The organism is Geodermatophilus sp. FMUSA9-8, from assembly GCF_037034165.1.
GTDB classification, from domain to species: domain Bacteria; phylum Actinomycetota; class Actinomycetes; order Mycobacteriales; family Geodermatophilaceae; genus Geodermatophilus; species Geodermatophilus nigrescens.
Genome location: NZ_JBAGKE010000013.1, coordinates 57,672 through 114,573, shown reverse-complemented (window position 1 = coordinate 114,573; position 56,902 = coordinate 57,672). Strand labels below are relative to the sequence as shown.

Annotated in this window: 52 protein-coding genes, 1 tRNA gene and 1 pseudogene (2 of these 54 only partly in view); 21 read left to right on the top strand and 33 right to left on the bottom strand. The window is 76.5% G+C overall.

Going from position 1 to position 56,902, the window contains the following annotated elements; genetic code table 11:
* Positions 1–607: the 5' portion of a hypothetical protein gene (locus tag WA616_RS22755; protein ID WP_336033440.1), read on the bottom strand. Its footprint begins 143 nt before the window's first position; only the first 607 of its 750 coding nucleotides appear in the window; its start codon is at positions 605–607; its stop codon lies beyond the left edge, outside the window.
* 130 nt (positions 608–737) lie between these two features.
* Between WA616_RS22755 and WA616_RS22750 the strand changes: the two genes are divergently transcribed.
* Positions 738–1,541 carry an endonuclease/exonuclease/phosphatase family protein gene (locus WA616_RS22750; protein ID WP_336033438.1) on the top strand — a complete coding sequence of 268 codons (804 nt, stop codon included), beginning with the start codon at positions 738–740 and terminating at the stop codon, positions 1,539–1,541.
* Positions 1,542–1,543: 2 nt separating this feature from the next.
* On the opposite strand, the gene WA616_RS22745 is transcribed toward WA616_RS22750, so the two are convergent.
* Positions 1,544–2,035, bottom strand: a complete 492-nt coding sequence (locus WA616_RS22745) for an NUDIX hydrolase (protein ID WP_336033436.1) — start codon at positions 2,033–2,035, stop codon at positions 1,544–1,546.
* Positions 2,036–2,100: 65 nt separating this feature from the next.
* Between WA616_RS22745 and WA616_RS22740 the strand changes: the two genes are divergently transcribed.
* Together WA616_RS22740 and WA616_RS22735 are read left to right on the top strand one after the other, a co-directional pair.
* Positions 2,101–2,559: a MaoC family dehydratase gene (locus WA616_RS22740; protein ID WP_336033435.1), complete on the top strand. Its 459-nt coding sequence runs from the start codon at positions 2,101–2,103 to the stop codon at positions 2,557–2,559.
* Complete coding sequence (locus WA616_RS22735) at positions 2,559–3,122, top strand: TIGR00730 family Rossman fold protein (protein ID WP_073417924.1); 564 nt, start codon at positions 2,559–2,561, stop codon at positions 3,120–3,122. Before WA616_RS22740 ends, WA616_RS22735 begins: the two co-directional genes overlap by 1 nt.
* Here the strand turns inward: WA616_RS22735 and WA616_RS22730 are convergent.
* Positions 3,119–3,667 carry a DinB family protein gene (locus WA616_RS22730; RefSeq protein ID WP_336033431.1) on the bottom strand — a complete coding sequence of 183 codons (549 nt, stop codon included), beginning with the start codon at positions 3,665–3,667 and terminating at the stop codon, positions 3,119–3,121. The genes WA616_RS22735 and WA616_RS22730 overlap by 4 nt on opposite strands.
* 82 nt (positions 3,668–3,749) lie before the next feature.
* Between WA616_RS22730 and WA616_RS22725 the strand changes: the two genes are divergently transcribed.
* Positions 3,750–4,859 (top strand): NAD(P)/FAD-dependent oxidoreductase, encoded by a 1,110-nt coding sequence (locus WA616_RS22725; RefSeq protein WP_336033429.1) that lies wholly within the window; start codon positions 3,750–3,752, stop codon positions 4,857–4,859.
* A 44-nt stretch (positions 4,860–4,903) separates the two neighbouring features.
* On the top strand, positions 4,904–5,803 hold the full coding sequence (locus tag WA616_RS22720) for an MBL fold metallo-hydrolase (protein WP_336033427.1): 900 nt from the start codon (positions 4,904–4,906) through the stop codon (positions 5,801–5,803).
* 24 nt (positions 5,804–5,827) lie between these two features.
* Here WA616_RS22720 and WA616_RS22715 read toward each other — a convergent pair whose 3' ends face one another.
* Genes WA616_RS22715 through WA616_RS22700 form a run of 4 tightly spaced genes read right to left on the bottom strand, consistent with a single transcriptional unit; the run spans position 5,828 to position 8,791 of the window.
* On the bottom strand, positions 5,828–6,874 hold the full coding sequence (locus WA616_RS22715) for a GGDEF domain-containing protein (RefSeq protein ID WP_336033425.1): 1,047 nt from the start codon (positions 6,872–6,874) through the stop codon (positions 5,828–5,830).
* A 59-nt stretch (positions 6,875–6,933) separates the two neighbouring features.
* Positions 6,934–7,350, bottom strand: coding sequence for an arsenate reductase ArsC (locus WA616_RS22710; RefSeq protein WP_336033424.1), 417 nt, complete (start codon positions 7,348–7,350; stop codon positions 6,934–6,936).
* Complete coding sequence (arsB, locus tag WA616_RS22705) at positions 7,347–8,456, bottom strand: ACR3 family arsenite efflux transporter (RefSeq protein WP_336033422.1); 1,110 nt, start codon at positions 8,454–8,456, stop codon at positions 7,347–7,349. The genes WA616_RS22710 and arsB overlap by 4 nt, the downstream gene beginning before the upstream one ends.
* Positions 8,453–8,791, bottom strand: coding sequence for a metalloregulator ArsR/SmtB family transcription factor (locus tag WA616_RS22700; protein ID WP_336033420.1), 339 nt, complete (start codon positions 8,789–8,791; stop codon positions 8,453–8,455). The genes arsB and WA616_RS22700 overlap by 4 nt, the downstream gene beginning before the upstream one ends.
* A 119-nt stretch (positions 8,792–8,910) precedes the next feature.
* Here WA616_RS22700 and WA616_RS22695 point away from each other — a divergent pair, with 119 nt between their 5' ends.
* On the top strand, positions 8,911–9,321 hold the full coding sequence (locus tag WA616_RS22695) for an ArsI/CadI family heavy metal resistance metalloenzyme (RefSeq protein WP_336033418.1): 411 nt from the start codon (positions 8,911–8,913) through the stop codon (positions 9,319–9,321).
* A 43-nt stretch (positions 9,322–9,364) separates the two neighbouring features.
* On the opposite strand, the gene WA616_RS22690 is transcribed toward WA616_RS22695, so the two are convergent.
* Together WA616_RS22690 and WA616_RS22685 are read right to left on the bottom strand one after the other, a co-directional pair.
* On the bottom strand, positions 9,365–11,890 hold the full coding sequence (locus WA616_RS22690; RefSeq protein ID WP_336033416.1) for a putative bifunctional diguanylate cyclase/phosphodiesterase: 2,526 nt from the start codon (positions 11,888–11,890) through the stop codon (positions 9,365–9,367).
* 89 nt (positions 11,891–11,979) lie between these two features.
* A tRNA-Ser gene (locus WA616_RS22685) sits at positions 11,980–12,066 on the bottom strand.
* A gap of 148 nt (positions 12,067–12,214) precedes the next feature.
* On the opposite strand from WA616_RS22685, the gene WA616_RS22680 reads away from it, so the two are divergent.
* Entirely contained in the window at positions 12,215–14,020 is a 1,806-nt protein-coding gene (locus WA616_RS22680) for a helicase-related protein (protein ID WP_336033414.1), read from the top strand.
* 16 nt (positions 14,021–14,036) lie between these two features.
* Here the strand turns inward: WA616_RS22680 and WA616_RS22675 are convergent, their stop codons facing one another.
* The 7 genes and pseudogenes from WA616_RS22675 to WA616_RS24565 all read right to left on the bottom strand — a co-directional run.
* Positions 14,037–15,131: an ABC transporter ATP-binding protein gene (locus WA616_RS22675; protein ID WP_336033412.1), complete on the bottom strand. Its 1,095-nt coding sequence runs from the start codon at positions 15,129–15,131 to the stop codon at positions 14,037–14,039.
* Entirely contained in the window at positions 15,128–16,129 is a 1,002-nt protein-coding gene (locus WA616_RS22670) for an ABC transporter ATP-binding protein (RefSeq protein ID WP_336033410.1), read from the bottom strand. The genes WA616_RS22675 and WA616_RS22670 overlap by 4 nt, the downstream gene beginning before the upstream one ends.
* Positions 16,126–17,067 carry an ABC transporter permease gene (locus WA616_RS22665; protein ID WP_336033409.1) on the bottom strand — a complete coding sequence of 314 codons (942 nt, stop codon included), beginning with the start codon at positions 17,065–17,067 and terminating at the stop codon, positions 16,126–16,128. Before WA616_RS22665 ends, WA616_RS22670 begins: the two co-directional genes overlap by 4 nt.
* Positions 17,064–18,005, bottom strand: coding sequence for an ABC transporter permease subunit (locus WA616_RS22660; protein WP_073419416.1), 942 nt, complete (start codon positions 18,003–18,005; stop codon positions 17,064–17,066). The genes WA616_RS22665 and WA616_RS22660 overlap by 4 nt, the downstream gene beginning before the upstream one ends.
* Positions 18,002–19,534 (bottom strand): ABC transporter substrate-binding protein, encoded by a 1,533-nt coding sequence (locus WA616_RS22655; RefSeq protein WP_336033408.1) that lies wholly within the window; start codon positions 19,532–19,534, stop codon positions 18,002–18,004. Before WA616_RS22655 ends, WA616_RS22660 begins: the two co-directional genes overlap by 4 nt.
* A gap of 105 nt (positions 19,535–19,639) precedes the next feature.
* Complete coding sequence (locus WA616_RS24570) at positions 19,640–19,894, bottom strand: TOBE domain-containing protein (protein ID WP_442902020.1); 255 nt, start codon at positions 19,892–19,894, stop codon at positions 19,640–19,642.
* Between the two features lie 392 nt (positions 19,895–20,286).
* Positions 20,287–20,715: pseudogene (locus WA616_RS24565) on the bottom strand (ABC transporter ATP-binding protein); the annotation flags it as partial.
* Positions 20,716–20,969: 254 nt separating this feature from the next.
* Here WA616_RS24565 and WA616_RS22645 point away from each other — a divergent pair.
* Positions 20,970–22,430, top strand: a complete 1,461-nt coding sequence (locus WA616_RS22645; RefSeq protein ID WP_336033406.1) for a glycoside hydrolase family 3 protein — start codon at positions 20,970–20,972, stop codon at positions 22,428–22,430.
* A complete protein-coding gene (gene nagA / locus WA616_RS22640; protein ID WP_336033403.1) occupies positions 22,427–23,557 on the top strand; it encodes an N-acetylglucosamine-6-phosphate deacetylase in 1,131 nt (376 codons plus the stop codon). Before WA616_RS22645 ends, nagA begins: the two co-directional genes overlap by 4 nt.
* A gap of 10 nt (positions 23,558–23,567) precedes the next feature.
* Here nagA and nagB read toward each other — a convergent pair whose 3' ends face one another.
* From nagB to WA616_RS22595, 9 genes are all read right to left on the bottom strand, one after another.
* Positions 23,568–24,350 carry a glucosamine-6-phosphate deaminase gene (gene nagB / locus WA616_RS22635; protein WP_336033401.1) on the bottom strand — a complete coding sequence of 261 codons (783 nt, stop codon included), beginning with the start codon at positions 24,348–24,350 and terminating at the stop codon, positions 23,568–23,570.
* Between the two features lie 19 nt (positions 24,351–24,369).
* Complete coding sequence (locus tag WA616_RS22630) at positions 24,370–25,335, bottom strand: ROK family protein (protein ID WP_336033399.1); 966 nt, start codon at positions 25,333–25,335, stop codon at positions 24,370–24,372.
* On the bottom strand, positions 25,332–26,249 hold the full coding sequence (locus WA616_RS22625) for a carbohydrate ABC transporter permease (RefSeq protein ID WP_336033397.1): 918 nt from the start codon (positions 26,247–26,249) through the stop codon (positions 25,332–25,334). Before WA616_RS22625 ends, WA616_RS22630 begins: the two co-directional genes overlap by 4 nt.
* A complete protein-coding gene (locus WA616_RS22620; RefSeq protein WP_336033395.1) occupies positions 26,246–27,232 on the bottom strand; it encodes a carbohydrate ABC transporter permease in 987 nt (328 codons plus the stop codon). Before WA616_RS22620 ends, WA616_RS22625 begins: the two co-directional genes overlap by 4 nt.
* Positions 27,233–27,293: 61 nt before the next feature.
* Entirely contained in the window at positions 27,294–28,619 is a 1,326-nt protein-coding gene (locus WA616_RS22615) for an extracellular solute-binding protein (protein ID WP_336033393.1), read from the bottom strand.
* Positions 28,620–28,684: 65 nt separating this feature from the next.
* Positions 28,685–29,866: an ROK family transcriptional regulator gene (locus WA616_RS22610; protein WP_336033391.1), complete on the bottom strand. Its 1,182-nt coding sequence runs from the start codon at positions 29,864–29,866 to the stop codon at positions 28,685–28,687.
* Positions 29,867–30,015: 149 nt separating this feature from the next.
* Complete coding sequence (locus tag WA616_RS22605; protein ID WP_336033389.1) at positions 30,016–30,870, bottom strand: MaoC family dehydratase; 855 nt, start codon at positions 30,868–30,870, stop codon at positions 30,016–30,018.
* Positions 30,870–32,237, bottom strand: a complete 1,368-nt coding sequence (locus WA616_RS22600) for a 3-oxoacyl-ACP reductase (protein ID WP_336033387.1) — start codon at positions 32,235–32,237, stop codon at positions 30,870–30,872. The genes WA616_RS22605 and WA616_RS22600 overlap by 1 nt, the downstream gene beginning before the upstream one ends.
* A 14-nt stretch (positions 32,238–32,251) precedes the next feature.
* A complete protein-coding gene (locus tag WA616_RS22595; RefSeq protein WP_336033385.1) occupies positions 32,252–33,541 on the bottom strand; it encodes an acetyl-CoA C-acetyltransferase in 1,290 nt (429 codons plus the stop codon).
* 90 nt (positions 33,542–33,631) lie between these two features.
* Here WA616_RS22595 and WA616_RS22590 point away from each other — a divergent pair, with 90 nt between their 5' ends.
* On the top strand, positions 33,632–34,291 hold the full coding sequence (locus WA616_RS22590) for a TetR family transcriptional regulator (protein WP_336033383.1): 660 nt from the start codon (positions 33,632–33,634) through the stop codon (positions 34,289–34,291).
* Positions 34,288–36,339, top strand: a complete 2,052-nt coding sequence (locus WA616_RS22585) for an acyl-CoA dehydrogenase family protein (protein WP_336033381.1) — start codon at positions 34,288–34,290, stop codon at positions 36,337–36,339. Before WA616_RS22590 ends, WA616_RS22585 begins: the two co-directional genes overlap by 4 nt.
* 36 nt (positions 36,340–36,375) lie before the next feature.
* Here WA616_RS22585 and WA616_RS22580 read toward each other — a convergent pair whose 3' ends face one another.
* Positions 36,376–37,302 (bottom strand): ABC transporter substrate-binding protein, encoded by a 927-nt coding sequence (locus WA616_RS22580; RefSeq protein ID WP_336033380.1) that lies wholly within the window; start codon positions 37,300–37,302, stop codon positions 36,376–36,378.
* Positions 37,299–39,296 carry a putative bifunctional diguanylate cyclase/phosphodiesterase gene (locus WA616_RS22575; protein ID WP_336033378.1) on the bottom strand — a complete coding sequence of 666 codons (1,998 nt, stop codon included), beginning with the start codon at positions 39,294–39,296 and terminating at the stop codon, positions 37,299–37,301. The genes WA616_RS22580 and WA616_RS22575 overlap by 4 nt, the downstream gene beginning before the upstream one ends.
* A 101-nt stretch (positions 39,297–39,397) precedes the next feature.
* Here WA616_RS22575 and WA616_RS22570 point away from each other — a divergent pair, with 101 nt between their 5' ends.
* Both WA616_RS22570 and WA616_RS22565 read left to right on the top strand, forming a co-directional pair.
* A complete protein-coding gene (locus tag WA616_RS22570; RefSeq protein WP_336033376.1) occupies positions 39,398–40,129 on the top strand; it encodes a trimeric intracellular cation channel family protein in 732 nt (243 codons plus the stop codon).
* 27 nt (positions 40,130–40,156) lie between these two features.
* On the top strand, positions 40,157–41,380 hold the full coding sequence (locus tag WA616_RS22565) for a saccharopine dehydrogenase family protein (protein ID WP_336033374.1): 1,224 nt from the start codon (positions 40,157–40,159) through the stop codon (positions 41,378–41,380).
* Here WA616_RS22565 and WA616_RS22560 read toward each other — a convergent pair.
* Complete coding sequence (locus WA616_RS22560; protein WP_336033372.1) at positions 41,359–44,103, bottom strand: SpoIIE family protein phosphatase; 2,745 nt, start codon at positions 44,101–44,103, stop codon at positions 41,359–41,361. The two genes, WA616_RS22565 and WA616_RS22560, sit on opposite strands and share 22 nt — an antisense overlap.
* Positions 44,104–44,187: 84 nt before the next feature.
* Here WA616_RS22560 and WA616_RS22555 point away from each other — a divergent pair, with 84 nt between their 5' ends.
* Positions 44,188–45,363: an EAL domain-containing protein gene (locus tag WA616_RS22555; RefSeq protein WP_336033370.1), complete on the top strand. Its 1,176-nt coding sequence runs from the start codon at positions 44,188–44,190 to the stop codon at positions 45,361–45,363.
* 10 nt (positions 45,364–45,373) lie between these two features.
* Here WA616_RS22555 and WA616_RS22550 read toward each other — a convergent pair whose 3' ends face one another.
* Positions 45,374–46,297 (bottom strand): aldo/keto reductase, encoded by a 924-nt coding sequence (locus tag WA616_RS22550; RefSeq protein WP_336033368.1) that lies wholly within the window; start codon positions 46,295–46,297, stop codon positions 45,374–45,376.
* A gap of 225 nt (positions 46,298–46,522) precedes the next feature.
* Between WA616_RS22550 and WA616_RS22545 the strand changes: the two genes are divergently transcribed.
* Together WA616_RS22545 and WA616_RS22540 are read left to right on the top strand one after the other, a co-directional pair.
* The gene (locus WA616_RS22545; RefSeq protein WP_073417863.1) at positions 46,523–46,807 is read left to right on the top strand and encodes an HU family DNA-binding protein; all 285 of its coding nucleotides are present in this window, start codon (positions 46,523–46,525) and stop codon (positions 46,805–46,807) included.
* Between the two features lie 145 nt (positions 46,808–46,952).
* Positions 46,953–48,209, top strand: a complete 1,257-nt coding sequence (locus WA616_RS22540) for a serine hydrolase domain-containing protein (protein ID WP_336033365.1) — start codon at positions 46,953–46,955, stop codon at positions 48,207–48,209.
* 74 nt (positions 48,210–48,283) lie between these two features.
* Here the strand turns inward: WA616_RS22540 and WA616_RS22535 are convergent, their stop codons facing one another.
* Positions 48,284–48,745, bottom strand: coding sequence for a MaoC family dehydratase (locus WA616_RS22535; protein ID WP_073417861.1), 462 nt, complete (start codon positions 48,743–48,745; stop codon positions 48,284–48,286).
* 75 nt (positions 48,746–48,820) lie between these two features.
* Here WA616_RS22535 and folP point away from each other — a divergent pair, with 75 nt between their 5' ends.
* From folP to WA616_RS22520, 3 genes are all read left to right on the top strand, one after another.
* On the top strand, positions 48,821–49,681 hold the full coding sequence (folP, locus tag WA616_RS22530; protein WP_336033362.1) for a dihydropteroate synthase: 861 nt from the start codon (positions 48,821–48,823) through the stop codon (positions 49,679–49,681).
* Positions 49,682–49,807: 126 nt separating this feature from the next.
* Entirely contained in the window at positions 49,808–50,233 is a 426-nt protein-coding gene (locus WA616_RS22525; RefSeq protein ID WP_336033360.1) for a PaaI family thioesterase, read from the top strand.
* Positions 50,234–50,322: 89 nt separating this feature from the next.
* Entirely contained in the window at positions 50,323–51,921 is a 1,599-nt protein-coding gene (locus WA616_RS22520) for a 4-coumarate--CoA ligase family protein (protein WP_336033358.1), read from the top strand.
* Positions 51,922–51,978: 57 nt separating this feature from the next.
* Here WA616_RS22520 and WA616_RS22515 read toward each other — a convergent pair whose 3' ends face one another.
* Positions 51,979–52,689: a hypothetical protein gene (locus WA616_RS22515; RefSeq protein ID WP_336033356.1), complete on the bottom strand. Its 711-nt coding sequence runs from the start codon at positions 52,687–52,689 to the stop codon at positions 51,979–51,981.
* Positions 52,690–52,752: 63 nt separating this feature from the next.
* Positions 52,753–53,757 carry an AraC family transcriptional regulator gene (locus WA616_RS22510; RefSeq protein WP_336033354.1) on the bottom strand — a complete coding sequence of 335 codons (1,005 nt, stop codon included), beginning with the start codon at positions 53,755–53,757 and terminating at the stop codon, positions 52,753–52,755.
* A 154-nt stretch (positions 53,758–53,911) separates the two neighbouring features.
* Between WA616_RS22510 and WA616_RS22505 the strand changes: the two genes are divergently transcribed.
* Complete coding sequence (locus WA616_RS22505; RefSeq protein WP_336033352.1) at positions 53,912–54,631, top strand: NAD(P)-dependent oxidoreductase; 720 nt, start codon at positions 53,912–53,914, stop codon at positions 54,629–54,631.
* Between the two features lie 145 nt (positions 54,632–54,776).
* The gene (locus WA616_RS22500) at positions 54,777–55,769 is read left to right on the top strand and encodes an NAD(P)H-quinone oxidoreductase (protein ID WP_336033350.1); all 993 of its coding nucleotides are present in this window, start codon (positions 54,777–54,779) and stop codon (positions 55,767–55,769) included.
* Positions 55,770–55,780: 11 nt separating this feature from the next.
* Here WA616_RS22500 and WA616_RS22495 read toward each other — a convergent pair whose 3' ends face one another.
* Positions 55,781–56,902, bottom strand: partial view of a cysteine desulfurase-like protein gene (locus WA616_RS22495; RefSeq protein WP_073417849.1) — the 3' portion only. It continues 102 nt past the right edge of the window; only the last 1,122 of its 1,224 coding nucleotides appear in the window; its start codon lies off the right edge, out of view — the gene reads right to left on this strand; its stop codon occupies positions 55,781–55,783.

Below are 56,902 nucleotides of genomic sequence, written 5' to 3'. Positions count from 1 at the left end.
CGAGCGGGGCCGGCGGCGCGGGCACGGGGGCCGGCGCGGGCGCCGGGACGGGGGCGGGCGCCGGGGCCGGCGCCTGGGGAGCGGGCGCGGCCGGGGCCGCGGGTGCGCTCGCCGACCCGCCGGCCGGGGTGCCGGGGGCCGGCGTCCCGGGTGCCGGCGCGGGGGCGGCCGGCGCCGGGGCCGCGGCGGGCGCGGGGGCGGCGGACGCGGCGGCCCCGCCGAGGTCGAACAGCCCGGCCGACGGCGAGGCCGCCCGGCCGGCGGCGCCCTGCGAGGACGAGGCCGTGGTGCCGAGACCGGGGAAGAGGGAGCCGTCGGGCGTGCCGGGGACGCCGAAGGACGGCGTCAGGCGCGCGTACCCCGGTGCCGCGCCGGCCGTGCCGTCGGCGGCGTAGACGCCGGAGCCGTCCGCGCCGCCTCCCCCGGCGGCCCCCGCGGCGTCGGCGCCGGCGGTGGCCATGAGCGGGGCGACGACGAGGCCGGTGACGGCGAAGGACATGAGCACCCGCCAGGTGAGGCGCTGCGCGGCGGTCTCCGGGGCGGGGTCCTCCCCCGGGTCGGGCCGTCCGGTCGCGACGACGTCGGTCGCACGGTGCCGCGCGCTCATCGGCCGTTCCTCTCCGTCGAGGTGGGTGAGACCGCCCTCACACCGCCGGTACAACGAGGTACCAGCCGCGGGGTTGCGCGTCCACCGCGGGACCGCGCACGGGTGACCGTCCCCGGCTAGCGTCGCCCCCGTGCCCGACGGCGCCGCCCTGCGCGTGGGCACCCTCAACCTGGCCTCCGGCCGCGGCCCCGGCGGCCGCGTGCTCTCCCCCGCCGGCCTCGCCGCCGCGGTGGCCGAGCTCGACGTCGACGTGCTCGCGCTCCAGGAGGTCGACGGCGGGCAGCACCGCTCGGGCGGCACCGACCAGGCCGCCGTCGTCGCCGGGGCGCTGGGCGCCGCCGACTGGCGGGCCGCCGCGACGCTGCACGGCACCCCGAGCCCGTTCCGCGGCACCTGGACCGCCGCCGAGCCGGCGCTCCGGGGGCCCGGCGGCGCGGTGGACGGACCGGTCTACGGGGTCGCGCTGGTGTCCCGCCGTCCGGTGCACGAGTGGGCGGTGCTCGGGCTGGGCGCCGGCCGCGCCCGGCTGCCGCTGCGCGCGCCCGACCCCGCCACCGGCCGGGTGCGCACCTGGTGGGTGCCCGACGAGCCGCGCATCGCCGTCGCGGCCTGCCTGGACGGGCTCACCGTCGTCGGCACGCACCTGTCCTTCTCCCCGCCCACCGCGGTGCGCCAGCTGCGCCGGCTGCGGCGGTGGGCGGCGGCGCTGCCCGGGCCGGTCGTCGTCGCCGGCGACCTGAACCTGCCCGGCGGGGTGCCGGCCCGTTTGCTGCGCGCGACCCGGCTGGTCAGCGGCCCGAGCTTCCCCGCGCACGGGCCGCGCATCCAGCTCGACCACTTGCTGGCCCTGGGCCCGGTGCCGGCGCGCGACCCCGCGGTCCGCGCGCTGCGGGTCGGCGACCACCGCGCGCTGACGGTGGCGCTCGGCGCCTGACCTCAGGCCGCGGGGGGATCCGCCAGCAGGGGGCGCAGCCGGTCCAGCGAGCCCGCCAGCCCCGGGTGCAGCGTCACCTGGTGCAGCCCGGCCAGCGGCACCCAGGCGACGCCGGTGCTCTCGCCGTCGAGCCGCAGCCGCGCGGGGTCGAGCTCGCCGGCCGGGCGGGCCAGCACGGTGGTGTAGGCCCAGCCGCCGTGGTCGTCGACCGAGCGGGCACCCAGGACCAGCGCGCTGGCCGGCAGGCCCAGCTCCTCCTCCACCTCGCGCAGCGCGCCCTGCTCGGGACTCTCGCCGAGGTGCAGCGCGCCGCCGGGCGTCCCCCACGTGCCGCCGTGGTGCGACCACAGCGCCCGATGCTGGAGCAGCAGCTCGGGGCCCTCGGCGCCGTGGCGGTGCACCAGCAGGCCCGCCGCGCCCGCGCGGCCCCAGTGCCGGTGGCCGAGCGAGCAGGTGGTCCAGCCGTCGGTCGGCGTCAGCCCGCTGCTCCCCACGCGACCAGTGAACCGCACTGGCAGGATCCGGCGCGGACGCCGCCACCGACGACGGGAGCACCGCCATGACCACCACCACGACGATGGCCGAGCTGCCCGGCCTGGTCGGCACCGAGCTCGGCACCAGCGAGTGGTTCGAGGTGACGCAGGAGCACGTCGACACGTTCGCCGAGGCCACCGGCGACCACCAGTGGATCCACGTCGACGTCGAGCGGGCGAGGGCCGAGAGCCCGTTCGGCGGGCCCATCGCCCACGGCTACCTGACGCTGTCGCTGCTGGCCTCCCTGTCCGGGCAGGTGCTGGCGGTCACCGACACCGCGATGGGCGTGAACTACGGCCTGAACAAGGTGCGCTTCCCCGCCCCCGTGCCGGTTGGCTCGCGCGTCCGGCTCAGCGCCGGTCTCAAGGACGTGCAGGAGGTCGCCGGCGGGCTGCAGCTGACCCTCGCGGCGGTCATCGAGCGCGAGGGCGGCGACAAGCCGGTCTGCATCGCCGAGCCCGTCTTCCGCTACTACGGCGCCTGATGCGGGTCGCGGTCTTCACCGGCAGCCGGCCCGGGCCGGAGCCGCACCGCGCGGCCGCCGCGGCGCTCGGCGCCGACCTGGCCGCGGCCGGGGTGGGCGTCGTCTACGGCGGCGGGCACGTCGGGCTCATGGGCACGGTGGCCGACGCCGCGCTGGCGGCCGGGGGCGAGGTGGTCGGGGTGATCCCGCAGCACCTGGTCGACGACGAGCTGGCGCACCCCGGCCTGCCGCGCCTCGACGTCGTCGGGTCGATGCACGAGCGCAAGGCGCGGATGACCGAGCTCGCCGACGCCTTCGTGGCGCTGCCCGGCGCCGCCGGCACCCTCGAGGAGCTGTTCGAGGCCTGGACCTGGGGGATGCTCGGGCTGCACGCGAAGCCGGTGGCGCTGCTCGACGTCGACGGGTTCTGGCAGCCGCTGCTCGCCCAGCTGCGCCGCATGGCCGACGACGGCTACCTGGAGCAGCGCCGGCTCGACGCGCTCGGCGTGGTCGGCGACGCGGCGGGCCTGCTGGCCTTCGTCGAGGGCTACGAGCACCCGCCGCGGAAGTGGGCCGCCCGCTAGCGCCAGCCCGGCGCGGCGATGCCCTGCGCCTCGGCCTCCAGCTGCCAGGCGCCCTTGCCGTCGATCGACTCGCGGATGACGTCGGCGTGCCCGGCGTGGCGGGCCTGCTCCTCGATCTGGTGCAGCAGCATCCAGCGCACCGTGAAGACCGTGCCGGCGGGCATCCACCGGGCGACGTCGTCGGCGAGGGGGACGACGCGGTCGAGGTCGGGCTCCGCGCGCACGACCTCCTCGGTCTCCCGCGCCACCTCCGCCCAGCGGCGCAGCAGCACCTCGACGGTCTCGTCGGCGGCCACGGTGAAGCCGGCCATCCACCCGGCCTGCGGATCGGTCTCCACCGCGTGCGGGCGGCCGCCGATGCGCCCGGCCACGTTCACCCGCTCCCCCTGCGTCACGTGCTTGACCAGCGCCGACAGCGACAGCTCGCTCGCGCTGGGCCGCGCCCGCGCCTGCTCCTCGGTGAGGCCCAGCAGGGCGTTGCGCAGCCCGGTGCGCTGGTTCTCCAGCATCCGCAGCAGCAGGTCCCGCTCGTCCGGTGCGCTCACACCGGCCATCCTCCGCCGCGCGGGCGCAGTGCCGACAGCCCCCGGCTGGCCGCGCGGCTCGGGCCTGCCTAGCGTCGCGGGCGTGGAGCGCTGGGACGTCGTCGTGGCCGGCGGCGGCCCGGCGGGGGCGGCCGCCGCGCTCGCGGCGCTGGGCACGGGCGCCTCGGTGCTCGTGCTCGACCGGGCGGACTTCCCCCGCGACAAGGTCTGCGGCGACGGCGTCGCCCCCGAGGCGCTCGACGTGCTGGCGGGCCTCGGCGTCGACGTCGCCGCGCTGACCGCGGGCTACGCCCCCGTGCCGCGGCTGTCGCTGCGCTCCCCCGGTGGCGCGACGGTGGAGCGGGACACGCACCGGCCGTCGTCGGTGGTGCCGCGGGAGGTGTTCGACGCCCGGCTGCTCGCCGCCGCCCTCGACCGCGGCGCCGCCTTCCGCCGGCACGCCGTCCGCCGGGTCACGCCCGGCCCGGACGGGGTCGACGTCGACGGGGTGCTCACCGCCGGGGTGCTGGTCGGCGCCGACGGCGCGGAGTCGGTGGTGCGCCGGTCGCTGGGGCTGGGCCGCAACCGCGACGACCGGCTGGCCGTGGCGCTGCGCGGCTACGCGCCGGAGCTGCCCGGCCGGGCCGGGACGCAGGTGCTGGTGACCACCGAGCAGCGCTGGCCGGCCTACGCGTGGTCCTTCCCGCTCGGCGACGGGCGGGCCAACGTCGGCTACGGCGAGCTGGTCAGCGGCGGGGGGAACCGCGCCGCGCTGGTGGAGGGCCTGCACCGGCTGTTGCCGGGGGTGCAGCCGGAGGGGCTGCGGGCGCACCGGCTGCCGCTGTCGACCGGCCGGCCGCGGCAGCCCGACGGCCGGGTGCTGCTCGCCGGGGACGCCGCCTCGCTGGTCAACCCGATGACCGGCGAGGGGATCTTCTACGCGGTGCTGTCCGGCGTGCTGGCCGGGCGGGCGGCCGCGGCCGGGGCGGGCGCGGGTGCGCTGCACCGGCGGGCGCTGCGCCGGCGGCTGGGCGCGCACCACCGGTCGGCGTCGGCGGCGTCGTGGATCAGCCGGTGGCCGGGAGTCATGGACGCCGCCTTCCGCGCCGCGGCGGCCGACCAGCGGGTGTTCGACGACGTCGTCGCGCTCGGCCTCGCCGACGGCCGGCTCACCGCCCGCACCCTCGCCGCGGCGGCCCGCTCCCTGCGCTGAAGGGCCTCTCGAGCGCTGTCGGCCCTCCGTGCCAGGGTGGGCGCGTGGGCAGCCGCGACGACGACCTCCGCTACGGCGGCATCACGCTCCTCGCCTCGCCCGAGGGCGGCCGCTACCCGTGCGGCAACTCGCTGCTGGTCGCGGGCACCGAGGCGACGGCGCTGGTCGACCCGTCGATCGAGGTCGGCCGCCGCGGCCGCGCCGTCGGGCCGGTCGACCTGGCGTTCGTCAGCCACGGGCACGAGGACCACGTCGCGGGCCTGCACGTCTTCCCCGAGGTGCCGGCGCACGCGCACCCGGCCGACGCCCCCGCGGTCCGCGAGACCGACGCCCTGCTCGCCGGCTCCGGGATGGACGACGTCGCCGCGGACGCGTTCCGCGAGGAGCTGCGCACCGGCTTCGGGATCACCGGGCACGCCGACGTCCGCGAGGTGACCGACGGCGACGTGATCGACCTCGGCGGGCGCACGCTGACCGTCGTCCACCTGCCCGGGCACACCGCGGGGCACTGCGGGCTGCTCGTGGAGCCCGACGGCTTCCTGTTCACCGGCGACATCGACCTCACCGGCTTCGGCCCGTACTACGGCGACGTGAGCAGCGACCTCGACGCGCTGGAGGCCTCCTTCGACCGGCTCCGCGGGATCGAGGCCCGCTGGTACGGCACCGCGCACCAGAAGGGCGTCGTCGAGGGGCGGGAGGCGTTCCTCGCCGCGCTCGACACCTACGCGGGCGTCATCGCCCGCCGCGACGAGACGCTGCTCGGCCTGCTCGCCGAGCGGCCGCGCACGGTGGCCGAGGTGGTCGAGCACCGGCTGGTGTACCGCCCGCACGTGCAGCTGCCGTTCGTGCCGACGGTGGAGCGGCGCACCGCCGAGCAGCACCTGGCCCGGCTGGAGCGGGCCGGGGTGGTGCGCGCCGAGGGCGGCACCTGGGCACCGGCCTAGACCGGGCGGCTCAGACCGGGCGGCTCAGACCGGCGCGACCTCGACGCGGCCGCGGCCGCCGCGCTTGGCGCGGTAGAGGGCGCGGTCGGCGGCGGCGTAGAACTCGCGCATCCCGGGCGTGTGGCCGCCGGAGTGCGCCACGCCGACGCTCACCGACATGGCCAGCAGGCTCCCGTCGGGCAGCGTCAGCGGCGTCGAGAGCACGCTCTCCAGCAGCGCCCCGGCGCGGTCGACCGCGACGTCGGCGCTGCAGCCGGGCAGCAGGACGGCGAGCTCGTCGCCGCCGAGGCGGGACAGCACGGCGTCGCCGGCGCGGATCTGCCGGCGGATGATGCCCGCGAGGTGGACCAGCGCGTCGTCGCCCACCGGGTGCCCGTGCACGTCGTTGATCTGCTTGAACGAGTCGACGTCGAGGAGCATCAGCGCGGTGCCCTCGCCGGGGCCGGACCGGCGGCCGTCGAGCGCGACGGCGAGGGCGTCGTCGAAGACGCGGCGGTTGACCAGGCCGGTGAGGGTGTCCACGGTGGCCTGCTGCTCCAGCGCCTCGACCAGCCGCTCCTGCACCGACCCGGCCCGCTCGAGCATCGAGGCCACGACGGTGAGGACGACACCGGTGAGCAGGACGTCGGACAGCGCGGTCTCCAGCGGCAGGAGCAGCGGGACGACGACGGCGTTGGCGACGACCGCGGCGGCGGTGACGACGGCGACCGCGGCGCGGCGCAGGTGCGAGGCGACCCACAGCACCGGGAAGGCGAGGAAGGCCTGCGCGCCGGCCGAGGTGTCCTCGGTGATCCAGTTGAGCACGCAGACCATCGCCACCCCGGCGATCCCCACGGCGACGAAGACGCCGGCCCCGTCGAGCCGGCCGGGCTCGGTGCGGCGCACGACGACGGCGAGGACGACGAGGACCGCGACGCCCGCCCAGGTGGCCCCGACGGTCACGGCGCTCGCCGCGTTGGCGCCGAAGGTGCTGACCACGGCCAGCACGCCGGCGGACACGGCGATCATCAGCACGAGCGACCGCGCGGCGGCGCGCGGCTGCCGTGCGCGCAGTCCCCGGGCGATGGCCACACCTGGTCTTCGGCAGGCGGGGCCGCGATCGTGAGCCGGGGCCACCCCGAGGGGGGAGGTCAGCCCCGCGTGCCGGCGGGGACGCCCAGCTCGGCGAGCAGGCCCCGGACCCGGCGCTCGACCTCGTCGCGGATCGGCCGGACCGCCTCGACGCCCTGGCCGGCCGGGTCCTCGAGGGCCCAGTCGAGGTAGCGCTTGCCCGGGAAGACCGGGCAGGCGTCGCCGCAACCCATGGTGACGACGACGTCGGAGGCCTCGACGGCCTCGGTCGTGAGCACCCTGGGCCGCTGGTCGGTGATGTCGATGCCGGCCTCGGCCATCGCCTCCACCGCCGAGGGGTTGATCCGGTCGCCGGGCAGCGAGCCCGCCGAGCGGACCTCGACCGCGTCACCGGCGAGGTGCCGCAGCCAACCGGCGGCCATCTGCGAGCGGCCGGCGTTGTGCACGCAGACGAACAGGACGCTGGGACGGGTCACGGGGTGCTCCTGACGGGGACGGTCGGGTCGCCGGGGAACCAGCGGGCGGCCCACAGGGAGACGTAGACGAGCGCGACGAGGACGGGGACCTCGACGAGCGGGCCCACCACGCCGGCCAGCGCCTGGCCGGAGGTGACCCCGAACGTGCCGATCGCGACGGCGATGGCCAGCTCGAAGTTGTTGCCGGCCGCGGTGAAGGCCAGCGTGGCCGTCCGCGCGTAGCCGAGCCGCAGCCGCACGCCGAGCAGGAACGAGCCCCCGAACATGAGGAGGAAGTAGGCCAGCAGCGGCAGCGCGATGCGGGCGACGTCCCAGGGGCGCGACGCGATGGCGTCGCCCTGCAGCGCGAACAGCACCACGATCGTGAACAGCAGGCCGTACAGCGCCACCGGGCCGATCCGCGGCAGGAAGCGCTGCTCGTACCAGGCGCGGCCACGGGCCCGCTCCCCCAGCACGCGGGTGAGCGCCCCGGCGGCCAGCGGGACGCCGAGGAAGACCAGGACCGAGACCACGATCGCCGCGACCGAGAACTCCGCCGACGTGGTGGGCAGGCCGAGCCAGCCGGGCAGCACCTGCAGGTAGAACCAGCCGAGCGCGCCGAAGGCGAGCACCTGGAAGACCGCGTTGACGGCGACCAACACGGCGGCGGCCTCGCGGTCGCCGCAGGACAGGTCGGTCCAGATCAGCACCATGGCGATGCAGCGGGCGAGGCCCACGACCACCAGGCCGGTGCGGTACTCGGGCAGGTCGGGCAGCAGCAGCCAGGCCAGCGCGAACATCACGGCCGGGCCGACCAGCCAGTTGAGCACCAGGCTCGCGGCGAGGAGCCGTCGGTCGCCGGCGACCCGGCCGAGCTCGGTGTACCGGACCTTCGCCAGCACCGGGTACATCATCAGCAGCAGGCCGGCGGCGATCGGCAGGCTCACCCCGCCCACCTCGACGGCCGCCAGGGCGTCGTCGAACCCGGGCACCAGGCGGCCGAGCAGCAGGCCGGCGGCCATGGCGGCGAGGATCCAGACAGGCAGGAACCGGTCGAGGACCGACAGCCGCCGGAGCACCGGCGCCTCCGGCCCCGCGAGCGGGGCCTCGCGGACGGCGTCGCTCACGCGGGGACCGCGGCGGCGTCGAACAGGCCGGCGACGGCGGCCAGCGCCTCGCGGCGGACGGCGTAGTACACCCACACGCCCCGCTTCTCGCGGTCGAGCAGGCCCGCGGTGTGCAGCACCTTGAGGTGGTGGCTGATGGTGGCCTGGGTGAGGTCGAAGGCGGCGTTGAGGTCGCAGACGCAGGCCTCGCCGGTGTCGCTGCCGGCGATGAGGCCGACCAGCCGCAGGCGCACCGGGTCGGCCAGCGCCTTGAGCAGCCCGGCCACCTCCTCCGCGCGCTCGGCGGACATGGCGGTGCCCGTCAGGGGCGTGCAGCAGGCCACCGGGTCGCTCACGGGTCCTCCGTCCACGGGGATCACATCGACGACCATCCTATTGACAGGCGTCGATGTCAAGGCGCACGGTGGCCCGGACATCGACGAGCGTCGATGTCTTCCGACCCGAGGAGGTCCCCATGTCCCGGATCCAGCTCGCCCTGCGCGTCGCCGACCTCGACGCCGCCGTCGACTTCTACGGCCGCCTGTTCGGCACGCCGCCGGCCAAGCGCCGCCCGGGCTACGCCAACTTCGCCGTCGCCGAGCCGCCGCTCAAGCTCGTCCTGCTGGAGGGCGAGGGCGGGGAGCCCACCCGGCTCGACCACCTGGGCGTGGAGGTGGCGGACACGGCGGAGGTCACGGCCGCCACCGGCCGGCTCGCCGGCGCCGGCCTCGCCACGCGCACCGAGGAGCAGACCACCTGCTGCTACGCCGTCCAGGACAAGGTGTGGGTGACCGCGCCCGGCGGCGAGCCGTGGGAGGTCTACACCGTCACCGCCGACGCCCGGCCCGACCTGGAGGGCGCGACGACGACCGCGTCCTGCTGCTGAGCCCTGCTGCCGGGTCCTGCTGCCGGGTCTTGTCGCGCGGCGTTCAGCCGCCCGCCTCGGCGGCCGCCGTCCGCAGCGCCCCGCGCACGCGGTCGGCGAGGTCCGCCGGGCAACCCGGGTCGACGACGACGTCGTCGGCGCCCGCGGCGAGCAGCCGCGCCCGGGTCGCCCGGTCGGCCCGCGCGCACAGCACGAGGACGGCGGCACCGCCCGCGGGCCGCAGCGCGGCCGGCCGGGCGAGCGCGTCCTCGCCGCGGGCGGTGACCAGCACGACGGCGTCCGGCGGCTCGCCCGGCCCGGCCATCGCGAGGCCGGCGCGCACGAGGGCGCCGCGCACCGCCCGCCCGAGGGCGTCCTCGCCGGCGACGAGCTGCACGGTGGCCCGCCCGGACCGGCCCGGGCAGCCGGCGGCGGCCCGCACCGCGGCGCCGGCCGCGGCCACCGCGTCGTCGAGCCCGTCCAGGGACACCGGGCGGGCGAGGTGGTGGCCCTGCAGGTGGTCCACGCCCAGCTCCAGCAGCCGGGTCGCCTGGTCCCGGGTCTCCACGCCCTCGGCGGTCACCTCCAGGCCCAGGTCGTGGGCGAGGGTGACCATCGCGGTGAGGATCGCGGCGTCCCCCGGGCCGGCGCCCATCTGCTGGACGAAGGTGCGGTCGACCTTGACGCCGTCGACGGGCAGGTCCTGCAGCCGGCCGAGGGAGGAGTAGCCGGTGCCGAAGTCGTCGATGGCCACCCGGATGCCCGCGGCGCGCAGCTCGGCGAGCTGACCGACCACCCGCGGACCCGCCTCGAGGAACAGCGTCTCGGTCACCTCCAGCAGCAGCTGCCGCGGGCCGACGCCGGTGCGCGCCAGGATGCCGAGCACGGTCGTCGCGAAGTCCGGCTCGCGCAGCTGCACCGGCGAGACGTTGACCGCCACCGAGCGGCCCGGGTCGGCGGCCAGCCACGGGGCGAGCCCCCGGCAGGCGGCCCGCAGCACCTGCTGGCCGAGGGTCCGCACCAGCCCGCTGCGCTCGGCGACCGGGAGGAAGTCGGCCGGCAGCGCCAGACCGGACGGGCGCGGCCAGCGGACCAGCGCCTCGACCCGGGTGGCCGCGCGGGCGGTCACGTCGACCAGCGGCTGCAGGTGCACGACGAGCTCGTCGCGGTCGAGCGCCTGGCGCAGCCCGTTCTCGACGTCGGCGCGGGCGAGCACCGCCGTCGACATCGTCGGGTCGAACACCTCGTAGCGGCCCTTGCCGGCGCGCTTGGCCGCGTACATGGCGATGTCGGCCTGCTGCAGCAGCACGTCGGCGGGGACGGGCTCGCCGCCGGCCACCCGGGCCAGGCCGATGCTGCCGGTGGGCACGAGCTGCCGGTCGCCGAACCGCACCGGTGTGTCCAGCGCCGCCCCGATCCGGCGGGCCACCTGCTCGCCGTGCGCGGCCTCGGCCAGCACGACGGCGAACTCGTCGCCGCCCAGGCGGGCCACGGTGTCCTCCGGGCGCACGCAGCGGGTCAGCCGCCCGGCGACCTCGACGAGCAGCCGGTCGCCGACCTGGTGGCCGAGCACGTCGTTGACGTCCTTGAAGTCGTCGAGGTCGACCAGCAGCACGCTGACGCCGGCCGGGGGGCGGGCGTCCAGGGCGTGCTGCAGCCGGTCGGCGAACAGCGCCCGGTTGGCCAGGCCGGTGAGCGGGTCGGTGAAGGCCAGCCGGCGCAGCTGCTCGGCGCGGGCGGCCAGCTCGGCCGTGGCGCGGGCGGCGGCCAGCTCGGCGAGCTTGCGCTCGGTGACGTCGGTGGCGGTGCCGTGCAGGCGCACCTCGGCGCCGTCGTCGTCGCGGACGACGGCGGCCCGGCAGCTCACCCAGCCGACGCTGCCGTCGGCGCGCAGCACCCGGTGCTCGAGCCCGTAGTCCTCCCGGCCGGCCCGGACGTCGGCGAGCATCTGCAGCAGCTCGTCGCGGTCGTCGGGGTGCACCCGCGCCAGGTAGCCCTCGACCGTCGGCACCAGCGCGGCCGGCGGGATGCCGAAGATGCGGAACATGTCGTCGGACCAGACGACGACGTCGCTGCGCACGTCCCAGTCCCACCGGCCCAGGCGGGCCACCCGCTGGGCCTCGAGCAGCCGCCGCTCGCTCTCCTGCAGGCGGGCCTCGATGGCCACCCGCTCGGTGACGTCCTGCGCGGTGCCCACGAGCAGCAGCGGGCTGCCGTCCTCGCCGCGGGTCACCGAGCCGCGCGCCCGCACCCAGATGACCGCGCCGTCGCCGCACACGACGCGGTGGTCGAGGTCGAAGACCCCGCCGTCGGCGAGCGCGGCGAGGATGGCCCGCTCGGCCCGCGGGCGGTCGTCGGGGTGGACCATCTCCAGGCAGGTGGCGAAGGTCGGCGTCACGGAGCGGTCCAGGCGGTAGACGGCGCGGAGCTCGTCGCTGAACAGGACGGCGCCGGTGCGGACGTCCCACTCCCAGCTGCCGAGCGCGGCCAGGCGCTGGGCCTCGGCCAGCCAGCGCCGGCTGCGCTCCAGCGCCGCGGCGTCGTCCTCCCGCGCCTGCGTGCCGGCGTCCGGCACCGCTGCCCCGCTCATCGCACTCCCCGGCCCGTGGGGCCCGGTTCCCCGCGGAGGGGCACACGCTAGGCGATGGACGGCGCACGGAGGGGAACCGGCGGCGCGAGCGGAGGGCGTGGGATTCGAACCCACGATGGGTGTGACCCCATAGCGGTTTTCAAGACCGCCGCCATCGGCCTCTAGGCGAGCCCTCCCGGCCGCCCGAGGCTAACGCGCACCGGCGCGGGACGGGCACGGGCATGGACGCCGCCCCGACGGTGTTGTCCGGGAGTTGCCCCGCGAACGACCCGAGGACCCCTCCTGACCGACACCGCTCCCCAGCCGTCCACCGCCCGCCGCCGGGTGCGGCGCCCCGACGCCGACCGCCCGCCCGTCCGGACCGCGCACGACGCGTACGACCCCGGCGACCGCGCGGCCGCCCGCGCCGCCGAGCGTGCCGCCGAGCGGGAGGCCGCCCGCGCCGAGCGAGCCGCCCAGCAGCGCTGGGTCGAGGCCACCGCCCCGGACCTCCCCGTGCGCGCCACCCCGCCGCAGCGCGTGGTGTTCCACCTCGGCCCCACCAACTCCGGCAAGACGTACGAGTCGCTGCAGGCGCTGGCCGCCGGCGGGTCCGGCGTCTACGCCGCGCCGCTGCGCCAGCTCGCGCACGAGGCCTACGCCAAGCTCTCGGCGCTCCTGCCCGAGGGCACCGTCGGGCTGTCCACCGGCGAGGAGGAGATCGACCCGGGCGCGCCCGTCCTGTGCTGCACCGTCGAGAAGGCCCCGATGGCCGGCGAGATGCTCGTGCTCGACGAGTCGCACTGGGTCGCCGACCCCGACCGCGGCCACACCTGGGCGCGGCTGCTGCTCACCGGCGCGTACCGGGAGATGCACCTGATCTCCGCCGCCGAGGCCCACCCGCTGCTCGCGCCGCTGGTCGCCGACGCCGACGACGTCGAGGTCGTGCACCACCGGCGGCTGTCGCGGCTCGACGTCCTGCGCGCCCCGGTCCGCAGCACCGGCGTCCGCCCGCAGACGCTCGTCGTCGCCTTCTCCCGCAAGACCGTCTACGCCGTCGCCGCCGAGCTCGACCGGCACCGGCCCGGGAAGGTCGGCGTCCTCTACGGCGCGCTGCCGCCGGCCACCCGCCGCGAGGTCATCGAGCGGTTCACCACCGGCGAGCTCGACGTCCTGGTGACCACCGACGTCATCGGCCACGGCATCAACGTGCCGGCCACCACCGTGCTGTTCGCCGAGACGACGAAGTTCGACGGCACCGAGCTGCGGCCGCTGCGCAGCTGGGAGGCCGCGCAGATCGCCGGGCGCGCCGGCCGCTACGGCCTCACCGGGCACGGCACCGTCGGGATCCTCACCGGCGTGCGCGGGCTGAAGCCGTCGGCCGCGCTGGTGTCCCTCGGCGCCGAGGTGGCCCGCGGCGACCGGCCGAGCGACCTGCCCGGGCGCGTGCCGCGGCTGCGGCCCGAGCTCGACGACCTCGGGGCGCTCGAGCCCGTCGACCTGCCCGAGGCGCTGGTCCGGTGGCAGGCGTGGGCCCGCGCGGCCACCCGCGACCAGGCCGTCGCGCCCGACGACGTCACCGGCCTCGTGCTGCGCGTGCAGGCCCTGCTGCCCCTGCTGCGCGGCCCGCTCGGGGCGGCCGCCGACCTGCATACCGTCTGGCGGCTGGTCCGCCTGCCCATCGACTACGAGCCGCCGCGGCGCACCCGCTGGCTGCTGCTCGCCCGCGCGGCCCTGCGGCACGCCGTCGGCCTGCCGGTCCGGCCGGAGGTCGTGCTGCCCGACGTGCCGGTCGGCGGCAGCGTCGAGGAGTTCGAGCAGGCCGCCGCGGCCGCCCGCGACGCCCAGACGCTGCTGCGCCAGTTCCCCGGCGTCGCCGGGCTCGACGGCGACGACGCCGCCTGGGTCGAGGAGGAGTGCGCGGAGGCCATCAGCGAGCTGCTGCCCGACGCCATCGCGGTCAGCCGGTCGTCCGCGTGCGTGGAGTGCGGGACGCCGATCGCGCCGTGGTTCTCCACCTGCCGCCCGTGCAGCGCCCCGCGCGGCCGCGGCTCCGACGGGCATCCCCGCTCCGGCGGCCGGGACACCCGGCGGGCACCCCGCTCGGGCTCCCGGCAGGGCCGGCGGCCCGCCCGCAGCGGCCGCGGCTGACCCGCGCCGCCCGCGGTCAGTCCCGGTCGCGGGCGGGGGCGGGGGCGGCGGGGTCCTCCCGCCGCACGGGCGTCCCGACGACGCCGTGCAGGTGGCAGGCGGCCACGTGCCCGGGCGCGGAGCCCACCGCCTGCAGGGCCGGGTCGACGTCGGGGCAGGGCTCGAACACGTCGGGGCAGCGGGTCCGGAACCGGCAGCCGCTGGGCACCCGGGCCGGCGAGGGGACGTCACCGCGCAGCACGATCCGCTGCCGGGAGCGCTCCAGCGCCGGGTGCGGCAGCGGCACCGCCGACAGCAGCGCCCGCGTGTAGGGCATCTGCGGCTCCGCGGCGACGGCGGTCGCCGGCCCCACCTCGACCACCCGGCCCAGGTACATGACCGCGATCCGGTCGGAGACGTGCCGCACCGCCGACAGGTCGTGGGAGATGAACAGCAGCGTGAGTCCGAGCTGCCGCTGCAGCCGGCGCAGCAGGTTGAGCACCTGCGCCTGGATGCTGACGTCGAGGGAGGCGATCGCCTCGTCGCAGACCAGGAAGTCCGGCTCCCCGGCCAGCGCCCGCGCGATGCCGACCCGCTGCCGCTGGCCGCCGGAGAACTCGTGCGGGTACCGGGACGCGACGGCGGGGTCGAGGCCGACCAGCTCCAGCAGCTCCCGCACCCGCGCGGCGCGGGCCTGCCGGCCGGGGTGCAGGCGGTGCACCTCCAGCGGCTCGGACACCGTCTGGGCCACCGTGCGCCGCGGGTCCAGCGAGGCGAACGGGTCCTGGAAGACCATCCCCGCCCGCCGCCGCAGGTCACGCAGCTGCCGGCGGCCCATCGCGGTGACGTCGAGGCCGTCGAAGGTGACCGTGCCGCCGGTGGGCGGGACCAGCCGCAGCAGCGCGTTGCCCAGCGTGGACTTTCCGCAGCCGGACTCCCCCACCAGGCCGAGCGTCTCGCCCCGGTACACGTCGAGGTCGACGCCGTCGACGGCGCGCAGCGCGCCCGTCGTCCGCCGCAGCGGGCCGCCCGAGCGGACCGGGAAGTGCACCTCCAGCCCCCGGGCGGAGACCAGGACGTCGCGCCGCCCCTGCTCCGGCGCGGACCCCTTGTCCAGGAAGACCGAGCTCACCGCGCGCTCCCCTCCGTGCACCAGGTGGCCGCGCGGTGCGGCAGCCCCTTCGACAGCCCGGCGCCGACCACCTGCAGCGGGGGTTGCTCGGTCTCGCAGCGGGCGTCCCCGCGCACCGGGCAGCGCGGCCAGAAGACGCAGCCGGCCGGCAGGTCGGTGGGCGCCGGCGGCGTGCCGGGGATGGTGGCGAGGTCGCCGCCGTCACCGGCGGCCAGGTCCGGCAGCGCCCCGAGCAGGCCGCGCGTGTAGGGGTGCGCGGGCCGCTCCAGGACGTCGTCGACCGTGCCGTCCTCCACGCAGCGCCCGCCGTACATGACCAGCACCCGGTCGGCGATGCCGGCGACCACGCCGAGGTCGTGGGTGATCCAGATGACCCCGGTGCCGTGGTCGGCCTGCAGCGACTCGACCAGGTCGAGGATCTGCGCCTGCACCGTGACGTCGAGCGCGGTGGTGGCCTCGTCGGCGATGAGCAGCGCGGGGCTGTTGGCGAGCGCGATGGCGATCACCACCCGCTGCCGCATGCCGCCGGACAGCTCGTGCGGATAGCGGTCGAGTGCGCCCTGCGGGTCGGGCAGCCCCACCTCGGCCAGCAGCCCGGCCGCCCGCTCGCGCGCCGCGGCCTTGGACACCTCGCCGTGCGCGCGGATCCCCTCGACCAGCTGGCGCCCGACGGTCAGGACGGGGTTGAGCGAGGTCATCGGGTCCTGGAAGACCATGCCGACGCCGGGACCGCGCACCTGCCGCAGCCGCTCGGGCGACATGGTGAGCAGGTCCTCGCCGTCCAGCCGCGCGCTGCCGCTCACCGTCGCCACCCGCTCGGGCAGCAGGCCGAGGAGCGCGAGCACGGAGACGCTCTTGCCGCTGCCGGACTCCCCGACGACGGCGACCGTCTCGCCGCGGCCCACCGTGTAGCTCAGCCCGTTGACCACCGCGGCCGGGCCGCGCGGGGTGCGCAGCCGGACGCGGAGGTCCTCGACCTCCAGGAGGGGGGCGGTCACCGTCCACCTCCGGCCATGAGGGTGCGCTGGCGCGGGTCGAGGACGTCGCGCAGGCCGTCGCCGAGCAGGTTGAAGCACAGCACGGTCAGGAAGATCGCCATCCCGGGGAAGAAGGCCAGCCACCAGGCGATGTCGATGAACCCGCGGCCCTCGGCGAGCATCAGCCCCCAGGAGGGGTTCGGCGGCTGGGTGCCCAGGCCGAGGAAGGACAGCGCCGCCTCCGCGAGCACGGCGAACGCGAGGCTGATCGAGGTCTGCACGATGATCGGCGGGGCGGCGTTGGGCAGCACGTGCCGGGTGAGCAGCCGCCAGTCCGAGGCGCCCACCGAGCGCGAGGCCCGCACGTAGACCTCCTCGCGCACGCCGAGGACGCTCGCCCGCGTCACCCGGGCGAAGACCGGGACGTAGACGATCCCGATGGCCAGCGCGGTGTTGCCCGCCCCCGGCCCCCGCACGGCGAGCACCGCGATGGCCAGCAGGACGGCGGGGAAGGCGAACAGGACGTCCATGAACCGCATGAGGACGTCGTCCACCCAGCGGCCGTAGAAGCCGGCCAGCAGCCCGACGAGCGCGCCGACGACGAGCGCGAACGCGACGGCCAGGAACCCGACGCGCAGCGAGACACCGGCCCCCAGGACCACCCGGCTCAGGATGTCGCGGCCGAGGTCGTCGGTGCCGAAGGGGTGCGCCCAGCTCGGCGCCTGCAGCCGGTCGTCGACCGAGATCTCGTTCGGCCCGTCGGGCGCGACGGTCTCGCCGAACACCGCCATGAGCACGAGCAGCACCAGGACGGCGGCCGCGATCGCCGCCGTCGGGTTGCGGGCCAGCAGGCCGAGGGTCTCCCGCCACCGCGGCCGGGGTGCCCGCTGCGTGGACCGGACGCCGGCGTCGGTGCCGGTCGGGGAGGCTGCCGGCTCGGGCAGGGGGGCGCCGGTCACCTGCGGATCCTCGGGTCGATGGCGGTGTAGAGCAGGTCGACCACCAGGTTGATCACCAGGAAGGTCACGGCGAACAGCAGGATCGCGCCCTGCAGCACCGGGTAGTCGCGGGCCTGGACGGCCTGCAGCGCGAGCTGTCCCAGCCCCGGCCAGGAGAAGACGATCTCCACCACGACGACGCCGGAGAGCAGGTAGGCCAGCTGCACGCCGGTGACGGTGACCAGCGGCAGCAGCGCGTTGCGCAGCACGTGCCAGGTGAACACCTGCCGCCGCGGCAGCCCCTTGGCCTGGGCGGTCCGCACGTGGTCGGCACCCAGCGCCTCGAGCACGCTCGACCGGACGAACCGGGTGATCACCGAGCCGGACACCACCCCGGTGACGACGGCCGGCAGGAGCAGCCGCTGCGCCCAGCCGGCCGGGTCCTCGGTCAGCCCCACGTAGCCGCCCGAGGGCAGCCAGCCCAGCGTCCCGGCGAAGACCAGGATGAGCACGATCGCCATCCAGAACTCCGGCACCGAGATGCCGATCTGGCTGAGCACGGTGGCCACCCGGTCGACGAGCGAGCGGGGCCGCAGCGCCGAGATAGTGCCGAGCGGCACCGCGATGAGCAGCGCCACGAGGATCGAGGCGAGCGCCAGCGTGAGCGTGGCCGGCAGCCGCTCGGCGATCAGCGAGGTGACGGTCTCGCCGCTGCGGAAGCTGACCCCGAGGTCGCCGGTGACGGCCCGGCCCGCCCAGGTGAGGTACTGCTGCACCAGGGGCTGGTCGAGCCCGGACCGGGCCAGCAGCGCGTCGTAGGTCTCCTGGTCGAACCGGGTGCCCAGGGCCAGCCGGATCGGGTCGCCGGGCACCAGCTGGACCAGGGCGAAGACGACGACGCTCACCCCCGCCAGGACGACCAGCGCCTGGCCGACCCGGCGGAGGAGGTAGCCGCTCAGGGCAGCTCCACCGTCGCGAAGTCGATCGCCTTGTCCGCGCGGATCCGGTAGCCCTGCAGCCCCGGCGCCCAGGCCTGCACGACGTCGGGGTTGTAGAGGTACAGATAGGAGACGTCGTCGACGATGATCTGCGCCGCCTGGTCGTAGAGCTGCTTGCGCGCGTCCTCGTCGGTCTCCACCGCGCCCTGCTGCAGCAGCTGGTCGACCTGCGGGTTGCTGTAGCCCTGGTAGTTGTTCGGGCCGTCGGTCTGGTGCTGCTCCTGGTAGTAGGCCGCCGGGTCGAGGTTGCCGAGCCAGCCCAGGTAGAAGGCGTCGAAGTCGCCCTGGCCCTGCCGGTCGAGCCAGGTGGCGAAGTCCAGCGTCTCGATCTCGACGGTCACGCCGATCTCCTCGAGCTGGCTGGCGATGACCTGCGCGGCGGTGACGGTCTCGGGGAACTCGTCGGTGACCATCAGGCCCATCGTCAGCGGCGTCTGCACGCCGGCCTGGGACAGCAGCTGGCGGGCCTGGTCGACGTCGCGCTCGAACGGCGCGTAGTCGAGGTGGAAGAAGCTGTCCTCGGGGATCGCCGTCTGGTTGGCCTGCGCGGCGCCGAACCAGGCCGCCTCGGCGACGGCCTCGCGGTCGACGGCCAGGGAGATCGCCCGCCGCACGTCGCGGTTGTCGAACGGCGGCCGGGCGTAGTTCATCGACAGGTACCAGTAGTCGACGCTGGGCGTCGTCTGCAGCTCGACGCTGTCGTCGTCGGCCAGCGACTCGATCTGCTGCGGCGGCACGTTGTCGGTCCACTGCACCTCGCCGTTCTGCAGCGCGGTCAGCGCCGCGGCCGGCTCGGTGATGTAGCGGAACTCGACGCCGCCGACGGACGGGGCGCCGCCCCAGAAGTCCTCGTAGGCGGTGAGCACGGTGCTGCTCGCGTCGGTGCTCTCCAGCCGGAAGGGCCCGGTGCCGTTGGCCTCGGTGGTGAGGTCGATGTCGTCGGCGGCGCCCTCGGGGAGGATCGCCATGCCCTTGAACGCGCCGATCCGCTCGAGCAGGTTCGGGGTGGGCTGGCTGAGCGTGAGGACGACGGTCCGCGGGTCGGGCGCCTCGACGGCGGTGACCGTCTCGAACCGGTAGGAGTTCTGCAGCTCCTCGTCGATGATCCGCCGGTAGGAGTAGACGACGTCGGCGGAGTCGAACTCGCTGCCGTCGTGGAACGTGACGCCCTCGCGGAGGGTGAACGTCCAGGTCAGGCCGTCCTCGCTGGTCTCCCAGCTCTCCGCCAGGCTCGGCTCCATCGTCAGGTCCTCGGCATTCGGGACCACGAGGGTGTCGTAGACGTTCTCGAGCACCTGGAAGCTCGGGTAGGCCGTCGTCTGGTGCGGGTCGAGCTGGTCGGGCTGGGCCGCGACCGCGGCGACGAGCGTGCCGCCCTCGCCGCCGCTCCCCCCGCCACCGCCTCCGGTGTCGACGCTCTCCCCGCCGCCGCAGGCGGACAGCAGCAGGGCCGCGGCCGCGGCGAGGGGCAGGAGCCGGTTCGTGCGCACGGGGGACCTCCGGAGCTCGTCGGCGTCGTCCTCCCGACCCTGGCCCCGACCGCGCGGCCTCGCGAACCGAAACGGTGATCGTTACGTTTCCGCCATCCGGCTGCCTCAGGCGGCGATGCGCTCCCCGTCGCCGGCGCGGAACAGGTGCACCGAGCCAGGCCGCGGGGCCACCCGGACGACGTCGCCCTTCTGCGGCGGGCGGCGGCCGTCGACGCGGGCGGTGACGACGTGCGTCTCGCCGCCGAGCCGCGCGCGGCCGTAGACGTAGGCGTCGGCGCCGAGCTCCTCGACGACGTCGACCTCGACCGCCAGCCCCTCCGCCGTGAGCTCGAGGTCCTCCGGGCGCACCCCGAGCACCACCTCGGCCGCGTCGGCGGAGCCGAGCCCTCGCGGGCCACCGGCACGAGCTGGTCGCCGAGGCGCACCCCGCCGTCGGCCACGGGGAGGGTGAACAGGTTCATCGCGGGCGAGCCGATGAAGCCGGCGACGAAGACGTTGCGCGGGCGGTCGTAGAGCTCGCGCGGGCGGCCGGCCTGCATGAGGAGGCCGTCCTTGAGCACCGCGACCCGGTCGCCCATCGTCATCGCCTCGGTCTGGTCGTGGGTGACGTAGACCGTGGTCACCCCGAGCCGGCGCTGCAGGGAGGCGATCTGGGTGCGGGTCTGCACGCGCAGCTTGGCGTCGAGGTTCGACAGCGGCTCGTCCATGAGGAAGACCTGCGGCCGCCGGACGATGGCCCGGCCCATGGCCACCCGCTGCCGCTGCCCGCCGGACAGCGCCTTGGGCCGCCGGTCGAGGTACCCGGTCAGGTCGAGCATCCGGGCCGCCTCGGCCACCCGCTCCCGGATCTCCCCCTTGGGCACCCCGGCGATCTTGAGGGCGAAGCCCATGTTGTCGCCGACGGTCATGTGCGGGTACAGCGCGTAGTTCTGGAACACCATCGCCACGTCGCGGTCCTTGGGCGCCGCCTCGGTGACGTCGCGGCCGCCGATGAGGATCCGGCCGGCGTCGACCCGCTCCAGGCCGGCGAGCATCCGCAGCGACGTGGACTTGCCGCAGCCGGACGGCCCGACGAGGACGAGGAACTCGCCGTCGGCGACCTCGAGGTCGAGCGCGTCGACGGCGAGGCGGTCGGCCCCGTCGTAGACGCACGTCGCGGAGTCGTAGGTGACGGTCGCCATCGCGGGGCCTCCGGGGGCGGAAGGGGCACGGGCAGCCATTCCCCGCGCACGCCGGGACGGCGCCCGGCACGCCGCGACAGTAGTGCAGCCGGGCGCGCCGGAAAAGGGCCCGGCGGGCCGCCCGCCGCCATTTCCCCGACCGCGCCGGAATGGCGCCGCTGGCCCCGCCCCACCCGTCGCCGATAGGCTGCCCGCGCGCCATTCCCGGACCGCCCGGGGACCGTTCCCGGCGCACCTCGGAGAACGGCGGGACGATGCCGGAACTGCACGACCTGGTCGACGCCTGCCTCGTGCCCGGGTTCGCGGGCGACACCGTCCCCGGCTGGGTCCGGGCGGCGCTGGAGCGCGGGATGGCCGGCGTCTGCGTCTACGGCGCCAACCTCACCGGCGGGCCCGCGCAGCCGGCGCCCGAGCGGGTGCGGGCCATCAGCGACGCCGTCCACGCGGCCGCCCCCGACGCGCTGGTCACCCTCGACGAGGAGGGCGGCGACGTCACCCGGCTGGACTACCTGGTCGGCAGCGGCTACCCCGGCAACCTGGCGCTCGGCGTCGTCGACGACGCCGAGCTCACCCGCGCGGTCGCCGCGGCCGTCGGCGCCGACCTGCGGGCCGCCGGGGTCGACGTCGACCTCGCGCCGTCGGTCGACGTCAACAGCGACCCCCGCAACCCGGTGATCGGCGTGCGCTCCTTCGGCGCGGACCCGGCGCTGGTCGCCCGGCACGGCGCTGCGTTCGTGGCCGGGCTGCAGGCCGCGGGCGTCGCCGCCTGCGCCAAGCACTTCCCCGGCCACGGGGCCACGACCGTCGACTCGCACCTCGGCCTGCCGGTGGTCGACGTCGACCCGGCCACCGCGCGGGGCCGCGAGCTGCCGCCGTTCGCCGCCGCGGTCGCCGCCGGCGCCGACCTGGTGATGACCTCGCACGTGGTCTTCCCCGCCGTCGACGGGCAGCCGGCCACGCTGAGCCGCCGCTGGCTGGTCGACGTGCTGCGCGGCGAGCTCGGCTTCGACGGCGTGGTGGTCACCGACGCGCTCGACATGGCGGGCGTGCGGGCCACGCACGGCATCGCCGGGGCCGGCGCGCTGTCGCTGGCGGCGGGCGCGGACCTGCTGCTGATCGGCGCCGAGGACGGCGAGGAGCACCGCGCGGCGCTCCGCCGGGCGGTGACCGACGCGGTCCGCGCGGGCACGCTGCACGAGGAGCGGCTGCACGAGGCGGCCGGGCGGGTGCGGGCGCTGCGGGCCCGCCAGGCGGCGCGCGCCGCCGGCCCGGCGCCGGAGGGCGACCCGGGCGCGGCCGCCGCCCGCCGGGCGCTGCGCTGCCGCGACGTCGTCCCGCTGGCCGCGCCGGCGGTGGTCGTGGAGGTGCGCGGGGAGGCGAACATGGCCGTCGGCGACGCCCGGTGGGACCTCGCCGGGCCGCTGGCCCGGCGGGGCCTGCTCGCCGAGGCGCTGACCGTGCGCGACGGCGACCCGGGCGCCACCGCGGTGGTGGCGCGGGCGCAGGGCCGGCCGCTGGTGGTCGCCGTCCGTGACGCGTACCGGCACCCCGCCGAACGCGCCTGGCTGGCCGGCCTGCTCGCGCACCGGCCCGACGCCGTCGTCGTGGCGCTCGGCATGCCCGACGACGCCGCGCTCACCCCCGGCCCGGCGGTCGTCACGCACGGCGCCGCGCGGGCGCTCACCGAGGCCGCAGCCGAGGTGCTGGCCGGATGACCACGCTCGTCCGGGGCGCGCGACTGGTCGACGCGGGCGGCGCCGTCGACGGCGACTGGCTGCTCCTCGACGGCGCGACGATCGCCGCCACCGGCACCGGTCCCCCGCCGCCGGCCGACGACACGGTCGAGCTCCCGGGCGCCGACCTCGTCCCCGGCTTCGTCGACCTGCACGCGCACGGCGGCGGCGGGGCGGCCTTCGACGACGGCCCCGACGCGGTCCGCGCCGCGCTCGCGGTGCACCGGTCGGCGGGCACCACGCGGTCGGTGGTGAGCCTGGTCGCCGCCCCGCTGGAGGAACTCGAGGCGTCGCTGGCCGGCATCGCCGACCTCGCCGCCGAGGACCCGACCGTGCTCGGCGCGCACCTCGAGGGCCCGTTCCTGGCGCCGGCCCGCTGCGGCGCGCACGACCCGCGCCACCTGCGCGCACCCGCCCCGGACGCCGTCGCCCGGCTGCTGGCCGCCGCCCGGGGCACGCTGCGCCAGGTCACCGTCGCGCCCGAGCTGCCCGGCGCCCTCGAGGCCGTCCGCGCGTTCAGCGCCGCCGGGGTCGTCGTCGCGGTCGGGCACACCGAGGCCGACGCCGCGCTGACCGCCGCGGCCGTCGACGCCGGCGCCCGGCTGCTCACCCACGCGCTCAACGCCATGCCCGGCCTGCACCACCGGGAGCCGGGCCCGGTGGGCGCCGCGCTGGCCGACCCGCGGGTCACCCTCGAGCTGGTCCTCGACGGCGTGCACGTGCACCCCGTCGTCGCGGCGCTGCTGATGGCCGGGGCGCCCGGCCGGGTCGCGCTGGTCACCGACGCGATGGCCGCGGCCGGCGGACCCGACGGCGCGCACCGGATCGGCGCCCTCGACGTCACCGTCCGCGGCGGCCGGGCCGTGCTCGCCGGCACCGGCACGATCGCCGGCTCGACGCTCACCCAGGACGCGGCGCTAAGGAACGCGCTCGCCGCCGGCATCGGCCTGGTGCCCGCCGTGGCGGCGCTGACCAGCGTGCCGGCCCGCGCGCTGGGCCTCGGCGACCGGCTCGGGCGGCTGGCGCCCGGCTACGCCGCAGACGTCGTCGCCCTCGGCCCGGACCGGTCCGTCATGGCGGTCTGGGCGGCCGGCTCGCGCGTGCGCTGAGCCCCTGCCGTCAGGGGCGCTGCCAGGCCGGCTTGGCCGCGTACACCTCCCGGTAGTGCCCGAGCAGCGTCAGCCCCGCGGCCGCCGCCTCGTCGACGACGACGGTCGCCCGCGGGTGCAGCTGCAGCGCCGAGCCCGGGCACATGCTGGTCAGCGGCCCCTCGACGGCGGCCGCCACCGCGTCGGCCTTCGCCTCCCCCTGCGCCACCAGCAGCAGCCGGCGGGCCTCGAGGATGGTGCCCAGCCCCTGGGTGAGGCAGTGCAGCGGCACCTCCTCCGGCGAGGCGAAGAAGCGGGCGTTGTCGGCCCGGGTGCGGGCCGTGAGCGTCTTGATCCGGGTGCGCGACCCGAACGACGACGTGGGCTCGTTGAACCCGACGTGCCCGTTGGCGCCGATGCCCAGCAGCTGCACGTCGATCCCGCCGGCGCCGGCGATCGCCCGCTCGTAGGCCTCCGCGGCGGCCTCCAGGTCGGCCGCCCGGCCGTCGGGCACGTGCACCCGCGCGGGGTCCAGCCGCAGCGGCCCCGTGACGTCGCGGGCGACCACCGCCGCGTAGGACTCCGGGTGCCCGTCCGGCAGGCCCACGTACTCGTCGAGGGCGAAGGCGGTGACGCCGGACAGGTCCAGGTCGCCGGCGGTGACCCGGCGGGCCAGCTCGGCGTAGACGCCCACCGGCGAGGAGCCGGTCGCCACCCCGAGCACCGCGTCCGGGCGCCGCCGGACGACCTCGGCGACGACGTCGCCGGCCACCCGGGCGACGTCGTCGGGCCCGGGCAGCACGATCACCTCCACGCGCCTCCCTCCCCCGCGCTCACAGGGCGAGCGGCTCGGCGAGCCGCGGGCCGGCCGCCTCCCGGGCGGTCAGCGCGGCCCCGACCGGGGCCACCGGCACCCCACGCGGGACCACCTGTACCCGCGCCGGCATGCCCAGGCTGCGCAGGAAGGGCGACCCGTCGGCCTGCCGCTCCAGCCGGTCGCGCACCGCGGCGACCAGCGGCTCCCCCACCTCGGCCACGCCACCGCCGAGCACCACGTGCTCGACGTCGCAGGTGAGCACCAGCAGGCGCACGGCGGCCGCCACCGCGCCGGCGAACCGGTCGCGGACGCGCACCGCCGCGGCGTCCCCCGCCCCCGCGGCGGCGAAGACGGCGGCCGCGGCGGGCACCCCGTCCGGCGCCGGCCAGGCGGCGTCGAGCGCCGAGCCGGAGGCGTAGAGCTCCAGGCAGCCGCGCTGGCCGCACGGGCAGGGCGGGCCGTGCGGGTCGAGCGGCACGTGGCCGATCTCCCCCGCCCCGCCGCCGTGCCCGCGCCGCAGCCCGCCGCCCAGCAGCAGGCCGGCGGCCACGCCGGTGCCCAGGCCCAGCAGCGCGAGGTCGCCGCGCAGGCCCAGCACCCGGGCGGCCCCGACGGCGGCCACGTTGAGGTCGTTCTCCACCGTCACCGGGACCCCGCCGAGGCGGGCGGACAGCAGCGGCGCCAGGGCCACGCCGCGGTCGTCGATGCCGAGGTTGACCGCGTGCGACACCTCGCCCGACACGGGGTCGACCAGCCCCGGGACGCCGGCGCCCACGGCGGCCAGCACGCCCACGCCGGGGCCGGCGTCGGCGCACAGCCGCTCCACCACCTCGGCGGCCGCGGCCACCACGCCGTCGGTGCCGCGGCGGGTGGGCACCCGCACGCTGCCCCGGACGGTCCCGGCGCCGTCGACCAGCACGCCGAGCACCTTGGTGCCCCCGATGTCCAGACCCGCCGACCAGTGCCCCGCGGTCCCGGTCACCCCTTCACCGCCCCGGCCACCAGACCGGCGCTCATCCGCTTCTGCACGAGCAGGAAGAAGCCGATGACCGGCACGGCGATGAGCGTCGAGCCGGCCATGACCACGCCCCAGTCGGTGGCCCGGTTGGCCTCGACCAGGCCCTGCAGCCACAGCGGCAGGGTCCGCTCGCCCGGCTCGGTCATGACGACCAGCGCGAGCGTGTACTCGTTCCACGCCTGCAGGAAGCCGTAGACGCCGGAGGCGACGAGGCCGGGTGCGAGCAGCGGGAAGGTGATGCGGAAGAAGGCGCGGGTGCGCGACAGCCCGTCGACCATCGCCGCCTCCTCCAGTTCCAGCGGGACGCCGTTCACGAATCCGCGCAGCATCCACACGGTGAACGGCAGAATGGCGGCCACGTAGACGATGGACAGCCCCAGGACGGAATTCACCAGACCCCATCCGTCGAGCACGGCATATTGCGAGATGAACAATCCTTCCGCGGGGATCATCTGCACCACGAGAATGGTCACGATGAACGACTTCCGGCCGCGGAAACGGAATCGGCTGATCGCGAGTGCGGCGACGAACGCGAACAGCACCGCGCCGGCCAGGGTGATGGCCGTGACCGCCAGCGAGACGCGGAACGAGGCGTAGAAGGACTCGTCGGTCAGCACCTGCCGGAAGTTGGCCAGCGTCCCGTCGACGGGGACGAAGGTCTGCTCGGGCTGCTGCAGCCGCGCCGTCGGCAGGAAGGCGCTGCTGACCATCCAGTAGATGGGGAAGGCCCAGACGAGCGCGACGACGACGGCGAGGCCGCCGAGCAGCCAGCGCGCGGCGCGGGCGCGCGGGCGGACCCGCCGCCGCGGGCGGGGCGCGGTCCGGGCGCCGCGGGCGGCCGGCGGGACCGCGACCGCCGGCGGGACGGCGGCGCTCACAGCTCCTCCTCCCGCAGCATGCGGCGGATGTAGAAGCCGGTGAGGCACAGGGTGAGGACGAGCATGACCGTGGCCATGGCGCCGGCCATCGAGAACTCCCGGGACAGCGAGTAGACGTAGGTGCCGAGCAGGTGGGTCTCCCGGGTGGGGGCGCCGGCCTTCTGCAGCACGTGGATCTGGGTGAAGACCCGCAGGTCCCAGATGACCTGCAGCAGGGCGGCGATGAGCAGCACGGGCTTGATCAGGGGCACCGACAGGTGGCGGAAGCGCTGCCAGGCGCTGGCGCCGTCGAGCTGGGCGGCCTCCACGCACTCGGCCGGGACCTGCAGCAGGGCGGCGTAGGTGGTGAAGACGACGAACGGCACGCTCATCCAGACCACGATCACCGTGGCGACGAGGTAGAAGGACGCCGGCTCGATGATCCAGGAGTGGCCGCGGAACTCGGCGAGCCCGAGCGGGCCGGCGAGCACCCAGTTGACGACGCCGTACTGGGAGTCGAACAGCCACTGCCAGACGGTGAGGGTGGCCAGCACCGGCGTGCCCCACGCCAGCAGCATGCCGACCTGCAGGGTGATCCGGGCGGCGCGGCCGACCTTGCTCATCAGCACGGCGAGCCCGACGCCGACGGCCATGGTGAGCCCGGCGTTGACCAGGCAGAAGGCCACCGACCGGCCGATGACGCCCCAGACGTAGGGGTCGCTCAGCAGCTCCGTGTAGTTGCGCAGGCCCACCCACTCGGCGGGCCGGCCGAACTGCTGCGCCAGGCCGTACTCCTGGAAGGACAGCAGGAACTGGCGGACCAGCGGGTAGCCGAGGCCGACGGCGATCGGCACGAGCGCCGGGACGAGCAGCAGGTAGGGGTTGAGGCGCGCCCGCCAGGGGGCCCGCCGGGGCACCGGGCGGGGCGGCGCCGGGGCGGGGCCGGGGGGCGCGGGGTCGCGCGGGGGCGCCGCCGTCTCCGGCGGCAGGGGTGGTGCGGCCATGGGGCGCTCCGGGCGTCCGGGACCGGGGAGGGCGCGGGCCGCGCCCTCCCCGGTCGGGCGGTCAGTTGAGCGTCTCCTCGAGGAGCCGGTCGGCCTCGGCGGCGGCCTGCGCGACGTCGGCCCCGCTGGCGATCTGCTGGAAGAAGTCCTCCAGGATGCGGGCGCCCTCGACGTCGGCCCACCGCTCGGCGGCCGGCGTCAGCTTCGCGTCGACCGCCGCGGCGAGAGCGGCCTGCGCGTACGGGTCGTCCCCGAGGGCGCCGGCGTACTGGCTGTTGCCGGGGATGAGCCCGTTCTCGGCCAGCATCGTCTGGAACTCCTCGGAGTAGATGATCCGCAGCAGGTCGCGGGCCTCCTCCTGGTGCTGGGACATCGTCGGGACGGCGATGTTCGAGCCGCCGGCGAAGACGGTGGCCGGGGTGCCCGGCTGCTCACCGGGCAGCGGGAAGACCCCGGTGCGCTCCTCGTTGCAGGCCTGCTGCTCGGCGAGCAGCGCCTCGGCCTCGGGCGAGGTGTCGTCGGGGTCGACGCCCTCGTCGCACTCGGGCAGGGCGATGCTCCACCGGGCCCAGGTGGGCGCGGAGAACATGGCGGCCTGGCCGTTGTTGAACGCGACCCACGGCTCGTTGGAGTCGGCGTCGCGCGGGGCGCGGGTGGCGTTGGTGAACAGGTCCTGGACCTCGGTGAGCGCCGCCTGCGACTCGGGGCTCGACAGCGCGCCGACCCAGCGGTCGCCCTCCTGCACGGCGAGCTCGCCGCCGCCGGTGAACAGCCAGGCGATGCCGTTGTACCAGTCCTGCCCGGGGAACCAGAACCCGCTGAAGTCCTGCGCCGGGTTGGCCTGCTGCAGCGCGATGGCCGCGGTGCGGAACTCCGCGAGGGTCTGCGGCACGGCCACGCCGGCCTGCTCGAAGAGGTCCTTGCGGTAGAAGACCGCGCGGGCGCCCGAGTAGTAGGGCACCGCGTACAGCGTGTCGTCGACGGTGCCGGCCTCGACGAAGCCGGGCAGCAGGTCGTCGCCGCCGAGCTCGTCGTACATGTCCGACAGGTCGCTGAAGGCGCCGGCGTAGGTGAACGTCGGGCTCTGCGTGTTGCCGATCTCGACCAGGTCGGGCGTCTGGTCCTCGCTGGCCAGCGCCGTCTGCAGGCGCGGCACCAGGCCGCTCCAGTCCTGCTCCTCGATGACCAGCGTCATGCCCTCGTGGTCGGCCTCGAAGGTCTCGACGAGGTAGTCGCGCAGCTCCTGCGGGGTGTCCGTGCCGTTGAGCCAGAGCCGGACCTCGGTGTCCCCGGACGCCTCCGCCGTCGAGCCTCCGCCACAGGCGGAGACGGCGAGCAGCGAGGCGACCGCAGCGGCGGCCAGCCCGCCGGTGCGTACTCTTCTCATGTTGGGGTTCCTCCTCGTTCGCGCGGGTTGGGTCCTCCGACGTGCACCTGGCCGGCTCGGGGTGGTCACGTCACCCCGAGCTGGCCGGACAGCACGAGCACGGCCGCCCCGGAGAGGGCGCCGTCCTCGTCGAGCGAGGTCATCCGCAGCTGCACCGTGCCGCTGATGACCGGCATGGTCCGCTCGCGGAGGGCGGCCAGGGCCGCCTCCCGCAGGGGGCCGTCCAGGAGCTCCCGCGGGCCGCGCAGCACGACCTCCGGGAGGTTGAGCGCACTCACCACGGGGGCGAGCACGATGCCGAGCCGCCGGCCCACCTGGGCCAGCGCCGCGGCGGCGTCGGCCGGGGCCAGGCCCTCGACGCGACGACGGAGTGCGGGGACCGAGAGCACGGTCTCCAGGCAGCCGGCGCGCCCGCAGGCGCAGGGCGCGGGCCGGCCGAGCGGGGCGCCGTCGACGTCGTCCCGCTCGTCGACGGCGGTGACGTGGCCGAGCTCGCCGGCCGCGTGGGAGTCGCCGTGCACCAGCGCCCCGTCGAGGACGATGCCGGCGCCGACGCCCCCGCCGACGGTGAGCACCATGAGCCCGCCGCCGGTGGCGTCGCCGTAGGTGAACTCGCCCAGCGCCGCGGTGTTGGCGTCGTTGGCCACGTGCACCGGCAGGCCGAGCTCCTCGGTGAGCCGGGCGGCCAGCGGCAGGTCGTACCAGCCGCGGTTGGGGGCCTGCACGACGCAGCCGGCGGGGGTGATGACACCGGGCGAGCCGACGCCGACCCCCAGGACCGGCAGCGGGGACGCCTCGGCGAGCTCCCGGCACAGCGCCGTGAGCGCCTCGACGGCGGCGGCGCCGGTGAGGCCCCGCACGGCCGCCGACCGGCGCTCGCGGACGGTGCCGGACAGCTCCAGCACCGCGCCGTGCATGCGCTCGTCGTCGGCGAGGTCGACCGCGACGATGGAGAACGCGTCGGTGCGCAGGCCGACCAGGGTGGCCGGCTTGCCCACCCGCGCCTCGGCGCGGACGCCGAGCTCGGACACCAGGCCCTCGGCGAGCAGCGAGGAGACGAGGTCGGAGACGGTCACCCGGGTCAACCCGGTCGCGCGGGCGAGGTCCGCGCGCGACCGGGGACCCGAGTGGAACAGGTGCTGCAGCACCATCGAGCGGTGGTGCGCCCGGGCGTGCTCGGGCAGCACCTTGCGCGTCGGGCGCAGCGGACGGCGACGCGGGACGGGCGGCGCTGCGTCGGCGGTCACATTTGTTAGGCAACCGTCCTTACATATCCCGTGTCAAGGGGGTGGCTGCCGGGTGACCGGAAGGTGACCCGTGGACCTCCCCCGCGATCACGGCGCCGCGACCAGGCCCGGGGGCTCCCCGGCGGTCCCGGCGCCGTGATCGCGACGGGTCAGAGCGGGCGGACGGTCCCGGCCAGGTGCTCGGTGCCGCTGCTCGCGCTGCGCACCGCGACGTCCCAGCCTCCGCCGGCCGGGGCCGTGGCCAGCCGCACCGTCGACGGCAGCAGCAGCGGCCTGCGGAAGGCGACGTCGTACACGAACGCGTCGGGCAGCCGCCCGGCCAGCGCCCCGAGCACCCGCGCCCCGGTCCACATGCCGTGCGCGATGGCGCGCGGGAAGCCGAACGCCCGCGCGGGGAGCCGCCCCAGGTGGATCGGGTTCACGTCGCCGGAGACCCGGGCGTAGCGCCGGCCGGCGTCGGCGGGCACCCGCCAGGTGGCCACGGCACGCGGCAGGTCACCGACGGACACCTCGACGTCGGACGCCGGCGCGCCCTCCGGCGCCCGGGCCCCGCGGGCGAGGTAGGTCGAGCGCGACCGCCACACCTCCGCGCCGCCGGCCGACACGGTCGCGCACAGGTCGACGGTGGCGCCGCTGCGGTGCGCGGCGAACCGCTCGGCCCACACCTCGAGGTCCAGCGGGGCGTCCGCGCCGACCGGGGCGAGCACCTCGACGGTGTTGCGCACGTGCACCAGTCCGGGCAGCGCCAGCGGGAACGCGCGGTCGGCCATCAGCGCCATCTGCAGCGGGAACGCCAGCACGTGCGGGTAGGTCGCCGGCAGGACGTCGGTCAGCGGCAGCCGGCACACCCGCGCGTAGGCGGCGAGGTGCACGCGGTCGACGGCGACGCCGGTGCGCGCGAGCCGGGTCGCCGGCAGGTCCCCGCCGCGTCCCCACGCGGTGACGGCGGCCCGGGCGTAGAGCGCGCCCAGGTCCGGCGCGGCGTCGAGCACGGTGGCCGCCATCAGGCCCCCAGCATCGACTGGCCGCACACCCGCACGACCTGCCCGTTCACGCCGGCGGCGCCGGGCTGCGCCAGCCAGGCGATCGTCTCGGCGACGTCGACCGGCAGCCCGCCCTGCTGCAGCGAGTTGATCCGGGCGCCGACCTCGCGGGTGCCGAAGGGCATCCTCGCCGTCATCTCGGTGACGATGAACCCGGGCGCGACCGCGTTGATCGTGGCGCCGCGCCCGGCGAAGGCGGGCGCCCAGGCGCGCACCATGCCGATCACGCCGGCCTTGCTCGCCGCGTAGTTCGTCTGGCCGCGGTTGCCCGCGATGCCCGACTGGGAGCTGACCGCCACCACGCGGGCGCCGGGCCGCAGCACGCCGTCGGCGTCGAGCAGCGCCTCGGTGAGGTCGAGCTGGGCCTGCAGGTTGACCGCCATGACCGTGTCCCACCGGGCGGCGTCCATGTTGACCAGCAGCTTGTCGCGGGTGATGCCGGCGTTGTGCACGACGACGTCGACCCCGCCGTGCCGCTCGCGCAGGTGCGCGACCAGCCGCTGGGCGGCGTCGGGCGCGGTGACGTCGAGCTGGAACGCCGTCCCGCCGACCTCGTTGGCCACCGCGGCGAGCGCCTCGCCCGCCGCGGGCACGTCGACGGCGACGACGTGCGCGCCGTCGCGGGCCATGACGCGGGCGATCGCGGCACCGATGCCGCGCGCGGCGCCGGTGACGACCGCGACCTTCCCCGCGAGCGGGCGCTCGTCGTCACCCCCGGCGGGGACGTCGGCCGGCGACACGGTGAGCACCTGGCCGTCGACGTAGGCCGACCGCCCGGACAGGAAGAACAGCACCGGGCTCGCGACCGACGCCTCGGCGCCCTCCGGCACGTACACGAGGTTGGCGGTGGAGCCCGCGCGCAGCTCCTTGGCCAGCGAGCGCACGAGGCCCTCGAGCGCCTGCCGAGCCGCGGCCTGGGCCGGGGAGCCGGCACCGGCGGGCGGGTCGGCGAGGACGACCACCCGGCCGGTGGGCCGCAGCCGCCTCACCGCGGGGGCGAGCAGGTCGCGCGCCGCGGCGAGCTGCGCCGGGCCGGTGACGCCGGTGGCGTCGAGGACCACGGCCGCGGGCCGCTCGCCGTCGTCGGCCCCGTCGTCCGCCCCGTCGGTCGCGACCGGGGACAGCACGGCGACGCCGGCGTCGCGGAGGACGGCGGTGAGCGCCTCCCGGAGGCGCCCCTCCCCCGCCGAGCCGACGACGGCCGGGCCGGGCAGCACCGGCTGGCCGGGCTCGTACCGGCGCAGCACGGCCGGCCGGGGCAGGCCCAGCTGCCGCACGAGGGAGGACCCGACGCCGGAGTTGGCGAAGGACGTGTACCAGTCGCTCACGGGGTGCAGCTCCTTCAGGACTCGAGGATCGCGACGACGCCCTGGCCGCCGGCCGCGCAGACGGAGATCAGCCCGCGCCTGCCGGGACCGGCCTCGTGCAGCTGCTTGGCCAGCGAGGCGACGATCCGGCCGCCGGTCGCGGCGAACGGGTGCCCGGCCGCGAGCGAGGAGCCGTTGACGTTGAGCCTCGACCGGTCGATCGGCCCGAGCGGGGCGTCGAGGCCGAGGCACTCCTTGCAGAACGCCGGGTCCTCCCACGCCTTGAGGGTGGCGAGCACGGTGGACGCGAAGGCCTCGTGGATCTCGTAGAAGTCGAAGTCCTGCAGCGTCAGCCCGTTGCGGGCGAGCATGACCGGCACGGCGTAGGCCGGCGCCATGAGCAGGCCCTCGCCGCCGTGCACGTAGTCGACGGCGGCGGTCTGCGCGTCGACGAGGTGGGCGAGCACGGGGAGGCCGTGCTCGGCGGCCCACTCGTCGGAGGAGAGCAGGACGGCCGAGGCGCCGTCGGACAGCGGCGTGGAGTTGCCGGCGGTCATGGTGGCCGCGGGGGCGTCCGTGCCGAAGACCGGCTTCAGCCTCCCCAGCTTCTCGACGCTCGTGTCCGGCCGCAGGTTCTGGTCGCGGGTGAGGCCCAGGTAGGGCGTGACCAGGTCGTCGAGGAAGCCGCGCTCGTAGGCGGCGGCGAGGTTGCGGTGCGAGCGGACGGTCAGCTCGTCCTGCTCCTCCCGGCCGATCTCCCACTCCCGGGCGGTGATCGCCTGGTGCTCGCCCATCGCGAGGCCGGTGCGCGGCTCGGCGTTGCGCGGGATCTCCGGGACCAGCGAGCCGGGGCGGATGCGACCGAGCGCCTTCAGCCGCTGCCCGAGGGTCTTCGCGTTGTTGAGCGCGATGAGCGCGCGGCGCAGGTCGTCGCCCACGGCGAGCGGGGCGTCCGACGTCGTGTCCACGCCGCCGGCGATGCCGGACTCGATCTGCCCGAGGGCGATCTTGTTGGCGACCAGCACGGTGGCCTCGAGGCCGGTGCCGCACGCCTGCTGCACGTCGTAGGCGGGGGTGGCGGCCGACAGCCGCGACCCGAGGACCGACTCGCGGGTCAGGTTGAAGTCCCGCGCGTGCTTGAGGACGGCGCCGGCGACGACCTCGCCGACCTGCCGGCCCTGCAGGCCGAACCGGGCGACCAGGCCGTCGAGGGTGGCGGTGAGCATGTCCTGGTTGGAGGCCTGCGCGTAGGCGGAGTTCGACCGTGCGAAGGGGATGCGGTTGCCGCCGAGGACGGCGGCCCGGCGGGGCTGGGTCGGGCTCATCGGTGACCTCCAGGGGTCCCTGGTGCGCCGTGCGCACGCGAACGGCTGACGGAGTGGCCGGTACCGACGGTACACGGTACCGTCGGTTACATGAAAGCCGAGCCGACGTCGCGGCGCGACCGCCGCGACTCGCGGTGGGACGAGCACCGCCGCGCCCGCCGCGAGCAGCTCGTCGACGCCACCGTCGCCGCGGTGGGCAGGTACGGCGCCGGCGTCGGCATGGACGAGATCGCCGCCGAGGCCGGCACCAGCAAGACCGTCGTCTACCGGCACTTCGCCGACCGCAGCGAGCTCTACGTCGCCGTCTGCAACCGGGTCGCGGCGCAGCTGACCGAGAAGCTCCGCGCGGCGATGACCAGCACCGACCACCCGCGCCGGATGGTGGCCGCCGCCGTCGAGACCTACCTGGCGTTCCTGGAGGCCGACCCGGAGCTGTACCGCTTCGTCGTCGCCCACCCGCTGCTGGACCGGCCGGTCGACGCCGACCCGGTCAGCACGCTGTCCGACCTCGTGGGCGACCAGGCCGCCGCACTGGTCGCCGTCGCCCTGGAGCAGGCCGGCCGCGACCCGGCCGCCGCCGCCCCCTGGGGCCACGGCCTCGTCGGCCTCGTGCGCGCCGCCGCCGACTGGTGGCTGCGCGCCGAGCGCCCGATGCCCCGCGCCGCCCTCGCCGCCCACCTCACCGACCTCGCCTGGGCCGGGCTCTCGAGCCTCGACCCGGCCGGACCGACCCCCGAGGAGAAGAAGTGACCTCCACCCTCCCCCGCACCGTAGACCCGGCGCGCCTGCAGGAGGTGCTCGACGGGCGGTGGGCGCACGTCCGCCGCGACGCCCGCGAGCAGCTCGGCGACCCGAAGTACGCGCCGGTCTACGGCGAGTCGGTGCAGGAGGCCCGCGAGCGGATCACCCGGCTGGCCGGCGAGCTGGCCGCCACCGGCCCCGTCCGGCTGGGCTTCCCCGAGCAGTACGGCGGCGAGGCCGACGCCGGCGGCTCGGTGACCTCCATCGAGATGCTGGCCTACGGCGACCTGTCGCTGATGGTCAAGGCCGGCGTCCAGTGGGGCCTGTTCGGCGGCGCCGTGCAGCTCCTCGGCACCGAGCGCCACCACGACGCGTACCTGCCCGACATCATGAGCTTCGCCCTGCCCGGTTGCTTCGCGATGACCGAGACGGGCCACGGCTCCGACGTGCAGCAGCTGCGCACCACCTGCACGTACGACCCCGAGACGCGGACCTTCGACCTGCACACCCCGCACGAGGCCGCCCGCAAGGACTACATCGGCAACGCGGCCAAGGACGGGCGGATGGCCGTCGTGTTCGCGCAGCTGGTCACCCAGGGACGCAAGCAGGGCGTGCACGCCTGGCTGGTGCCGATCCGCGACGCGGACGGCAACGCGATGCCCGGCGTCACCATCGGCGACGACGGACCCAAGGCCGGGCTGCTCGGCGTCGACAACGGCCGGCTGTCCTTCGACCACGTCCGCGTGCCGCGGGAGATGCTGCTCGACCGCTACGGCCAGGTGGCCGAGGACGGCACGTACAGCAGCTCGATCGCCAACGAGACGCGCCGCTTCTTCACCATGCTCGGCACGCTGGTGCGCGGCCGGGTGAGCGTCGGCGGCTCGGCCGGCTCGGCCACCCGGATGGCCCTCGACATCGCCGTCCGCTACGGCGAGGTGCGCCGCCAGTTCGCCGCCCCGGGCCGCGACCGGGAGATCGTGCTCAACGACTACCTGGTCCACCAGCGCAAGCTGCTGCCCGCGCTGGCCACCTCCTACGCCCTGGCCTTCGCCCAGGAGGAGCTGGTCGGCACCATGCACGACCTGCACACGGCGGTGCACGAGCACGGCGAGGAGGTCGACGAGGCCGCCCAGCGCGAGCTCGAGTCGCGCGCCGCCGGGCTCAAGGCCGCCACCACCTGGCACGCCACCCGCACCATCCAGACGTGCCGCGAGGCGCTCGGCGGCGCGGGCTACCTGGCGGAGAACCGGCTGCCGCAGCTCAAGGCCGACACCGACGTCTTCACCACGTTCGAGGGCGACAACACCGTCCTGCTGCAGCTGGTCGCCAAGGGCCTGCTCACCGGCTACCGCGACGCGTTCGGCTCCCTCGACGGCTGGGGCCGCGTGGCGTTCGTCGCCGACATGGTCCGCGAGACGGTGGTGGAGCGGACGGCGGCCCGCGGGCTGATCGCCCGGCTCGTCGACGCCGTCCCCGGCCGCGACGAGGACGTGCCGCTGCGCGACCGCGGCTGGCAGCTGCGGATGTTCGAGTTCCGCGAGCGACACACCCTCGAGGGCGCCATCCGCCGGCTGCGCCGGAACGCCGCGACCGACGGCATGGAGCCCTTCGCGGTGTTCAACAGCGTCCAGGACCACGTGCTGCGGACGGCGTCCACGCACATCGACCGCGTCGTCCTCGAGGCGTTCGTCGCGGGCATCGAGCGCACGACCGACCCCGCCGCGCGGGCTCTGCTCGAGGTCCTGTGCGACCTCTACGCGCTGTCGACCATCGAGGCCGACAAGGGCTGGTTCCTCGAGCACGGCCAGCTCACCCCGGCCCGGTCCAAGGCGCTGACCGGCACGGTGAACGCCCTGCTCGGCGAGCTGCGGCCGCACGCGGTCACGCTCGTCGACGGCTTCGGGATCCCGCACGCGTGGAAGAACGCGGCGGTCCTGGAGGAGGAGGCCGCCCGCCAGGAGGCCATGGCCGCGGAGGACGCGCGGCTCACCGCCGAGGCGGGGTCGGCCGCGCCGGACGACACGGCCGTCGCGGTGGACGTGCCGCCAGGGCAGTGACCCGGTGGGCAGTGCGGGTCAGGCGGGCAGTGCGGGTCAGGCGGGCAGGGCGCCGTTGACGGTCACCGCGGCGACGGCGCCGTGCCCGACCTCCCAGCGGTCGAGCAGCGCCTGGTAGACGCCGTCGTCGACCAGGCGCTGCAGGGCCTCGGTGACGACGTCGCGCAGCTCCGCGCGGTCCGGGGCGACGGCGATGCCGTAGAGCCCCGGCTCGTACTGGGTGTCGGAGACGAGTTGGTAGCTGTTCTGCGTCCGCGGGTCGGTGGTCACGAAGACCGCCGGCGGGTAGTCGGCGAGCACGGCGTCGGCCCGGCCGGTGCGCAGCTCGAGCAGGGCGTCGTCGTTGGTGGGCAGCTCGTGGACGTCGATGCGCAGCGCGCACGACGCCTGCGCCCGCTCCAGCAGCCCGACCTGCACCGTGCCGGCCTCGACGGCGACGCTGCGGCCGCACAGCCCGGCGAGGTCGTGGACGCCGAGCGGGTTGCCCCGGGCGACGACTATCGAGGACCCGGCGCGGAAGTAGTTGACGAAGTCGGCCTGCTGCTCGCGCTCGGCGGTGTCGGTGACCGCGCTCATCACCAGGTCGAAGCGGCCGGCGCCGAGCTCGTCGAGCAGCCCGTCGAACGGCGAGGCCTCGAAGCGCACCTCGACGCCGAGCAGGTCGCCCAGTGCGGCGCCGAGGTCGGGCTCGAAGCCGACGATCGTGCGCCCGTCCGGGCCGAACGAGGACGCCGGCGGGTAGGACGGGTCGTTGGCCACGGTCAGCACGCCGGCCTCCCGCACGTCGTCGGGCAGCGCGGCGTGCAGCGCCTGGTCCACGGCGACGTCGGCGGTGGGGCCCGCGGCGGCCGCGGCCTCCTCCCCCGCGCCGCACCCGGCGGTGAGCAGGACGGCGACGGCGAGGACGGCGCCGGGGACGGCGGTGCAGGCGCGGGTACGGGTGCGGGTGCGGGTGCGGGTCACGCGAGGACCTCCACGGAGGGCGCGGACACCCCTGCGGCCGCGCGCGAGAGCTCCGGCCACGGGCGCGGCCGGGAGAACAACCAGCCCTGGGCGCGGTCGCAGCCGACCGCCCGGAGCCAGGCCGCGACCTCGGGCGTCTCCACGCCCTCGGCGCAGACCGACAGACCCAGGCCGTGCGCGAGCTCCACCAGGGCCCGCACGACGGCGGCGTCCTCGGCGGAGACGTCGACACCGGTGACGAAGGCCCGGTCGGCCTTCACCTCGGTGAGGGTGAGCGAGCGCAGGTGCGACAGGCTCGCGAAGCCGACGCCGAAGTCGTCCAGCGCGGCGCCGAACCCGGCCGCGGTGAGCTCGGCCAGGCACGCCGCGGCGGCGGCCAGGTCGGCCGGCAGCGCGGTCTCGGTGACCTCGATGTGCAGCCGCGGGGGCGCCACCCCGGCCTCGGCGGCCAGCCGCGCCACCGTGGCCGCGAAGCCCGGCGTCTCGAGGTTGCGCACCGAGACGTTGACCGAGACGGTCCAGTCCTCGCCGGCCGCCGTCCAGGCGGCGCAGTCGGCGAGCGCCCGGCGCAGCACCCACTCCGTGAGCGCGCCCATGACGCCGGACTGCTCGAGGGCCGGCAGGAAGTCCCCGGGGCCGATGAGCCCGCGCACCGGGTGCTGCCAGCGCAGCAGCGCCTCGACACCGACGGTCCGGCCGGAGGCCAGGTCCACCTGCGGCTGGTAGTGCAGGCGCAGGTCCCCGTCCTCCAGGGCGCGGCGGACGTCGTGCTGCAGCGACGGCGAGTGCGCGGTCGGCGCGGCGGCGCGCGGGTCGAAGACGACGACGCCGGTCGCGCCGCGCTTGCCCTGGTACATGGCGGCGTCGGCGCAGGTCATCAGCGTCTCGACGTCGGTGGCGTCGGCCGGGAAGACGGCGATCCCGCAGCTGGCCTCGACGGCGAGCGGCACGCCCTCGACGACCGTCTCGGCGGCGAGCGCGTCGCTCACCCGCAGCACGAGGTCGCGGGCGGCGGCGCCGTCGTCCATGCCGGGCAGCAGCAGGCCGAACTCGTCCCCGCCGAGGCGCGCGACGGTGTCCTCCCCGCGGACGGTCGCGGCCAGGCGCCGGCCGACCTCCACGAGCAGCTGGTCGCCGGCGTGGTGGCCGAGGGTGTCGTTGACCTCCTTGAACCGGTCGAGGTCGACCAGGACGACGGCACCCGGCGCGCCGCGCTCCAGCTCGGCGGCCACCCGGCGGGCGAACAGCTCGCGGTTGGCCAGGCCGGTCAGCGGGTCGTGCAGCGCGTCGTGCTCGGCCTGCGCGGCCTGGCGGCGCAGCCGGCGCGTGGTCGACCAGGAGATCCCGGCGAGCACCACGTAGAGGACGCCGAGGCCGGCGCCGAGGCGCCAGTGGGTGCGGGTGGTGGCCGCCTCGACCTCGGCGGCGACGGTGTCGTAGGGCAGCAGCAGCTCCAGCACGCCGATCGAGCGGCCCGAGGTGTCGGCCACGATGGGCTGCAGCACCCGGATCATCCGGCCGACCGCGAGGCCGTCGCCGTCGAGCAGGGCCACGTCGGTGCCGCCGGCCGCGGCGGTGGTGAAGGCGGCACCGGTGGACGGGGCGACGTCCTCCCCGGCGGGGTAGTCGGGCAGGGCGGCCTCGGGTCCCCGGGCGCCGTCGTCGGCGAAGAGGACCGCGCCGGTGAAGTCGCGCAGCCGCAACCGCAGGATCGACCCGCGGAAGACGGCGAGGTCGGTGGCCATCTGCAGGCGCTCGCGCTCGGCGGCGGTGAGCCCGGTGCCGAGGTCCTGGCCGCGCAGGGCCGGCGCGATCGCCGTCTCCTCGACGACGGCGGCCTGGGCTCGGCCGTACTCCAGGGCGCGGTCGACGGCGTCCTGACGGGAGCCGCTGGACAGGACGGCGCCCAGCACGACCACCGGCACCAGGCTGGCCGCGGCGTAGGCGGCGAAGAGCCGGGTGCCGGACGCGGTGGCGCTGCGGGACCGGGTCATGCCTCCTGATCGGCCGGGCGGGCCCGCAGGTCAACCGTGGTCTCACCCGTCGGGGTGGGACGTCCCGGACGGCCGGGACGGGCGCGGGAGGATGGTCGGCCGTGAGCACCCTCGCGGCGACCGTCGAGACCCTCCGCGTGCCGGCCGCCGTCGACCTCGCCGCGATCGTGGTCGGGGCGCTCACGGGCGGGCTGCTCGCGGCCCGGGAGGGCTTCGCCATCTCCGGCGTGCTGCTGCTGGCCGTCACCGGCGGCCTCGGCGGCGGGCTCATCCGCGACGTGCTGCTGGCGCAGGGGGCGCCGGTGGCGCTGACCAACCGCGCCTACCTGCCCGCCGTCGCGATCACCGCGATGGTCACCTTCTACTTCTCCGGCTGGCTGTCGCGGCTGACGACGCTGCTGGTGGGGCTCGACGCGCTGAGCCTCGGCCTGTTCACCGTCATCGGCGCGCAGAAGGCGCAGCTGGCCGGACTGCCCAGCGCCTCGGTCGTCTTCATCGGCACGCTCACCGCCGTGGGCGGGGCGGTGATCCGCGACATGCTGCTCGCCCAGCGCGCCGACATCGTGCAGCCTGGCCCCTACAACGCCGTCGCCGCGCTGCTCGGCGCCACCCTGCTCACGCTGCTGGCCGGGCCGGCCGGCCTCGACCCGATCCCCGTGGCCCTGCTGGTCATCGTCTTCGTCGCGGCGCTGCGGGTGCTGTCGGTCTGGCGCGGCTGGGCGGCGCCGGTGGCCGTCGACCTCCCCGGGCGCGCCCGGAGCCGGCTGGCCGCGCGGGACCGGTCCACCCGTCCCGGGGACCGCCGCCGCGTCCTCCGCCGCCGGATGCGCTGAGCCGGGGCCGCCCGGAGGATGACCGGCATGTCCGAGCGGGAGCACGACGTCGTCCTCTTCGGTGCCACCGGCTTCGTCGGCCGGCTGGTCGCCGCCTACCTCGCCGAGGCCGCGCCGCCCGACCTGCGGGTGGCGCTGGCCGGCCGGTCACGGGAGAAGCTGACCGCCACCGCGGCGGACCTCCCCGGCGCGGCGCAGCGGTGGCCGCTGCTGGAGGCCGACACCGGCGACGCGGGGTCGCTGGAGCGCCTGGCGGCGTCCACCCGGGTGCTGGTCACCACCGTCGGCCCCTACCAGCGCTACGGCCTGCCGGTGGTCGAGGCGTGCGCCCGCGCCGGCACGCACTACGCCGACCTCACCGGCGAGGTGCTCTTCGTCCGCGAGGCGATCGACCGCTGCGACGCCGTGGCGAGGGAGACCGGGGCCCGGCTCGTGCACGCGGCCGGCTACGACTCCATCCCCTCGGACCTGTCGGTGTTCCTGCTCGCCGAGCGCGCCCGGTCCGACGGCGCCGGCGGGCTCACCGACGTCCGGCTGGTCGCGAGCCTCAAGGGCGGGTTCAGCGGCGGCACGGTCGACTCGATGCGCGCGCAGATCGAGCAGATGGCCACCGACCGCTCGCTGCGCCGGGTCATCGGCGACCCGTACGCCCTCTCCCCCGACCGCGCCGCCGAGCCCGGCACGCGCCAGCCCCCGGACGTCGCCCCGCCCGCACTGGCCGCCGACGGCCGCTGGACCGCGCCCTTCGTCATGGCGCCGTTCAACACCCGGATCGTGCGGCGCAGCAACGCCCTGCAGGACTGGGCCTACGGGCGCGGCCTGCGCTACGGCGAGTCGATGAGCGCCGGCCGCGGCGTCACCGGCGCCCTGACCGCCGCGGGCATCACCACCGGCCTGGCGGCGGCGTTCGGCGCGATGGCGTTCGGGCCGACGCGGGCGCTGGTCGACCGGGTGCTGCCCGCGCCCGGCACCGGCCCGTCGGAGGCGGCCCGGGAGAAGGGCTTCTTCCGGATGGTCGTCGACGCCCACACCGAGGGCGGGCGGCACTACCGCGCGACGGCGGCGGGTCCCGGCGACCCGGGCTACAAGGCGACGTCGGTGATGCTCGGCCAGGTGGCGCTGGGCCTGGCCCTCGACGGCGACCGGCTGCCCGACCGCACGGGCTCGCTCACCCCGTCGACGGCGCTGGGGGACGTGCTGGTGGAGCGGCTGCGCGCCGCCGGCCACACCTACGACGTGGTCGAGGCCTGACCGACTCGCACGGCCAGGAGGGCGACGTCGTCCTCGGCGCCGGGGAGGAACATCCGCCGCAGGACGACGTCGCACAGCTCGTCCAGCGGCGCCCCCGCGCAGCGGCGGAGCACGTCGACGAGGTCGGCGGTGCCGGCCTCGAGGTCGCGGTCGCGGCGCTCGACCAGCCCGTCGGTGTGCAGCAGCACGGTGCTGCCCGCCGGCAGGTCGGCGACGTGGTCGGTGCGCGGGCGGTGCGGGTCGACGCCGAGCAGCAGGTCGGCCGGGGCGGTGGCGAGGACGCGCACCTCACCGCCGGGGTCGACGACGACCGGTGGCAGGTGCCCCGCGCTCGACCAGCGCAGCACCGCGCCGTCGGGGCCGGGCCGCGACAGCCGTGCCAGCAGCGCGGTGGCCATGGCGCCGACGGTCAGGCCGGAGGCGGCGCGGTCGAGGCGGGTGAGCAGCTCGGCCGGCGTCGCGGCGTCGGCGTAGGCGATGCCGCGGAGCAGGCCGCGCAGCTGTCCCATCGCGGCAGCGGCGTGCCGGTCGTGCCCGACGACGTCGCCGATGGCGAGCACCGTCTCGCCGTCGCCGCCGGGGAACGCGTCGTACCAGTCCCCGCCGATGTCGGCGCCCTCCGACGCCGGCACGTACCGGACGACGACCTCGCAGCCCTCCAGCCGCGGCGGCTCGGTGAGCAGGCTGTGCTGCAGGGCCTCGGCGAGGTCGCGCTGCTGGGCGAACAGCCGCGCCGCCTGCAGGGACAGGCCCACCCGGCGGCCGATCTCCACCGCGGCCTCGACCTCGGCGGGCGTGTGCGGGCCGCGGCCGGCGTCGTTGGCCAGGCCGAGGGCGCCGACGACCTCCCCGCGCGCGAGCAGCGGCACGACGGCGGCCGCGCGCGGCTCCAGCCGGGTCAGGGCCTCCCGCGCCGCCGGGTCGGCCAGCGCGGCGGCGATCCGGTCGGCGTCGATCTCCGGCACCACCAGCGGCCGGCCGGTGCGCAGCACCACCTGCGCGGCGTGCTCGCTGGTCATGGCGTGCGCCATCGCCCGGACGTAGTGCGCGGCGTCGGCCCGGCGCTCGGGCCGGCGGTGCGCGACGGCGGCGTCGTGCAGCCGGCGGTGCTCGTCGGTGACGACGATCCAGCACCAGTCGCCGAGCGCCGGCACGACCAGGTCGGCCAGCCGGTCGAGCTGCTCTGCGGTGTCGAGGCTGCCCGACAGCACGCGGCCGGCGTCGGCGAGCAACTGCAGCCGCCGGTTGGCCTCGGCCATCGCGGCCACCGCGGCGTCCCGCTCGGCGTCGGCGCGCAGCCGGGAGACGCTGAGCGCGATCTGGGCGGTCAGCGCGTCGAGCAGCTCGACGTCGTCGTCGCCGAAGACGTGCCCGGTGTCCCAGATGACGACGAAGCTGCCGAGCAGCCGGCCCTCGACCCGCAGCGGGAGGGAGGCCAGCGCGTGCAGGCCCAGCGCCGCGCCCACCTCGGCCATGGCGGGGAAGCGGGCGACGGCGTCGTCGAGGTCGGGGAACAGGAACCGCTCGCCGTGCCGGGCGGTGTACTGGGTGGGCAGCGTGTCGTCGAGCTCGACGACGATGTCCTCCGGCGGGGCGACCTCGGCCTCGGCGGCGGCCGCCGCGACGGTGTCGGCCAGCTGCCGGGCCAGGTAGAGCCGCAGCGCCCCGTCGCCGTCGAAGGCGGCCAGCGCGCTGGAGGAGGCCCCCAGCACGCGCGCGCCGCGCAGCGTGATCTCCGCCAGCTCCGACAGGGCGGTGGCGTTGGCAAGCTGTGCGGCCACCTCCGCCACGGCGGCGGCCCGCTGCGTCGCGGCCAGCCGGCGGATGGCCTCCTCGCGGGCGTCGGTGACGTCGACGACGGTGCCGAGCACGCGCACGGCGCTGCCCTGGGCGTCGCGGACGACCCGGCCGCGGGACACCGTCCAGCGCGTGCTGCCGTCGGCGTGCAGGACCCGGGCCTCCGACACGTACTCCCCGGCGCTCGTCAGCGCCTCGGCCATCGCCCGGCGGACGGCGTCCCGGTCGTCCGGGTGCAGCCGCTCGGCGATCATGGCGTCGACGTCGGGGATCTCCAGCGGGCCGTCGAGGCCGTGCACGGCCGCGCCGCGCTCGTCCCAGTGCAGGACGCCGGTGCGCAGGTCGTGCTCCCAGATGCCCACCGAGCTCGCCTCCAGCGCGACCTCGAGCCGGGTCCGCGAGGCGCCGATGGCCGAGTGGGCCGCGGAGAGCTCGAGCTCGGCGACGACCGAGGCGGCGAGGTGCTCGAGCAGCTCCCCGTCGTCGGGGTGCCACGGCCGCGGCACGGGGTCGTAGACGGCGAGGACGCCCACGACCAGCCCGGAGGCGGCGACCAGCGGGGTGCCGAGGTAGGCGACGACCTGCCCGGAGGTGACGGCCGGCAGGTCGGCCAGCGATGGGTCCCGCCGGGCGTCGGACACCACCAGGGGCCGGCCCTCCGCGACCACCCGCGCCGACAGGGCGCCCGTCAGCAGCGCCCGGCCGCCCACGACGCCCGGCGGCAGGCCGTGGCCGCCGACGACGGTGTCCTGGTCGGTGAACAGCGTGACCTTGGCGTGCCCGGCGGCGAGCAGCCGGGCGGCCAGCGCCGACAGGCGGTCGTAGGCGGCCGGCCCGGGCACCTCGAGGAAGAGGCGGCGCGCGGCGGCGACGCGGTGGGCGTCGTGCAGCGTCCCGGCAGGGGACGGCGACGGAGGAACGGACACGGTTCCTCCTCGGGCGCGCGGACCCCGGCGGCCACGCCCGTCCATGGTGCCACGGGGCACCCCCTGAACAGACGGAACCGTCCGGTGACGGAAGTGTCACCCCGCCGGGTGACGGCCGGCACCGCCGGCCTGCACCCCTCGCCGCCGGACGCCGATCCCCCCTCCATGACGGCGATGCTCACCCGCCGGCTGCCGGACTGCCGTCCGCTGCTGGCCGACCCGGACGACCTGACGCTCGTCTTCCAGCCCATCGTCGACCTCGCCCGCGCCCGCGTCGCGGGGTACGAGGCGCTGGCCCGCTTCCCCGGCACCGCCGGGCCCGACGTGTGGTTCGCCGCCGCCGAGGACTCCGGGGTGGCCGCGCAGCTGCACGCGCTGGCACTGCTCAAGGCGCTCGACGCCGTCCCGGCGCTGCCCGCGGACACCTTCCTCACGGTCAACGTCGGCCCGCACCTGCTCGGCTCGGCGCCCGTGCGGGCGGCGCTGGCCACCCGGCCGGACCTGCGCGGCGTCGTCGTGGAGCTGACCGAGCACGTGCCGGTGCCCGACCTCGGGGCGCTGCGGGTCCAGGTGGCCGCGCTGCGCGCCCGCGGCGCGGTGGTCGCGCTCGACGACACGGGCTCCGGCTGGTCGGGGCTGCGCCAGCTGGCCGCGCTGCGCCCGCAGCTGGTCAAGCTCGACCGCTCGCTGGTCAGCGGCGCGGACGCGGACCCGGTGCGCCTGGCGCTGGCCGAGACCGTGGGCGCCTTCACCGCGCGCATCGACGCCCTGCTCGTCGCCGAGGGCATCGAGACCCGCGGCGAGCTGGCCGCCTTCGCCCGGCTCGGCGTCCCGCTCGCCCAGGGCTGGCTGCTCGGCCGCCCCGCGCCGGGCTTCGCCCCGCTGGCCCCCGACGTCGCCGCGCTGGTGCGCAGCAGCACCGCCCGCGCCCGCTCCGCGCACACCGTCGCCGGCCTGGTGCGCCCCGTCCGCCAGGTGGACGCGGGCGACCCGCTGCCCGGCGTCCCGCCCGTGGCGCTCGTGGCGCCCGACGGCGCACCGCTGGCCCTCCGGCTGTCCGACCCGCGGACGGGCTCGGTGCACACCGCGCCGGTCTCGCTGTGCGCCGCCCCGGGCGACGCCGTCGTCGCCACGCTGCAGCGCGCGCTCACCCGCCCGCCGGCGCACCGCTTCGACCCGGTCGTGTGCACCGGGCCCGACGGCGCGGTCCTCGGGCTGCTGCGGGTGGAGGACCTGGCCTCGGCCGCCGCCGTCCGCTGACGCGGGCGGGCTACCCGGCGGAGGCGGTGAGCGCGGCGCGCTCGTCGTCGGTGAGCACGAGGTCCTGCATGGGCAGCAGGTCGGCGACCTGGTCGACGTCGCGGCCGCTGGCGATCGGCGCGGTGACGGTGGGCTGGTCGGCGAGCCAGCGCAGCGCCACCGCGGCCTGGCTCACGCCGTGCGCGGAGGCCACCTCGGCCAGCGCCGCGAGCACCCGGTCGCCGCGCTCCCCCACGTAGGCCTGCGCGCCCTGCGCGCGCGGCGAGTCGACCCGCTCGCCGGCGCGGTACTTGCCGGTCAGGAAGCCCTTGGCCAGCGCGAAGTAGGGCAGGCAGCCCAGGCCGTTGGCCGCGACGACGTCGCGCAGCCCGTCCTCGTAGGCCGGGCGCTCGACCAGGTTGTAGTGCGGCTGCAGCGCGACGTAGCGGGCGAGTCCGAGCCGCTCGGAGGTCTCCAGCGCCTCCGTCAGCCGCGCCGGCGAGTAGTTCGACGCCGCGACGTGGCGCACCTTGCCCTCGCGCACCAGCTCGTCGAAGGCGGTGAGCGTCTCCTCGAGCGGCGTCGTCGCGTCGTCGTAGTGGGCGTAGTAGAGGTCGATCCGGTCGGTCCGCAGGTTGCGCAGGCTCCGCTCCGCGGCAGCCTTCACCTCCCGCGACGACAGCGGGTGCTCCTTCCGCCCCGGCGAGGCCTTGGTGGCCACCACCATCCGGTCGCGCAGCCCGCGCTCGGCCATCCAGCCGCCGAGGATCTGCTCGGAGCGACCGTCGCCGTACATCTCCGCGGTGTCGACGAACGGGCTCTGCGTGCCGGGCACGGCGTCGACGAAGCGATCGAGCACCGCGTGCGACGTCGCCTCGTCGGCCGTCCAGCCGAAGACGTTGCCGCCCAGGCACAGGTCGCTGACGGTCAGGTCGGTCCCGGGGAGCTGCGGCACGCGCCCACGCTATGTCGGGGGCCGCGACCCCGCCCCCGGGACGGGTGGGACCCGCGGGTCCGTAGGGTCGGCACCAGGCCCGTGGACTGGCCAGATGTCCGGTCGGCGTGTCACGGTGCCCCGGGCCGGACCCCGCAGGGGGAACGGTCCGTCCCGGGCGACCGCCCGGGACCCCATCCTGCGGCCGCCGAGACCGCGCGGCCGCGACGTCCGAGAGGAACCTCTGTGAACAAGGCCGAACTCGTCACCGCCATCTCCAAGCGCGCCGACGTGCCCAGCGCGACCGTCGACGCCGTCCTGTCCGGGCTCCAGGAGGAGCTCGTCGAGGCGATCACCCGCGGCGAGAAGGTCGCCGTCTCCGGGCTGCTGACCGTCGAGCGGACCCAGCGCTCCGCCCGTACCGGCCGCAACCCGCAGACCGGTGAGTCCATCGAGATCCCCGCCGCCAACACGGTCAAGGTCACCGCCGGCTCGAACCTGAAGAAGGCCGCCTCCAACGTCCCGGTGTGATCCGCCGGGCCCCGGCGACGCGCCGGCCCGACCGGCCGCCCGCCCGGGGTGGCGCCTGCCCCCCTGTGACCCCGCCCACGCCGGGTGGGTCAGGATGCGCAGGCAGGCGCCGCCCGACGGGGACGGCACCGGGACGGAGGCACGCGTGAGCAGCGCACTGACCCAGGACACCGACCCGGCGGAGGTCGGCCTCGACGGCGCCCGGCTCGAGCGCCTCGACCGGCGGCTGGCCCGCTGGGTCGACGGCGGTCAGCTGCCCGGCTTCCTCGTCACGGTGTCCCGGCACGGCCGGCTGGCGCACGTCGGCCGGTACGGCGCGCGCGACGTCGAGAACGGCCTGCCGGTCGAGGAGGACACCCGCTGGCGGATCTTCTCGATGACCAAGCCGGTCACCTCGGTCGCGGCGATGATGCTGTACGAGGAGGGGGCCTTCGAGCTCACCGAGCCGATCGCCCGCTGGCTGCCGGAGTTCGCCGAGACCCGCGTGTACGTGGCCGGGTCGGCGCAGAAGCCGGTCACCCAGCCGCAGGTGGAGCCGATCCGGATCTGGCACCTGCTCACCCACATGTCCGGGCTCACCTACGGGTTCCACCACGCCCACCCCGTCGACGCGATGTACCGGGCGATGGGCCACGAGTGGGGCACCCCGCCCGGCGTCGACTCCGCCGAGGCCTGCCGCCAGTGGGCGTCGGTGCCGCTGGTCTTCCAGCCCGGCTCGGAGTGGAACTACGGCGTGTCCACCGACGTCCTCGGCCGGCTGGTCGAGGTGGTGTCCGGCCAGACGCTCGACGTCTTCTTCCAGGAGCGGGTCTTCGGCCCGCTGGGGATGACCGACACGTCCTTCGGCCTGCGCGAGGGCGACGACGTCGACTCCCTCGCCCGCCTGTACGCCGCCGTCCCGGGGCAGCCGGCCGGCGCCCCGACGTCGTTCACGCCGATCGACGCGATGGGCGAGGCGGCGCACCGCAAGCCGACGTTCCTGTCCGGCGGCGGCGGCCTGGTCTCCACGGCGGGGGACTACCTGCGCTTCTGCGAGATGCTGCGCCGCGGCGGCTCCTACGACGGCGGCCGGCTGCTCGGCCCGCGGACGCTCGCCCACATGGTGCGCAACCACCTGCCCGGCGACGCCGACCTGGAGACCTTCGGCCGTCCGCTGTTCGCCGAGACGCCGCTGCGCGGGGTGGGCTTCGGGCTGGGCTTCTCGATGGTGCTGGACCCGGCGCGCTACGGCGGCGTCGCGAGCGCCGGCGACTACAGCTGGGGCGGGGCGGCGTCGACGGCGTTCTACGTCGACCCGGTCGAGGACGTCGTCGTCACCTTCTACACGCAGCTGCTGCCCTCGAGCACGCTGCCGATCCGCGCCTACCTGCGGGCGCTGGTCAACCAGGCGATCGTCGCCTGACTGACTGAGGCATTGGAAGCTATCCGCACGTATCCGCGCTCAGGACGTGCGAATAGCCTCCAATGCCTGGGCGCCTACAGGTAGCGGCGGTAGACGACGGTGGCGACCATCGCAGGCTTGGTGCCGCCCTCGATCTCCACGGTGACGTCCATGTTCATCGCGATGCCGCCCTCGAACGGCGTCGCCGAGGCGAGCGTGGCACCCGCGCGCACCCGGCTGCCCACCGGCACCGGCGAGGGGAAGCGCACCTTCTCGGTGCCGTAGTTGACGCCCATCCGGAAGCCGCTGATCTCGACGATCTCCGGCAGCAGCGACGGGATGAGCGACAGCGTCAGGTAGCCGTGCGCGATCGGCCCGCCGAAGGGGCTCTCCCTCTTCGCGCGCTCCACGTCGACGTGGATCCACTGGTGGTCGCCGGTCGCGTCGGCGAACTGCTGCACCTGCTCCTGGGTCACCTGGACCCAGTCGCTGTACCCGAGGTGCTGACCGACGAGCGACTGCACGCCCTCGACGCCGTCCACGGTGGTCTGCGCCATCGCCTGTCCTCCTGTGTCCGCTGGGGGTCTGGTTGGCTGACTCCACCACACCGCTGACGGGGACGGGGGCCACGGGTGCTGCGACTGGGCCAGCTGGACGTGCCCGACGGCGGTCTGGTGGTGATGGCCATCGTGAACCGCACGCCCGACTCGTTCTACGACCGCGGCGCCACCTACGAGCTGGCCGCCGCCGTCGAGCGGGTGGACCGGGTGGTGGCCGAGGGCGCGGACATGGTCGACGTCGGCGGGGTCAAGGCCGCGCCCGGCGAGGAGGTCGACGCCGCGGAGGAGATCCGCCGCACCGCCGACCTGGTGGCCGCCATCCGCGCCGCCCACCCGGCGCTGCCCATCTCCATCGACACGTGGCGCGCCGAGGTGGCCCGCGAGGTGCTCGCCGCGGGCGCCGACGTCGTCAACGACGCCTGGGGCGGCGTGGAGCCGGAGCTGGCCGAGGTGGCCGCGGAGGCGGGCGCGGGGATCGTGTGCACCCACGCCGGCGGGCTGCCGCCGCGCACCCGCCCGCACCGGGTGCGCTACGACGACGTGGTGGCCGACGTCGTCGCGCGGACGACGGCGCTGGCCGAGGCGGCGGTGGCCGCGGGCGTGGAGCGCGAGCGGGTGCTGGTCGACCCGGGGCACGACTTCGGCAAGAACACCCGGCACTCGCTGGAGGCCACCCGGCGGCTGGACGAGCTGGTGGCCACCGGCTGGCCGGTGCTGGTGGCGCTGTCGAACAAGGACTTCGTCGGGGAGACCCTCGACGTCCCGCTGGAGGAGCGGCTCACCGGCACGCTCGCGGCGACGGCGGTGAGCGCGTGGCTGGGCGCCCGGGTGTTCCGCGCCCACGACGTCGCGGCGACCCGGCAGACGCTGGACATGGTGGCCTCCATCCGCGGCGACCGCCCGCCCGCGCGCACCACCCGCGGCCTGGCGTAGCACCTCGTCGGCCTACCGGCCGACACCGCGGCCACGTGCCGTCCCGACCGCCGTGGAGCCCTTCCGGCCCCTCGTCGGGGACCCTCCGGGCCCCGCTCCTCGCGTCCACGACGGCTACGTTGGGTCATGGCCGCCCCCGGGTTCCTCACCGCCGACGAGCTCAACGCGCTGCTGCCGGGCACGCTGCCGGGACTGCTCGGGCTGACCGTCACCGCGCACGAGCCCGGCCGGCTGGAGGCGGCACTCGACGTCCGCCCCGACCTGCTCGCGCCCAACGGCTACCTCCACGCGGCCACCGTCGTCGCGCTGGCCGACACCGCCTGCGGCCTGGCCACCCGGGCGCTGCTGCCCGAGGGCTCGGCGGGGTTCACCACCATCGAGCTCAAGAGCAACTTCCTCGGCACCGTCCGCGAGGGACAGGTGCGCACGGTCGCCACCAACGCGCACGCCGGCCGCACGACGCAGGTGTGGGACGCCGTCGTCAGCTCCGGCGAGGGCAGGACGCTGGCGCTGTTCCGCTGCACCCAGTCGGTGCTCTGGCCGCGCGGATGAGCGAGGTGACCGGCGGGTAACCCGCGTGTCGCGCGACACAACGCGGGTGTGAGACTGGCGCCACTGCCGCACCCCCGAGGAGGAGCACCGTGGCTCTGGCCAGTCGTTACCCCGACGTCGAGATCCCCGACCAGTCGGTCCCCGAGTTCGTCCTCGCCGGCGGGGCCTCGCGCCCCGACGCGCCCGCGCTCGTCGACGGCCTGACCGGCGACTCGATCAGCCACGGGCAGCTGGCCACCTACGTCGACCGCGTGGCCGCCGCGCTCGCCTCCCGCGGGCTGCGCAAGGGCGACGTCGTCGCCGTCCTGTGCCCCAACACCATGTGGTACCCGGTCGTCTTCCACGGCATCGCCCGCGCCGGCCTGGTGATGAGCCCGATCAACTCGCTCTACACCGCCCACGAGGTGGCCTTCCAGCTCAAGGACTCCGGCGCGAAGGTGCTGGTCACCGTCTCGCCGTTCCTCGACCGCGCGCTCGAGGCCACCGAGCAGACGCCGGTCGACGAGGTCATCGTCATGGACGGCGCCGAGGGACACGCCTCGCTGCTCGACCTGATCACCAGCGACGCCCCGTCGGTCGACGTCGACATCGACCCGGCGGCCGACCTGGTCACGCTGCCCTACTCCAGCGGCACCACGGGGCTGCCCAAGGGCGTCATGCTCACCCACCGCAACCTGGTGGCCAACGTGAGCCAGTCCCGCCCGCTGGTCGAGCTGGTCGAGGGCGACGAGCGGATCATCGCCGTCCTGCCGTTCTTCCACATCTACGGCCTGACCGTGCTCATGAACCAGGGCCTGCAGTGGGGCGGCACGGTGGTCACGCTGCCGCGCTTCGACCTCGAGCAGTTCCTGCGCACGATCCAGGACCAGAAGATCACCCGCGCGTTCGTCGCGCCGCCCATCGTGCTGGCGCTGGCCAAGCACCCGATGGTCGACCAGTTCGACCTCTCGTCGCTGCGCAGCATCACCTCCGGCGCCGCGCCGCTGGACGAGGCGCTGGCCCAGGCCGCCCAGGACCGGCTGCGCAAGGGCGCGGCCGACGGCGTCGTCGTCGCCCAGGGCTACGGCATGACCGAGCTGTCGCCGGTCTCGCACACCACGCCGGACGCCAACCGGCTGCCCGAGGGCGTCAGCTCGGTGCCGAAGGGATCGGTCGGCCTCGCGCTGCCGAACACCGAGTGCCGGCTGGTCGACCCCTCGACCGGCCAGGACGCCGCCCCCGGCGAGCGCGGTGAGCTGTGGGTGCGCGGGCCGCAGGTGATGAAGGGCTACCTCAACAACCCGACGGCGACCGCCGACACCCTCGACGCCGAGGGCTGGCTGCACACCGGCGACGTGGCGATCGTCGACGAGAACGGCTGCTACACGGTCGTCGACCGGGTCAAGGAGCTGATCAAGTACAAGGGCTACCAGGTGGCCCCGGCCGAGCTCGAGGCCGTGCTGGTCAACAACCCGGCCATCGCCGACGCCGCGGTCATCGGCGTCAAGGACGAGGAGAGCGGCGAGGAGCTGCCCAAGGCCTTCGTCGTGCGGGCGCCCGGCGCGGAGATCTCCGAGCAGGAGGTCATGGACTACGCCGCCGAGCGGCTCGCCCCGCACAAGAAGATCCGCGCGGTGGAGTTCATCGAGCAGGTGCCCAAGTCCGCGGCCGGCAAGATCCTGCGCAAGGACCTCAAGGCCCGCGCCTGAGGCCGGCGGGAGGCCGGTTCCCCTCCGGGGGAGCCGGCCTCCCGCCGTCCGCGCAGGTCACCACGGGAGGCCGAGGACGGCGTCGCGCATCCGGCCGTGCCGCGCGCCCGCGAAGCGCAGCACCAGGCGCGCCGACCGGGACGCCGTCCGCAGCACCGCCACGCGCTCGGCGGGGTGGCAGGCGTCGAGCAGCCACGGCAGCGTGAACGCGTCCTGGCCGGCGGGCAGCAGGCGCCGGGCGGTCCGCACGGCGCGGTCGCGCTCGGCCGCGGGGACGTGCGCGTCCACCAGCGGCAGGACGCCCGCCTCCTCGGCGTCGAGCCGGTCGTCGACCAGGGCGGCGAGCTCGGTCAGGGCGACGGCGAGCAGCGGGGCCCCGGCGCTCGCGTCGCGGGCGAAGACCAGCAGCGCCCGGCGGGCCCGGGCGAGCGAGGCGTCGAGGGCGGCGTCGGAGGCCGTGCCGGCGTCGGAGGCCGTGCCGCGGTCGTCCCCGGTGCCGGGCAGCACCGCGCGGGACACCGCGGCCTCGAGCTCCCGGCGCAGCGCGGCGTGCGCGCGGACCTCGACCAGCACGCCCGCCGTCCAGCGCACCAGCTCGCGCTGCCGGGCGGGGTCGCACGGGTCGTCCAGGGCGACGCCGGTGACCGCCCGGCCGGCCATCCGCAGGCCCGAGCGCAGGGCCCGGTGCAGCAGCGCGTGGTCGGTCAGCTCGGTCACCGCGCCGCGGGAGGCGGAGGCGGTCCGGGTCGGCGGCAGCGTCGTCGTCATGACCGGGACGGTGCCGCCCGGCTCCTGCAGGCAGCTTGCGGGCCGCTTGGAGCGGCCCGGCGGCTACCGCGCGGACTGCCCGGCCATGGTCGGGGGGACGCCGACGACGCGCTTGTACGCGCGGGAGAACGCCGCCTCCGACTCGTAGCCCAGGCGCCCGGCCAGCTCCCCGACCTGCGCCCCCTCCGCGAGCGCCACGGTGGCCAGGTGCATCCGCCACCGCGCCAGGTAGCGCATCACCGGCTCGCCGGCCAGCTCGGTGAACCGGGCGGCGAACGACGAGCGCGACATGCGGGCCTCCCGCGCCAGCCGGGTGAGCGTCCACGCCGCCCCGGGCTCGCGGTGCAGCAGCGCCACGGCCTGGCCGACCTGCGGGTCGCGCAGCGCCCGCAGCCACCCGGGGCCGGTGGCCGCGGTGTCCAGCCACGTCCGGACGGCCTGCAGCACGACGACGTCGGCCAGCCGGGTGATCACCGCCTCCGCGCCCGGGCGGTCCTCGGCGGCCTCGTCGGAGATCACCTGCAGCAGCAGCGGCAGCCACCCGCCGCGGCGGGGGTCGCGCCCGTCGACCACGAGCACCGGCGGCAGCAGGTCGAGCAGGTGTGCGGCACCCGGCCGGGCCGGCTCGACGACGCCGCACACCATCCCGGCCGCCGCGCCGCCGCCGTCGAGCCGCAGCACCGAGTAGTGCTCCCCCACCTGCTGCTGCGGCAGGAGGTCGGCCCGCCCGGCGACCGGCGCCCCCACCGCGCTGCGCAGCAGGTGCCCGCGGCCGTGCGGGACCAGGGCCAGGTCGCCGACGCCGAGGGTCAGCTGCTCGCCGCCGACCTCGAGCACGACGGTGCCGCGGGTGACGACGTGGAAGGCCATGCAGCCAGGGAAGGCGGGCATCTCCACGCCCCAGGGCGCCGTCGCCTCCGACCGGCAGTAGAAGGTGCCGTGGATGCGCAGGTCGGCGAGCAGGTCGCCGACCGGGTCGACCGGTGTCCACGGCCGGGCCGCGTCCGCGCCGGTCGGCACCCCGACCGGTGTGCTCACCCGGATCCCGACGTCGCCGCTCCCGTCCACGGCGCCAGCCTGCTGCGTCCCGTACCGGGCGTCCAGGGTCGCCGGACGAACGGGCACGGACGGCGGACGCGCGGTCATGGGCCGCCGCGGCGCGGTCGGCCAGCCTCGTTCCCGACCGGCCAGTGGGGCCGGCGGGACCGGGAGGAGCAGGGGCGTGCGCGTGCTGGTGGTGGGTGCGACGGGTGGATCGGGACGGGCGGCGGTCGAGGCGCTGACCGCGCGGGGACACGAGGTGACGGCGTTCGCGCGACGGGCGCGGGCCGCCTTCCGGGAGGACGCCGCGGTGCGGACGGTGGACGGCGACGCGACCCGGCCGGCCGACGTCGGCCCGGCCGTGCGGGGGCAGGACGCCGTCGTGGTGGCGCTGGGGATCAGCGAGCACCCGCTCGCGGTGCGGCTGCGCGGCAGCCGGGGCACGCCGATGGACGTGCGCTCGCGCGGGACGGCGGCGCTGGTCGCGGCCATGCGCGAGCACGGCGTGCCGCGGCTGGTGGTGCAGTCCTCCTACGGCGTCGGCGAGACGCGGGACCGGCTGCCGCTGTCCTCGAAGCTGGTGTTCGCGCTGCTGCTGCGGCCGCAGATCGCCGACCACGAGCGGCAGGAGCGGATCGTCCGCGACAGCGGCCTGGACTGGACGATCGTCCAGCCGGTGTACCTGACCGACGGGGACGAGGCGGCCTCGACGTCCCCGTCCGGCGACGTCGAGGGGATGCGCGTCTCGCGGCGGGCGGTCGGCGGCCTGCTGGCCGACCTCGCCACCCGGACCGGCGACGCGGGCGGGCGCTGCCTGGCCGTGTCGGGCGCTCCGCGAGGTGCTGGAACGGCCCCCGTGCAGGGGCCCGCGCCGCGCTCGCGAGGCGTGGGGGGCAGGTGAGCCGATGGAACGGCCCCCGTGCAGGGGCCCGCGCCGAGCTCGCGAGGCGTGGGGGGCAGGTGAGCCGATGGAACGGCCCCCGTGCAGGGGCCCGCGCCGTGCTCGCGAGGCGTGGGGGGCACGGGGGTCCTTCTAGGGTCGGGGCATGCGAGCGGTGACCACGAGCGGACCCGGCGGACCCGAGGTGCTCGGCTGGGGTGAGGTGCCCGACCCGGTGGCCGGCCCGGGCGAGGTGGTCGTCGACGTGGCCGCCACCGCGGTCAACCGGGCCGACCTCCTCCAGCGGGCGGGCAACTACCCGCCGCCGCGTGGAGCCAGCGAGGTCCTGGGCCTCGAGTGCAGCGGCATCGTCAGCGAGGTCGGCGAGGGCGTGACCGGCTGGTCGGTGGGTGACGAGGTGTGCGCGCTGCTGGCCGGGGGCGGCTACGCCGAGCGGGTCGCCGTCCCGGCGGTGCAGCTGCTCCCCCGGCCCGCCGGCGTCGAGCTGGCCACCGCGGCCGCGCTGCCCGAGGTCACCTGCACCGTGTGGTCCAACGTCTTCCAGCTCGCCGGCCTGCGGCGCGGGGAGACGTTCCTCGTGCACGGCGGGTCCAGCGGCATCGGCACGATGGCCATCCAGCTGGCCGCCCGTGCCGGGGCGCGGGTGCTCACCACCGCCGGCACGGAGGCCAAGCGGGCCGCCTGCCGGGAGCTCGGCGCGGACGTGACCATCGACTACCGCGAGGAGGACTTCGTCGAGCGGGTCCGCGAGGTCACCGGCGGGGCCGGCGCCGACGTCGTCCTGGACAACATGGGCGCGAAGTACCTGGCCCGCAACGTCGACGCCCTCGCCGTCGGCGGGCGGCTGGTGGTCATCGGCATGCAGGGCGGGACGAAGGCGGAGCTCGACCTCGGCAGGCTCCTGGCCAAGCGGGCGTCGGTGGCCGCGACGGCGCTGCGCTCCCGCCCGAGCACCGGCCCCGGCGGCAAGGACGCGATCGTCGCGGCGGTGCGGGCCGAGGTGTGGCCCGACGTCGAGCGGGGCGCGGTGCGGCCGATCGTCGACCGGCGGCTGCCGATGTCCCGCGCGGCCGAGGCGCACCGCGTGGTGGAGGCCAGCGAGCACGTCGGGAAGGTGCTGCTGCTCCCCGACGCCTAGAGCGCCCGCGGCTAGAGGGCCCGCAGCGCCGCCACCGAGTCGATCACGTAGCCGACCTCCTCGGCGGTGTTGTAGTGGGCGAGGCCCAGCCGGACGGCCCCGCCGAGCTCGTTGACGCCGAGCGCGTCGAACAGCTCGCGGGCGTAGAAGTCGCCGTCCCAGGCGCAGATGCCGCGGCGGGACAGCTCGGCGGCCACCTGCCGCGGGCGCATGCCGGGGACGGTGAACGACAGCGTCGGCGTCGTGTGCTCCGGGAAGCCGACCACCTGCACGTGCCGCATGGCCCGCAGCGCCTGGTCCAGCCACTCGAACAGGCTGCCCTCGTACGCGGCGACGGCGGTCATCGAGGCGTGCAGCCGGTCGCGGCGGCTGCCGGTGGCGTCCTCGCACAGGCCCGCCAGGTGGTCGACGGCGGCGGTCACCCCGGCGTAGAGCTCGAAGGGCGGCGTGCCGGTCTCCAGCCGGTCGGGCACCCGGTCGGGGGTGGGCACCAGCCGGTCGGGGTCGAGCTCGGCCAGCAGCGCCGGGTCGGCCACCACGGCGCCCACGTGCGGGCCGCACCAGGTGTAGGCGGAGACGGCGACGAAGTCCGCGCCGAGCGCCGTCTTGTCGAGGTAGACGTGCGGCGCGGCCTGGACGGCGTCGACGTAGACCAGCGCGCCCACCGCGTGGGCGCGGGCGGAGATGGCGGCGACGTCGGGCCGGGTGCCGATCGCGTTGCTCGCCGCGGTGACCGCCACCAGCCGGGTGCGCGAGGTGATCAGCTCGTCGTACTGCCAGGCGGGCAGCTCGCCGGTCTCGATGTCCACCTCGGCCCAGCGCACCACCGCGCCGGCGCGCTCGGCCATCGTCACCCAGGGCCGGATGTTCGCGTCGTGGTCCAGGCGGCTGACCACGACCTCGTCGCCGTAGCGCCAGGTGCGCGACAGGGCGCGGGCGAAGGCGTAGGTCAGCGACGTCGTGTTCGGGCCGAGGACGACACCGGAGGACAGGCCGCCGACGAGGTCGGCCACGGCCGCCCGGGCGCTGGACACCAGGCTCTCGGTGCGCGCCGAGGCGGGGAACACCCCGCCGCGGTTGGCCACCGGCACCCGCATGGCCGAGGAGACCGCGTGCACGACGCTCTCGGGCAT

What these genes read in the sequence shown, in the direction of transcription:
- WA616_RS22740 (WP_336033435.1), top strand. Translation starts at nt 2,101, where the DNA reads ATGACCACCACCACGACGATGGCCGAGCTGCCCGGCCTGGTCGGCACC.
- WA616_RS22735 (WP_073417924.1), top strand. Translation starts at nt 2,559, where the DNA reads ATGCGGGTCGCGGTCTTCACCGGCAGCCGGCCCGGGCCGGAGCCGCAC.
- WA616_RS22695 (WP_336033418.1), top strand. Translation starts at nt 8,911, where the DNA reads ATGTCCCGGATCCAGCTCGCCCTGCGCGTCGCCGACCTCGACGCCGCC.
- WA616_RS22690 (WP_336033416.1), bottom strand. Translation starts at nt 11,890, where the DNA reads ATGAGCGGGGCAGCGGTGCCGGACGCCGGCACGCAGGCGCGGGAGGAC.
- WA616_RS22645 (WP_336033406.1), top strand. Translation starts at nt 20,970, where the DNA reads ATGCCGGAACTGCACGACCTGGTCGACGCCTGCCTCGTGCCCGGGTTC.
- nagA (WP_336033403.1), top strand. Translation starts at nt 22,427, where the DNA reads ATGACCACGCTCGTCCGGGGCGCGCGACTGGTCGACGCGGGCGGCGCC.
- WA616_RS22620 (WP_336033395.1), bottom strand. Translation starts at nt 27,232, where the DNA reads ATGGCCGCACCACCCCTGCCGCCGGAGACGGCGGCGCCCCCGCGCGAC.
- WA616_RS22615 (WP_336033393.1), bottom strand. Translation starts at nt 28,619, where the DNA reads ATGAGAAGAGTACGCACCGGCGGGCTGGCCGCCGCTGCGGTCGCCTCG.
- WA616_RS22605 (WP_336033389.1), bottom strand. Translation starts at nt 30,870, where the DNA reads ATGGCGGCCACCGTGCTCGACGCCGCGCCGGACCTGGGCGCGCTCTAC.
- WA616_RS22595 (WP_336033385.1), bottom strand. Translation starts at nt 33,541, where the DNA reads ATGAGCCCGACCCAGCCCCGCCGGGCCGCCGTCCTCGGCGGCAACCGC.
- WA616_RS22590 (WP_336033383.1), top strand. Translation starts at nt 33,632, where the DNA reads ATGAAAGCCGAGCCGACGTCGCGGCGCGACCGCCGCGACTCGCGGTGG.
- WA616_RS22575 (WP_336033378.1), bottom strand. Translation starts at nt 39,296, where the DNA reads ATGACCCGGTCCCGCAGCGCCACCGCGTCCGGCACCCGGCTCTTCGCC.
- WA616_RS22565 (WP_336033374.1), top strand. Translation starts at nt 40,157, where the DNA reads ATGTCCGAGCGGGAGCACGACGTCGTCCTCTTCGGTGCCACCGGCTTC.
- WA616_RS22535 (WP_073417861.1), bottom strand. Translation starts at nt 48,745, where the DNA reads ATGGCGCAGACCACCGTGGACGGCGTCGAGGGCGTGCAGTCGCTCGTC.
- WA616_RS22525 (WP_336033360.1), top strand. Translation starts at nt 49,808, where the DNA reads ATGGCCGCCCCCGGGTTCCTCACCGCCGACGAGCTCAACGCGCTGCTG.
- WA616_RS22515 (WP_336033356.1), bottom strand. Translation starts at nt 52,689, where the DNA reads ATGACGACGACGCTGCCGCCGACCCGGACCGCCTCCGCCTCCCGCGGC.
- WA616_RS22500 (WP_336033350.1), top strand. Translation starts at nt 54,777, where the DNA reads ATGCGAGCGGTGACCACGAGCGGACCCGGCGGACCCGAGGTGCTCGGC.